Here is a 54177-nt window from a genome sequence, read left to right on the forward strand (position 1 = left end):
TCGGTAAATCGCTTCTTCATCGAGTTCTCCTTGCCTCTAGGATAAAAGAGAACTCACTTGCCGAATGGCTACAAGAAACGTCTCAGGTCATAGTTCGTAACCGGCCGTTCCGGTCTGGGCAATTGCGCGGCGAAGAAATCAAGTCGGTTGCGCTAATCTGTGCGTACTCGCACCGCGATGAGTCGTAGGCGGCAACGGCCATATCGCGGGCGAACGAGCACGGGATGCAAAGACAAGCGGCCCGCGGAAGGATCAGGCGGTCGATGGGAGCCGCATGACCGGGAGCACCGCCTAGCCACGCTGGAGGACATCGGAGCGACTGGTTCCGATGTTGAGCATTTACGCCGGGATCGCGAGATAATCTTTTTCTGCTTCGAGCAGCTCCTTCAAGGCGGCATTGAATGCATCCTGATGACCGGAGTGAATCTTGTTGGAAGTTGCTTTTCCTGCACCGTAGGTCATGCCATTTGCGAGGCAGGAATCGATGGTCTCCTGGTGCGACCGAATAGCGAGGCGCCAAGCATCGTGCTCACTGGCGAGTCGTGACTGCGCTTGTTGAACTCGAATGAGCGCGTTTCTTTTCTGTACGGACATTGCCATGGTGGTCTCTCTATAGTTGTGGCGGACCACTATCTTAACAACTGGCTATATTTCATCAACCCCGCGCGCTAAGGTGCTGGATAGTCCGAAACTGAGGGTCAGCCGCGATTCGGAAATATGCGAAGCTGTGTCTCTGCTCGAAGGTTGGATCATTGAAAGTGCAATACTGGGGCACGCACTGTCGATCGGGGACCTAGCCCAGTGGGCAGTTGCCGAAGGCGCTAGTCGTCCTTCGACGGGGGCGCGAGATCCGGCGACAACGAAGCCTCGCGAACGGAACCGAACGCTCTCCGTGACTATCACTCGGAAAAGTGTGGTTCTTCGTGGCGATCTCGATCGGCTTCCGGAGCCCGGCGAGACGGTACGCATGCTCGCGTTGCTCTACGCGCGCCACGATAGTACAAGGCCGGAGTACGGAGGGGCGCGTTGGTACTCGATCGAATGCGTAGGCGAGACCTATCGAGCGATTCCAAGCTGATTAGTGCGGGTGCGTTCGTGTGAGAGGCTAGCCTTGCCCGGACGTCGGAGGCGACGTGATCAGCACCGCCCAGCTTGAGGTCTTGTGACCGTCGAACGACGCGGAGCTAGGCGTGGCGCCGGCGACCAGCGGCGAACTCTCGATATATCTCGCCGATGATTGCAGGCGGTCAAGGCAGCGCCACACTACGCTGGCGGAAAACCGACCATGAATAAGCACAGAAATCGAAATGGTCCTGCGCAGCGTGCAAAAAGAGGCAGCACCATTCAATTGATTAACGAATGTAACTATGCGCCGCCCCGGCTCGGGGAGGAGCTAATGTAAAGCATCGTTAGCTTGAGGCGGCGTAGAATCGACCCTTTGATAAGATGAGTCGTTGAGCCTGTATGGCTCGATCAGCCGCATTCCGCCAACATATGAAGGCCAAGCTAGCTGCCGACATATCGAGCCTTCTCCTGTTGATGTGGAGCCAATTTTCCGCCTGACGTTGCTCGGCGGCTTTTTTATTTGCACATGGCACGAGGTTGCTCGATGGTTTCTGATCTGTTGAACAAGGCGCTGCGTGCGCAATACGTGCAATTAGGACGGATCGTCCGACTTGATACGCCGCTGGGCGAAAACCGCTTGATCCCACTCTATGTTCGGGGGCGTGCATGCCTTGGACGAGACTTCGAATTTACGATAGACGCAACCTCGACGCAGCTTGAATCAATCCAGGCCAAAGCACTGATCCGCCAATCCGTGACGCTGTGGATTCGCCAGGTAGACGGAAGTGAAATGCCGGTTCACGGCTATGTGACCGCGTTCAGTCGCCTGGGCGGGGATGGAGCCAATACCTATTACCAGCTCCGATTTAATTCGTATCTCGCCCTGCTTCGGCTTGGTAGCGACCGGCGCGACTGGATCGAGACGCCCGCGCAGCAAACGGTGGCGGATGTGCTCGGAAAGTATCCGCAGGCAGCTGGAAATTTCACCTGGCAACTACGGCAAGCGTTGCGCTCCTATTCGCAGCGTGTGCAATGGGAATCCGACTGGAACTACGTCCATCGCACGTTTGAGGAACTCGGCGTCTTTCCGCGTTTCGAAGTGGCGAAGGACGGTAAGTCACACAAGGTCGTCATCATGGACGATCTGTTCTCCGTCCCCGAACTGACGCACAAGACCATTTCGTTCAGCCGCTCCGTGCAAGACGAGGAATTCGACGGTCTCTGCGAATGGGTCGATTCTCAAGAAATTCAGTCGGCTGAACTCGATACAGGGACATTCGACTATAAGCGCCCCGACCTCCCCAAGCATGTCACCATGCCTGCGCTCGACCTGGACGATGTTCCTGGCTTGGGCGAACAGTACGACTACACCGGCTCGCATACATGGTCCGACCACGATATGGGCGAAAGCCAGGCGAACTATGTTACTCAGGGGTGGCGCTCGCGTGCGCAGCGCTTCTACGGCGTAGGTGCATTACGTTGCGCCTGGCCGGGTCGCTACGGCGTATTGACGGGGCACCCCGTGCACGATGCGCAATCGGAGCAGGATCGCGAAATGGCGATTCTTTCCGTGAACTGGCTGATTCAGAACAACGTACCTGGGCTTGAGAATCTGATGCGTTTTCGCAAGAGCCTCCGTACAGAGGTCGAGCAGGCGCGTGCTACTGGTGTAGGTTCGGCAGTGCGGCATGACGACGGTGGTGTTGGCTTTTTCCACGTCGAGATCGAAGCGCAACGGCGCAGTGTTGCCTTTCGCAGCCCGTTCGAACACAAGAAGCCTGTCATGCAGCTGCAGACCGGCATCGTCGGGGGGGCGGACGAAGAGGAAATCTATACGGACGACATGCTCCGGGCAAAAATTCGGCTGACATCTGATCGGCTTAACGATGGCGACCAGAACGTGTCTGCGTGGATACGCGCGGCCATGCCCGATGCGGGCTACAAACGCGGTGGCATGTTTCCGCTGCGCAAGAACGACGAATGCTTGATCGGCTTCATCAACGGCGATTGCGATCGCCCCGTGATCCTTTCCAGGATGCACGGCGGGAAAAGCATGCCTGAATGGCACACGCATGGCCTGACCTCGGGCTTGTTGTCCCGCGAATACGGTGGCGATGGCTACAACCAACTCATGATGGACGACGCCACTGGTCAAAATCGTGTGCATTTGTACTCAACCAGCTATAGCAGCCACCTTCATCTGGGCTACCTGATCCAGCACTCGGGGAATACACGTGGTGCATTTATCGGCCACGGTTTCGACCTCAAGTCACTAGCCTATGGTGCTGTGAGGGCTGAACAAGGTCTCTACGTCTCGACGCAACCCGCCTCCACGCAACCACTGAGTACGGGACCAGCGTCTGAACAGCTTACCCGCGCCGAAGCGATGCTGGAGGCGACTTCGAAGGCGAGCGAGACGAACCGGGCGCAAAGCCAACAAAGCGGCCGCGATGCGCTAAAAGCGTTCACCGACGCTACGCAGCAAGCGGTGGCCGGCACAAGCAAGGGCGGCCGTACGGCAGGTGGCGGCACCGGGAACGCGAACGGTTTCGCGAAGCCGATCATGCTGCTGTCGAGTCCGGAAGGGATCGCCGCGTCGACTCAAGGGTCAGCCCACATCACGGCAAACAAGCAAACCAATATGGTGGCCGGGGAGGACATCAATCTTGCCGCCGGCCGGGCTTTGCTCGCCAGCGTACTGGAACAGATCAGCCTGTTTGCGCAAAAGCTCGGTGTCAAAATTTACGCTGCAGGTGGCCCGATTGATCTTCAAGCGCAGAATGATTCGATGAGCCTGGCCGCCTCGCAGGATGTGAAGATCACGGCAGGCAAGAAGATGTATCTGTCAGCTGACGAAATATGGATAGGCGCGAACGGTTCGTATATCAAGTTGACGGCGAACATGATTGAGAACGCAACGTCGGGCCAAATCTTGGAAAAATGCGCGAATTGGGAAAAATCCGGTGCCGCAAGTGGGTCGCTCCAGAATCCGCTTCATTCCTCGCCGGTATCGGCAGACGGCGGGCGTTTTACGGTGTTCTCTGGGTAAGACCCCCCGTAGAGCAGGCATCAACAAAAAAATCTTGAAACCGAATCCGAGTCGGGAAATATGAGCAAGACAGCCCCCAAAAAGAAGCACCATCCGCCGGCCGCGCCGCATCCGGCACCGAAGCCAGCCGAGCCCACTGATACCCAACTGACTTGGGCGTATCCGTTCACGCCAGTGGGCAAGAATGACGCCGCTGACCCAATGACCTATTTTGCGGCGCTGGCGAAGTGCGAGAACGGGTTCTATCCGCTGGGCGTCAGCGGGATGTGGCATGGAGGCGTGCATTTCGCCGACGGCAGCGCGGAGATGTTGAAGCAGGACGCTGGTGTCCGTGCTATCGCGGACGGCAAGATCGTTGCGTACAGGCTGAACAAGGAGTACGAGGAAACGACGTATCCAAACAATGCTGGTCTGGCGCACTACTCGACCGGCTTTGTATTGGTTCGGCATGAACTGAAATTGCCACCAGTACCGCCGAAGCCGGCTCCGAAGCAACCTGAGAAGCCCGCATCGGCGCCGGCATCCGCCCCAGCATCGGCCCCAGCATCGGCCCCTACCGCCACGCCTCCGACATCTACCCCCGCCGACGGCACACCGCCCAGCGGCAAACCGGCAAACGACAAGCCCCTCGTGTTCTTCAGCTTGTACATGCACACGATGGATTGGAAGACTTATCAGAAGGCGATCGAGCAGGCCAAATCCAATCCGAAGCCTGATCCGTCGCTTCCCGCGCCGATGTCGTATTGGGAAGGCGACCGCTACTATCGTGTTGGTGCGAAGGCGAAAGACACACAAACCGTTGACAAGCCGAAGGCGCCAGCGCAGCTGCCTTCCGCACCTGGCGATTCGGCCGGCAATCTACCTAATCAGAACGCCAATGGAGACGAGCCGTCGTCTGCAAGTAGCGATCAAGATATGGGGCCGCCGGTTCTAGCGAAAGGGTTGCACATTCGAGAGCAGCCTGACGGCAAGAGTAAGCTTCTCGGTCTGTTACCGACCGGGGCCGAAGTGATTGCAGGTGAAAGCGATCCCGCACACAAGGACTGGATAAAGATCAAGGCGATTAAATCCGGGACGATTCTGCCTGCGGTTGTTGGCAAACCGGTATCCCCTCAAGCGCCTTGGAGCTACCTTTTCAAGGGGGAGCTGGACGCGGTTGTAGATCCGACGCCGCTTGATGCGGTCGTCATCCTAAAGGAACCGCAGAAAGTCAATGCTGGCGACGTCCTCGCTCATGTTGGTCAGTATCAGTGGCCAATGAAGGCAAGTCCGATACCACCCCAGCCGAACTTTCCTATGTTGCACCTCGAAGTGTTTGCCGGTTCGGATTTCAAGGACTTCATAGAGAAAAGCCGCGCTCGCGCGAAAGAACTGAACGAAGACAACAAGTCACTTCTTGAAATCGAGCCCGGGGCACAACTGGTGACTGACATCCCAGAGCCGGATCAGAGGCTGACCCAAGCCGGGTTGAAGCTTGTACCGATCGGTGATGCAAAGGGTTCGCGCTGGATTAAGGTGCAGCCTAAGAGCGTGACCAATGTGCCCGCCAAAGGTAAGCAGAAGGCCAAGCAGACGTTCGCGGACGTTGGCAAACCGTTGTGGGTCGAAAGTCGTCTCGCGAACACGATCAGCACGGCCAATGTTCCGGGATGGCAAAACTTCCCGCTGCAAGTTTCTAAGGCAACCGGCCCGGGCGCGGACTTCCGGGACGTGTTGCGCCGTCCCGAACTTGACAAGCTCGGCGAGGGTAATGTTGCGGTCGACGACAAGGGCCATCATTGGTGGAACATCACGATCGGTTCGAAGGACGGCTCCGGCCTGACTGGCTGGGTGTGCGAAACCGATCACCCACGCGTACAGCTTCGCAGTCCTTGGGAATGGCCAGGTTTCGAATTGGTCGATAACGGCAGCGTTAGCCCCTCCGATATGTTCAAGCGCCATATCCATACGACCGAGCAGTATATGGCGGATGAGGAAGGGACGGAGTTTCTGGGAGACGCTGTGAAGGTCAACGCAGGCGAACTCATTACAAAGATTGAAAAGGCGATCGATACGAACCATGACGGGAAGGTGTCGGCGCAGGAGCTGAAACACGCGCTGGAAACGCGGTGGATGGCCGAAGCACTGTCGCATCTTGTGGTGCGCAACGAAACCGAATGGGGCGGCGGTCTGGGCAAGTGGGAAGAACTCACTCCGCTCATGCAGAAGCAGACTGAGATGTGGAAGACGGAGCTTGATCGGCTCGCGAAGCTTCAGTGGTGGGAACAAATCACGGGTGTCGATGGCTTCCCTAGTGATCTTTCGCCTTGGCACCTCCATCCGATTGGGCTGATCGGAAATTTCATGGTTTGTAGCGCAAAATGTAAAACTAACGTGCTGGATTTTCCCACCACGGAGGGAATGTTCTACGCGTCTCAAGAAGGTTTCCATCTTATTCTCGATACGGAAGGGTATGGTGAAATTCCGTACGTTCCAAAGAATAGTGAATCCAGTGGAGTAACGTTTGGCTACGGCTATGACTTGGGGCAACAAAGCGAAGCAATGGTTCGCAGTGATTTGGATGGCTTCTATACAGAGGATGAGATTACAAGGCTACTAACCGCACTCGGAAAACGTGGGGACGCAGCACGGAAATTTATTCCATCTTTCACCGATATAAAAATAACTGAGCCGAAGGCGCTTGAGATGGCCAAGAGGGTTAAGAAGCGTTACTCTCAATTTACGGTTGATGCATTTCCGGGCGTTACAAAGCTACATCCCCATTGTCAAGGGGCTCTGCTCAGTTTAGTCTATAATCGCGGGTCTCTACTTGAAGACAAACCTGGACAAAAATCACGCGTTCACATGAGAAACATTAACGCGGCTATTCAGAATAAGAACCTCCCGGAAGTTCCGGTGCAGTTACGTGCCATGAAAGTATTGTGGGAGGGAACCGGGAACGACGGACTACTCACACGGCGGGAGAAGGAGGCAGTTCTTTTCGAGAAAGGTATGACTTGTGACTGTTGGAGATAATTGTGATGAAGAATGTTGCTTTTCTTGTACTGATGCTTATTTCGAGTGTGGCCTTTTCGAAGGTTGTCTGCAATGGCCAAACCAACGCAGAGTTAACTGATTGCGCACAAAAAAATTATGATGATGCGGATAAAGTATTAAACAAGAATTATAGTGAATTTATAAAAAAGGTTGCTCCTGCGGAGAAGCAAAATCTCATCGAAACTCAAAGGGCATGGGTCGCGTATAAGGAGAAATATTGCGATGCAGCGTTTAATGCCACCGCTCCGGGAGCGGAGGCATCTATAGACAAATGGGCCTGCTTGACGTCGGTGACAGAGGTGCGAACAAATGAAATTAGCTACTTGGAATCATCTATTGGGATGGATGATTTCAGGCGGTCGCTGTCCGTCATGGCGAATCTTTACGAAGGCGGAGATATCACCAAAGTAATGTCGAGGCTGATAAAAAACACACCGGACGGAAGCAATCCAAGTTGGATGAAATATGTGGATCTGAATTGCAAGATGAGCGCCGCGAAGTTGCAGGAAGACCGCAACACGTGTGTGGCTAGACTTAATTTCTTTAAAAACTGGTGATTTTGTGGCTCATTTACTCTGAGCGCGCGACAGATGATCAATTTGATTCGAATCGGTGACGACACCGATCACGGTGGCAAAGTTGAAACAGGATCCGCAACCATGCGTTTTGACGGCCGCTACGTCTCTCGTAAAGGGGATCGAGTGTCCTGTCCCCAGCACCCCGATGTGTTGCCTAACGTCATAGAGGAAGGCGATTCTTCGATGACGGACGGCGGGATCCCGATTGCCCGCCATGGGCATCGGGCGACATGTGGATGTCACCTCATCTCGAGCCTGATCTGAAAGTGTTGCGCTGTCGGGGCGATCCCGTGCACGACGAGCGTGCGCCGTGTGCGATCGCATGATGTGACTTCGGCGTGGCCAGCTCGGGGCAGGTGGCGGGACGCCGCGACATGGCGCTGTCACGTTAGCGGAGTATGTTCACAAGGGGCGCGAGCGCGACCTGCATGTTTCATGCGGCAGACGGATTCCGGGTGACCTCGGTAAATTCACGCCACGTCGAGAAACGTACGGCGAGGTGTTTGCGATAAAGCGAAGCACGCAGCAGATGCCGCTTCAGGGCGAAGTGCTGGCGGATCGGCCCGAAGCTCGCGAGGAAAGCCTGAGTGCGCTTCGGGTCGCGAAATCCCCGCATGCGTCGCTCGCGTTCGCGGGTCGGCTGATGACTGTTTTCGGCGCGGTTGTTCACGCGGGCGGCGGCCTTCACGAACACGTGCTTGACGTTGGCGAGCTCCGGGATGCCAGCCTTGGCAGCCGGGTAGCTGCGTAACTGGTCGGTGACGATCTTGCGCGGTGCCGGACAGGAACGCAGTACACGCTGGAAAAAGCGCTTCGCTGCGGCCTTGTCGCGCTGCTTCTGCAGCAGGATATCCAGCTCGGCACCGTGTTCGTCGACCGCCCGCCACAGCAGCCAGGGCTCGCCGCGCAGATTCACGAACATCTCGTCCAGATGCCAGGTGCGGCCCGGCTTTCGTCGCGCAGCCTTGACCCGCCGGGCGAAGGCCGCACCGAATTTGTCGCACCACCGGCGGATCGTCTCGTAGCTGACGATCACGCCGCGCTCGAATAGCAGATCCTCAATGTCGCGTAGGCTCAGCTGGAAGCGGAAATACCAGCGAACCGCCTGGCTGATGATCGCTGCGGGGAATCGATGGCCGTGGTAGAGCGCGTTCGGTTTCATCGCCTCATCTTACGCGACCACACCCGCCAACGTGACAGCGCCCTCGTCGAAAAAGCCGTTGCGAATGAAGTTCGCCATTTCCTCGACCAGTGGCGTCGTTCCAGATGGCGGCAGATGCAGAGTCACGGCGAAATCCGGCAACGTGGGCAAACCGGACGCCGATCGCAACATCTGCAGATTGGTGGGGACCGTCGACGCGAGCCATGCGGTCACCGCCATGTCCATGCTGACAGTGGCCTTCGTCGCCTCGATGTCGCCATTCTCGAACACCGTCCGCCACGCAATCTCATGCTGAGTCAATGCGTCGAACAATGCTGGGCGGAACACGCACGCGTTGCTGACGATTGACACCGCTAGCGGCCGCTTCAGATACGCACTGCCGCCGACCGCGCCGACCCACACGAGCGGCTCGATGCGCAGGCACTCCCCGCCCGGCTCGCGCGCCGGCTGCTCGATCACCGCGATGTCGACGCGTCCGTCGAGCAGCGCGGCCGACAGTTCGACTGACCCCAGGTTGATGAGCACGATCTCGACGTGCGGATAGTGGTGGGCAAACGCCTTGAAAATGCCGGCGAGATAGGTACCCACTAAATCGGACGGCGCGCCGACGCGCAGCACGCCGGCAAACACCGGTCCGTTCATGTCGGACCAGATACGGTCGTTGAGCCGTACCAGCTGCTCGGCCCGCTCGAGCAGGCGCTCGCCTGCGGCAGTCAGTTTCAGTCGCCCCTGCGAGCGATCGAACAACCGCTGGCCAAAGCATTCCTCGAGCCGCTTGATCTGCTGGCTGATCGCGCCTTGGGTCAGATGCAACGTGTGCGCCGCCGCCGTCATGGTCGAACGACGCGAAACGGTGACGAAGGTGCGCAATAGACTCGTATCGAGATTGCGGATCATGGGAAGAAATAGAGCATTAGCAACGCTAATAGGATCATTATAAACATTCCATACCCTAGGCTGCGAAAGACTTTTAGAGTTTGTCAGGTACCCAATCCAGTTCGTGCCGAGACAGATTCCTAAGCCGCCCCCAGCTCTTCATACGAGGTTGTCTAGCCATGTCCGAGACGCTGTTCTCCCTAATCGTATTCGTCATCGTCGCCACCATCACGCCCGGGGGAGCGACCACGCTGGCGACAGCCTCGGGTACGCAGTTCGGGTTCCGGCGCAGCGTACCGCTGCTCGGCGGGATTGCGCTTGGTCTCGGATCGCTCGCCGCCATCGCCGCGGCTGGGCTGGCTGGACTGCTGCACGCGGTACCGGCGCTGCAACTGATCATGAAAGTGCTGGGCTCCGCATACCTTCTGTGGCTCGCGTGGAAAATCGCGTCGAGCGGCGCCCCGAAGAATCATGCGAATGCGTCCCAAACGCCGACCAGCTTCATCGGTGGCGCGCTGCTACTGTGGCTCAACCCGAAAGGCTGGACGATGGCGCTCGGCGCGGCCGCATCGTTCGCGGCGCTGACGCCCGACCCGGGGCGCCTCGCGGTGATACTCGGCACCGCATTCGGCGTCGCGGCTATCTTTTCGCTCGTGCTGTGGTGTACGGTCGGCGTGCTGCTCGGCCGTACGCTGCGAACCAACCGGCACTGGCGCATCGCAAACGCGGCGCTGGGGCTTCTGCTCGCGCTGTCGATCGTGCCGATATGGCTCGACTGATCGTGCCGTGTACCGCATGAAACAGGCGACGTATATGCGGTCAACGAGACGCACGTAGCCGACAAGAACATACTGCGGCTCGTCGTACCACCGCGTCGACCGCCGTCGGCGGTACAACGACCGGGCGCGCTGGTGGAAACTCGACGCTCGACGAAGCGACCGCCGGCAGTCGGTGTCGTACCTCGCCGACGTAACCGCGCCTGCATGGCGCATCTGCGGAAAATCCGCGCCTGCGGCCGGCGAAGGCATTCGCAACACACGTCAGGCACCGGGATCAACAGGCCTTTCAAAACAACAAACACCACGACATCCGGCCGGAACCGGGTGCATAACGTCGTTGGTAGCGATCGACGTGCTTCACACCTCTTCCCTGGCTGATCCAGCCAGTCGATATCGACACGCTGCGGAAATTTGCGAAATCAACGTGTTGCGCAAGGAATGGAGCCTCCTTAATTCGTGCACAGCGAACATTTCGCCGACGCATGCGACCTAGTCGTCATCGATCGCGTGCGTTTGACACTACACGCTATTTGGAGAATGTTGTGGATGCATGGAGAGAAGACGTCATGACGACGTTGTCGCGCGCGCAGAGCTTCGATGAGATTTTCGACTTCGTTGCGGCCCAAACCCGCGCGCTCGAATTTGACATGTGCGCCTATGGCGCACGCGATCCGTTGCCGGTGACCCGGCCTACGTTCAGTACGCGCAACACCTATCCCGAGTCCTGGCGACAGCGCTACCTCGACGGGAATTATTTCGCACGCGACCCCGTCGTTCGATACGGGTTAATCTATACATCGCCGCTCGTATGGCCGGTCGACGCATGCGCGGACGAACCGTTCTGGCAGGAAGCGAAGGCACACGGGCTTGCGCACGGCTGGTCCCAGCCCATTCGCGACAAGCATGGGCGCATTGCGATGTGGAGCGTATCACGCAGCGCGGACGCCATTTCCGATCAGGAACTCGCCGCAACGGAAAGCCGGCTGATCTATCTGGTGCACGCCGCTCATGCGGTGAATTCGCGCCTGGTCGACGCGCCAACGACGTCGGCCGCGATGCACACGGGACCGTTCACTACACGCGAAAAGGAAGTGCTGAAATGGGCTGCTGACGGGAAAACTGCGCTAGAAATCGCCTCCATTCTTTCCATATCGGAGCGGACGATTACCTTCCACATGCAAAACATCATGGAGAAGCTCAACTCGGTCAACAAGACTCAAGCCATCGTCAAGGCGGTACTGCTCGGCATCATCTACTAACGACACGCGGCGCGATTCGGCGTGCCGAAGCGGTTGCGGTTGCCGCCGCAGCGCCGATTCGGCGCGCCGGTGTCCGCAGCATTGCTTCCGGGCCGATCAAGTTCGCTCCTGTTGCCGTTCGAAGTTTCTGCTAACAGTGACCACAGATACTGCTAATGGGAAAACTCGTGAAAGCGCCGGCTGCAAAGGCCGAGAGCCACGTTCTGTTCGTGTCCGCCCGCGTTGCGCTGATGCAACAATGAGGGGGTGTATGTGCGAAGATTTTGCTAATGCGCCTTCGAGAGCTTGCGATGCCAGATGTGGCTCCCGGGCGGCATAATGAGGAAAGTCGCTCGTGACGAGAGCAGGGCGTGCACGCAACCGAAGATCAACAACTTGGGTGCGTGCGCAACAAGATACCTCTCGTCAAAGGGACCGGAGTTCGACTTTAATGCCTGTTTTCCAGGGTGAGGTCGGCTGTCGACATTGAGCCGTAGTGCACGCCCATGTCGCGCTTCAACTCCATCGTTTGGAATTCGGCGCACGTCGATGAAATACCTGGCCAGCGACTTGCCGCTGCCCACTTCCTCAGTTTGACGGTCGTCGCCCCGCATTAGCGGAATCACTGGGCACGGCTTTGTCAAGTTCAGTGCTGGAGGCTGTTCGAATTGGTAATGCACAGGAGTCCTTCTTATTATCGAGCGAAGCCTGCGTCGCTCCAGCGGTACCAGTCGGCAATGCGTCCCTTCAGCCGGGTGCGGTGATCCGCAGCCCTCATGCAGTGACGGGGTAGCGCGAAGTGTTGTCGGATCGGACCGAAACGTGAAAGGAAAGCCTGGGTGCGCAACGGATCGCGAAACCCCTGCATCTGGCGCTCACGCCGGCGCGTGGGCTGGTGACTGTTTTCTGCCCGGTTGTTCACCCGGCGTTCGACGAAGTGAAAGTTGATCCATTCCGGAAGTAAAACTTGTACCGGGGTGGCGAAATCATCGAACCGGAACCGCCGGTATCATCAGAATAGCTGCGCCGGAAGCGGCACGAGATTCACCCATTTCACCGCACTCCGGAACGCACGGCCATCCTCGTCAATCGATTCGATGATCACGCGCTGACCGCGCGCTTCGGCCACGACCCTCACCACCCGCTCGTCGTAGCGCATCAGCGCGCCGATTTCCGGGCACGCTGCCTTCTGCCTCCCGCGTCCTGCGCGGCTCATGCCTTTCCTCCGGGCTTGCGAACAGTGCCCTTCGCAGCGCCGGAGGACTGCCGCGTCGCGCGCCGCGGAGTGCGTCGTGGCGCACTGCCCGGACTGGACGCTTTTTGCCGCAGGCGTTCGAGTTCCTGCGCCTGGGCCGCGTGGCTCGCCCACATGGCTTCGATTCGCCCTTCCAGCATACCCGCCTGATGGCGCAGATCGCCCAGTTGCGTATGCAGCGACTGGATCTCAGCCTGCGCCCGCTCGCCGTCGCGAGCCGCGCGTTGCTGGGCACCGTCCAGTTCACGCTGCAGACGCGTATTCGCAGTACGTTCGCGCTCGATCTCGAGCAACGCGCGCTTTTCCGCGGCCTGCAAACGCGTCTCGGCCAACTCCGTGCTGATTCGCTGTTTGTCGAGTTCCGCCGCGAAATCGGTACGGGCCTGCGCCAAGGCGGCATCGCGCTCGCGCAGTGTCTGATGCGCACGTGCCAGCTCGCCTTCGAGCCCGTCACGTGTTGCCGCGGCCGCAGCCTGCGCCTGCTCAAGTTCCTGGATACATACCTGCGCGGCCAGAAGGGTGGCCGTGCGCTGCTCGAGCGCCGTTTCCGTACGCGCCAGATCCGCCTGCACTGCGGCGACTGAGGATTCGGCGGCGAGCCGCGTGGCTTCGACGTCGATGCGCAGCGCCTGCAGGGCATCGTCCGCCGCTCCCGCCGCATGTGTTGAAGTCCGTTAATTCTGCTACTGGGTGCACTAATTACGCTAATATCTCCGGTACCACGATGCCTCGGTGCGTCGCTGTCGATATTTGCTGATATTCGCGAGCAAGCGATCCATGGTTTTTGCCTTCCGTGGTATCGACGCAGAAATGCGCTCCAGATTGTTGCCGTGTTCTTCACATACCTTGATATTGGGGGCAAGCTGAGCGGCCGATTTCCGAAGGGCGCAGAGTGCGGGCAACCGTGATGTCACGGGCTTCGCTTCTGCCCACTTTGCGCTTGATGACGCAGATTGTCGATGGCGGTCAATCTACATTAGTAGAATTGACGGGCAAGAAATCGGTATTAGCTGAATTGGTGGGGAAGCCTTGTGCGAAATGTTGTGAAATAGCAACGCGCCATAACGACGGAAATTCTTCGATCACGCTGAAGAATCAATGACATAGAAGAGTCCGTCATTAGCAAGGCGATTGGACATGGGTAGCGAAATTAACGGACCTCTACAGTACCTGATCGAGATCTGCTGCGCGGTACCGAACGCGACGATGCGGTGCCGGCACTGCCGCAGGCGTCCGAAGGTTCCGAGATCGTGACGGACTATCGCGCGATGGGCTTCACGCTCGGCCGGCATCCGCTGGCGCTGCTACGTGATCGCCTGACGCTCGATCGCCTGCGATCGGCCGAACAACTGCAGACACTGCGTAGCGGACAGCTCGCACGCGCGTACGGCTTGGTGACGGTGCGGCAGCGGCCGGGCACGGCCAACGGCGTGCTGTTCATGACCCTCGAGGACGAGACGGGCCAGGTGAACGTGATTCTCTGGCCGCAGCTGCTGGAAATGTATCGGAAGGAGGCGCTCGGCACGGCGCTGCTTGCCGTCTATGGTGTGTGGCAGACCGACGGCAAGGTGCGACACCTGATCGCGCGGAAGCTCGTCGACCGGACCGAACTACTCGGGGCACTGCCGACGACTGCGCGAGAGTTTTGCTGATGGGAAACAGTTAACGCGCTACACCGCGCATAGCCGCGACAGTATTGACATACTGCTTCGCGAACTCGACTACATCCAAGATCGCTTTCCACCCCCGGCCCCCCTGACTGCTGCCGTAGATGTACATGGTCGGGGTCAGGTATGACCTGCCGCTCGCGTTTTCTTCCATATCGAAATGCCAGTGATTCGCATGGATGATCTTGTTGCAGGCCTCCCGCAACTCAAGATCGGTCGTGTCATCTGGCCGCTCGACATTTCGACACAGCGTCCCACATGGTCCGGCAGCCAGTTCAAAGATTCGATCGTGCGCATCGTCGACGGCACGAGCAGTGACAGCGAGGCTCAACAAAATCCGGGAAATCTCGTCCGCCTCGCATTCCTGCAGCCGGAAAAGCGGGTTACCCAGTTCTGCGGCATGGCCCTGGGCCTCTTCAATTCGATCCGCGAATTCCTTGCTTGCGAGAAAGATTGCCAAAAGTCGATGCAAGTCGATATACGTCGCCTGTATGTTCGGCAAGTGGGCCCCACGACCAACCCCTTGCGGGGGGATATATTCCGCCATCGTGGACACCCTCCTTTCAAAGTCGATCAGGGAGCACGGAAGTCGCCGTCAGCCGCGGCATTTTCAACAGCTTCGCTTTGTAGTCGAATACGTCGCTCTCATCAATGTCGAATCGGTGCAGCCAATCATCACTTTCGGCAGTCGTGTCGAAGTATGGCGCGGCGGCACCCATCAAGCCGCGTTGCAAACGCCACACGGTCGTCGCTCGAGCGGCCTTCAGCGCATTGTTGAGGATCACGTAGTTCGCCGGCGCGACCGGCGGCCCCTTCCCTGCCTCATCGGCAGCGCCACCTGATTCTGGCTCCGGGCCGGCTTGAATCACGACCCCGCCGTTCATGTCGTACAGTGCGAACCAGTCTGGCGGTAGCTCGCTTCGGAGCGCGGTGATCCCGCCCACCTGCTCCAATAACGCCTTATCCAGACACGTGAGCCAGGACACTGTTTTCAGTTTGGTTCGCAGGTGCGTCGCGTTGAGCAGCGGATTGCCGACGTCGAGTGCAATATAACGCCGCGCCAACCAGTATTCCGTCGGAGTGTTGGCTTCGGCTTCCGTCAGGCTCAGATTCACTGCGAAGCCGGCATAGCCGTTGTAGGCGTTCAACCGTTTCGCGAAGTCGACGAACAACTGCTGAAACACACGAGGATGGGCGACCAGAAACGGCGCGGGAACCGAGAAGGTCAGCGCGCTGGCGCCAGCCTCCGGCATCGCTTCCTCGTACTCGAGAATCCCGAACACGCGGAACTCCCATAGTCCTGCATCGTCAGCTTTTTCGCCAGACGACAAATAGGCCGTGACACCAGCGTCGCCCCGCGCTCGAAACGCCTTCTGGTCGACCTGGCCATCCTTCAGCTGCACGGGCTTCCGGCCGTCCTGCGTGAGCCAACGAAGACGCGGACCTGCGTAGGCGGCATAGGCGGCGAAGCAGTTCGCAATTTCGCCCTGCACGGCTTCCTGATACGCGTTTGGAAAAAACAGCGCCGCGCGTACAACCATCGCAGCGCCAATGTAGTCGTGGCGTTGCTTGGGCAGGAGCATGCCCCCTTTCAACAGGGCATCAGTCTGGGCATTTTTCGCCCACTCGATCAGTGCTTGTTCGTCCATGATCATCAGAATAGCGGAATCAGGTTCGGCGATGCTGGAGGCACAGTACCGTCCGGCGGCCGCGGGCCGAAGACACTGCGCGCATGCTTCGTCACGCCCTCGAGCTCATCGAACGGGCTCCAGGGCGCCGCCTTCGATGTACCGTCCGTGGTGTCCCGAGGCACGGGCCCGAGCACAGGGTACTCGCTGGTCTTTTCCTGCTTCTTCCCATCATCGTCAGGACAACCGCAATCTTCTGGCGTCAGTAGGACCGCAGAGGCGTGCGGGCCCGCGATATCCTCGTCCTGTTTCTGGTGCCGCGTTGAATAGTTGTCGCCCTTGAACTTCATCTCGACCACCGCATCAAGATTATCCTGCGTCGGCTCCTTCGCAGGATCCTTCACGATCACGACGTCCGGGATACGCACGTTGCCTGCACCTCGTTCGTACTCCCCCTCCCAGTTGCCTTTGATCCATTGTGGCAGCCAACCATAAGTCTTGTTCGGGGTGCGCGGGCTCATGATCGGTGTTGGTGGCCGAACCGTCATGAGGTACTTCACTTCAGCCTTGTAGATGCTGGTCGTGTAATTGGTGTCTTCCTTTTTCAGTTGCGTAGCAACGCAGATCTGTCGAAGGTCCTTGTTGTCTACCGACTTCGCCGGGCCATTCTTGCATGTGCACATGAGGCTGCACAGCTTCGCCTGGTCCTTGGGGCGCAGCTTCGAATTGAGGTAGACGGGACTGGTTTCGCCAGTGCCTGGCGCCGTGCCTCCGATCGACCACTTGCTCACGTTTCGGCACTCCCCTCGCCGTGAAACGTGATCGAAGTCGGCTCGGCAGACTCGTGCCACTGGGTGAAGCCTTGCGAGTCGGTCTGGCCGGAGATTGTGGAACCGCCGGGGGTCTGGAAGGAGTAGGGATGATTCGGAACGGGACTGCCGGTTTCGCTATTCAGGACTTGAAACCGGCCACGGTACCGATCGGTCGCGCTCGAATCCTGCTGTGGCACGACACTCTTTCCGCCACCGATCCCGCCTGCCGCACCGGAAACCTGCTCGACGTGCGCAGATCCCAGCGAGGCGATCAGCGACGCTCCGCAGGCCGTCTTGTCTCCTTCCGTCGCGACAGGCCGACCTCCAAAGGTCATGCTTCTCACCTTCACGTCGACGATCGGATAAACGCCACCACATTTCGGACACGCCACCATGTCACCAAGCAGCGCGACGGGTTTCCCGAACATCATGTTCGTTGATGTGCAGGCGAGTACGCGTCCACCATGCGACGTCGTATCGCCTTCGCGAATAAACGCGTAGGTCATAGACAGCCCTCGGTTTGTTATGTCGCATGAATTTAGCATTGTTTCGTCGCGACACGCCGCGCCGAGGCCTCGGGCCGACTGTCAAAATTTGTTAGCCTGATCGATCCGATAAGACCCATCAGTCTCCGGTCGCGCTCGGGCACGATGCAACGAACGGCCGACGAGGTTTGCCGCTGCGATGGTCATCGCCGCGGCCGGCGTCAACATATCTAGCGCAGCTGCGCTTGCTGCTCATCGTTGATGCGCCGCGGCATAGGCACGGTGCGTGCCCGCCTGCCCTTGCCCATCACGGGCAGGCTCCACCGATCGTCCGGAGCGTCATCAAGCACGCCGCGCGAGGGTGCGCCGACGGCGACCGCAGCGCCCTCGACCCGCTGCAGCCCGGTCGCGTAGACGAATAGCAGCACGATCGCATCGCACGCGGTCGTTGCGTCGTGCGCCGCCAGTTCGCCCGAAACGTCAAAGGCGGACACGCGCCGTAAGACATTCTGCATAACGAACTGGCACTGCGCGAGCGTACGCATGCGGCCGGTTGTGCCGAGCGCGACGGCGGGCGCCGTCGGCAGGCCGGCGAACGGATTCATACGCAGATACTGCTGGCTGACCAGTCACCAGCCCATCGCGTTGAGGGACGTCATGAACACGGCCCGTCACAAGTCGATCTTGTTGTCCCGACGGCGTCAAAGCTTCTCTAGCTCCACCGGAACGAAAAGTACGATCGCGAAGTACCCCGTCTTTGAAGTGAGCGAACCGTCGGTCCACCCTTTCGGCACGTGAATCAACGCAAAGGCGCTGTTGTAGATGCCATCGACAGGAACGTCCACCTTCGTTTTGGTGAACGACTCGAGATCCGCTTTCGTGAACGGTCTCAGATCACCTTTCGTCGGCACCCAAGTTCCGGAGTGGAACTCCGACAACGTGTACTTGCCATCCTTGACATCGACTTTCACAAACGGCTCCACCTTACCGTGGTCCTCAACACCGTACGTTCCAACGATACTGTCGGTGCTGTCGGTGCCGTCTGTTCTGTTATGGCATGCGGCCGCGCATAGGCTCAGGATCGCTGCGCAAAAGAGCTTCTTCATTGTCGATTTATTCGATGTTATTGGAATCTGCCTGCCGATGGAGACCTACTGCGGCCAATTGGCTTCGCGTCCTCCCCGCACACCATGAAAAACGGCAAGCATACCGGGTGCCCGTCACCGGTGGTCGCCTCGCGCATGACTGGTCGTTGTACACCGCGCGTCGCACCTGCTACCTCACCTGCATTCGCACCTATCCCCGGATTCAACTCAATGTCGCGTCAACCTCTCGATAGCCTCAAAGATCGTGCGACCGTCCAGCGAAAGCTCGAAAGATTGGATTGCCTCGGCGTCCAGTTCGAGCGTCACAGTTAAGGTCGCCGAGTCGCGTCGATACGACGTAACAAGCCGCGCATGCAGCGTTTCGATTTTGTTTGCCCTATTACTTACTTTCATCGCAACGACCCCCGCCAAGGCTTCGGCGCGATCACATAATTGCTCGAACTCGTCTTCCGACCTCGCAGCAATCGCCAATTCGACAAGCTGTCCCATCGTTTTGCTTTTCCTCTATCCGAACTGGCCCTCGAATCTGATATCGGGCTCTGTGTAGCGGTTCAACGGCCGATGATACGTTCCCGTTCATCCAAAAGAAAACGCCACCCAAAGGTGGCGCTTTCCAATTCCCGATTGCTTACTCTTTTCCGCCTTCGACCGGATGCCGAATGCGCAGCTTCGCGCGGTAGCGCGCTTGAAGCGGACGCGGCGGCAACGACCCTTTCGCCACAGCGGCTTCCGTGTGCTCAAGCACCACGGCGAGCCCGAACTTCTGCAGCTCGACCACCTTCGGGCGCAACTTGCTCGATGCGTTCATAGCCATAGAATCCTCCCTCGTCGCTGGCGGGGCGCGTCACGCACCGGAATGCGACCCCATATTTGCCGCGCTCGAACTGGCGCGACATCCTATTATAGAGCGAGTCGAGTTTACCGGTCTGCGGCATATAGAAGTACTGGCTGACGGCCGGGAACCCGACGGCGTGCCCTTCTACCGCGAACGCCAGCGCTTCGATGAACTGCCAGATCATCGCGGCATCGGGCAACGGCCATTTTGCTGGGTCGAACATCGTGTCCGGGTCGGCGTCCGCACGCACGAATTTCACCAGACGCGAACCTTCCAGAGGAACGAAGCCGTTGTTCCAGGCGGCAGCTGTCTGGCGAACGTAATCCGCGTCGCTTCCGGCGTACGCCATTACATCGGCGAAAAACACCACAAAGCGCGTACCACCGAAGTCGATTCCGACCGCTTCAATCGATGGATCGATCGACAACGGCTCGGTCACCTCTACCTCGTCTGCCGCCGCCGGCGTCGGAAAGAGGTGCGTGAGCAATTCCGGCGTGATGTAGTTGATCATGTTAGGCGTCCGTTTTGACGTCCTGTCGCGCTGCCGTGTGCCCCGCGGCGAACAATCCGCGCGCGGAGCACTTCGGGCGTGCAAGGCGATTATTTGCGGCCGAGCGCGATGTTGACGTTCCGGATCAGCATCGCGCGCAGCTCGCCGATCGGCACTTCGTTTTCGGCTTCACTCACGCCGTTCGACTGCATATTCGCCAGCCATTGGCTGTCCATGAACCGGCCTTTGTGCACGCCGATCTCGGGATTCAGGTCGAACAGGAAACCCGTATCCGGACGGAAGAAACGCTGCTGGTGCTGCGGCAAGTCGAACACGAGGGTCGAACCGCCGAGCGCCGCTCGGGCGGTCGACCCGAGCGACAAATGCACGCGCCACACGCGATCGGAATAGCCATCGGGCCGGAAGATCGAGCACCGCACCCACGGGTCGATGACAGGGACGATGGCGCGCGCGAGCGCAGCCTTAACCGAGCCGATAGCACGCGCATCGTCTGCCCCGTCGTACGGCAGATCGATGTACGCCGCGCCCGCCCACTTGCCCTCGACGAGCTTCGCAGTCAGCAACTCGGCGTTGCGTTTGGCACTAATCGGATATTCACCCGCAAATTTGTGATCATGGTTCGACGCGACACGGATCCCGATACCGCCCGCGGCCCCGCCGAAGGCGTCGGGCAGTGCGAAGATAGGCGTCTCGGCGCGCGCGTCCGCCGACAGACCGTCGACACGAACGCGAATTCCATAGGCCAAGTCGAGGTAGCGGTCGTGCCGTTGACGCACTTCCGAGTAGCGGTCGATCTCGATTTGCAGCGTGATGTCGTCGATTGCGAGCGCGCACGCTTCCGCGCCGAAGCGATCACCCGACAGCGCGGTGTAACGCTCAACAAAGCGGAGGAGGCTGAAATCCTCCCGACCGAAAGTCTTGCCGGCGTCGATCGCGGCAACGAGCGACGCATCCTTCGACACCCCGAATGCAAAAGCACACGCTTCCTGCAGGTACGAAAGCTTCGCAGACAATACCGGCGCAATCGCCTTCTGGATGCTGCGGGGAATAGCCAAGCGCTCTTCTCGAGAGCGCACAGTAAGTGCGATCATGATATGACCCTTCCAATAAGAGGTTCTGCATCTCGATGCTTGCTGTCGATTACACGCGCAGAACCGTCCCAAGAAGGTTCACAGTGTGTGGACCACCTGATTCGCGACGAAGTCGCGACCCGAATGAGCGACAGCTGCTCCGGTCGGGGGCCGCGGGCGAAAAACCCGCTACCAATCTAAGGGATTCGACCGTCGAATGCAAGTGGCCGCAGTGAGTCACCCAACGACGCTCCAGATGTGCCGATGTGATATCGGAGCAACCCGCCTGAGGGCGGTGTCGGACACGTAACGGCCGAACGCGTGACGGCCACCGGCCCGCTCGACGTCGCGCCGGCCACGCGAAGAGAACGGACATTCAGGCGAATTTTCCGATTTATTGATACGCCCCCATTTATTTATAACCGTGATAACTCGTATTATCAGGGTTACATCTTTCCCCTTTCCTCTCCGGAGGTGGAGTCGCTCTGATTACGGCGCAAACAGAAAACGTACGTTTTCCGTATCCGTGCCAAGCAATACCGACAGACGATCACCCCATCGCCGCCATGCATCGCGCATCTGCGTGTCATAGTCAAACTGTAGATAGATCCGATCGAGCGGATCATTGCGCGCGTGGTTCAAGCATCGATGCACAGTGCTTTCTGAAATACCCAACGACTGCATCATCGTTGCACATGTCCGACGTAAGTCATGACATTTCCATTGACCACCCGCGACAATGAGTGCATCGGTTGCCCTCGTGCGGCCTTCGGTCGGCGCATCCTTCGGGCGTTGCCGATCACGAATCGCCCCGCAGGTCGTATGGATGCTAACGTGCGGCAGTTTGCCCTTTTCCGACGGGAACACATATTCGCGGCGTGCGTCACCTTCCGGCACGCCGGCACGCACCACTTGCTGAGCTGCAAACTGTGCGAGGACAAAATCTGACAGGTGAATCGTGATCGCCGCATTCGACTTCGTATGTTCCTTTGGAATGGTCCACGTCCGTGCCTTGAAGTCAAGATCGGTCCATCGCGTCAGGACTGTTTCGCCGACGCGTGTTCCGCAAGCGAGCATCACCCATACCGCTGACGCAATGGAGCGTGGAAGCCGAGCGGCTGGAATCTGCTCACCGAGCGCGCAGATTTCGTCATCCGTAAGTGTCCGATTACGCTCGTTGTCACGCACCGGGTCGTAATCACCTGAGACGACATCCTCTTTCGCAAGCGCGAGCACATCGCAATCGATCAACAAGCGCTTCCACGGCTGATTACGCCCGCCCCACCGAATCATTTGTTGGATGGTTACCAACATCTCGACCGCTTGCCGGTTGCACCCCACATCGGAAATCGCGGTAAGCAACGGCAGAACGTTCGACGCAAACACGCCTGCGATCCTGCGCGCACGAATGGTCGGCAGCACATGCTTCTCCATCGCACCTCGAAGCGACTTACCGCCATCCTTTCGGCCTTTCTTTCCGCGTTTCTTGTTGATCGTCGCGAACCACGCATCGAATAAGTCGCCGAACGTGAGGTCCGCCGTCACCGCTTGTTCAACGTTGGCCTGGCGTTCACGCTTCTTCGCTTCGAGATAGTCCACACCGTCGCGCGCCCGTGAACGAATCGTCTCAGCCGCTGCACGCGCATCCTCTAGCGATAACTGCGCATCGGTTGTCGAGCGCGCCCACGCCTTACCGAGCGGCTTATCGCGTTGCTTGCCATTGATACTGACGCGAACAAACCAAGTTTTCCCGCCGGCCGGCCCCACGCGCAGGAACAGTCCACGCCCATCCGACAGGAAATACCGCTTTCCGGTCGCCTTCGCAGCTTCGATTTGCCTGACCGTCAATGCACCCATGATCGCCCTCCATCGATATCGTGACCCGATCGGCCCGCGCATCCTACGCAGAGCCTACCCCACGCCACGAACACTAAAAAGACACTAAAAAGTTGCGGCTCGTGCGGGATTTCCGCGGAAGTGGGCGGACCACCACTTTCCCGAAAACCCTTGTCAGACGGGGCTCTGACGGGTTTCTGCGGAACTGACCGGAACACCCGGAAAGTAATCACAATTCATTTAACTTTCCGTGAGGACTTCGACACCGGCCACTGCCTACGATAAGCGCATGTTTTCAGGACCTGCCGCCAGGAGCCCATCATGCCTACCCGCAGACATCTGCTGTTCGCCGGCGCCACCGGCCTCGCCGCGCTTGCGGCGCTGTCGTCCGCCGGCCGCCGCGCGCTGGTCGGCCGCGCGTTCGCCGCGCCGCCGGCCGCCCCGCAGACGGCCGCCCCGTTCGAAATCACCCTCAGCGACGCCGAATGGCATCGCCGGCTCACGCCCGCCCAGTACGGGATCCTGCGCGAAGCCGGCACCGAGCGGCCGTACAGCAGCCCGCTGAACGACGAACACCGGCACGGCACCTTCGCGTGCGCCGGCTGCAGCCTCGCCCTGTTCTCGTCGGCCACCAAGTTCGACAGCCACACGGGCTGGCCGAGCTTCTGGAAGCCGCTCGACCACGCGGTCGGCACCGACACCGACGCGTCGTTCGGAATGATCCGCACCGAAGTGCACTGCCGCCGCTGCGGCGGCCATCTCGGCCACGTGTTCGACGACGGCCCGCAGCCGACCGGCCTGCGCTACTGCATGAACGGCCTCGCGCTCGCCTTCCACCCGACCGCCGCCTGATCCGGCCCCACTCCCGACCGACTGGAGAACGCATCATGCTGCTCATCGTCCTTGCCTACCTCGGCGGCGTACTCACGATCCTCAGCCCGTGCATCCTGCCCGTGCTGCCGTTCGTGTTCGCGCGCGCCGACCAGCCCTTCGTGCGCACCGGCCTGCCGCTGCTCGCCGGCATGGCGCTCACGTTCGCCGCCGTCGCAACGCTCGCCGCCGTCGGCGGCGGCTGGGTCGCACAGGCCAACCAGGCCGGCCGCTGGGCCGCCATCGTGCTGCTCGCGGTGTTCGGCCTGACACTGCTGATGCCCCGCCTCGCTGAGCACCTGACGCGTCCGCTGGTCGCCGCCGGCAACCGCCTCACCGGTTTCGCGCAACGCGACGGGCGCCCGGCCGGCCCCGCGTCGTCGCTGCTGCTCGGCGTCGCGACCGGCCTGCTGTGGGCGCCGTGCGCGGGCCCGATCCTCGGACTCGTGCTGACCGGCGCCGCGCTGCGCGGTGCAAGCGTCGGCACGACGCTGCTGCTGGCGGCCTATGCGGCCGGCGCGGCGACGTCGCTCGGCGTCGCACTCGTGATCGGCGGCAAGGTGTTCGCCGCGATGAAGCGCTCGCTCGGCGCCGGCGAATGGATCAAGCGCGGCATCGGCGCGGCGCTGCTGGCCGGCGTCGGCGCGATCGCGCTCGGCCTCGATACGGGCGTGCTCGCCCAACTGTCGACCGTCACCACGGGCGGGCTCGAAACGAAGCTCGTCGAGCGGCTCGGCGGGCGCGCGAACAGCGCGCCGACGGCGATGGCCGCAACCGGCAGCGCGGCCGGCAACCCGGGCGACGGCGCCATGATGTCCGCGACCGCCGGCGCCGCGCACGCCGACGGCGGCGTCATGACCGGCAACGTCATGACCGGCGGCGCGATGATCCGCGCCGCGGATACGGCGGCCCCGACGCATGCGTCGGACGCGCTGCCCGTCGAAGGCACGCTGCCGTCCCTCGACGGCGCGGTGCAGTGGCTGAATTCGCCGCCGCTGACGGCGGCCGGCCTGCGCGGCAAGGTCGTGCTGATCGACTTCTGGACCTACTCGTGCATCAACTGCCTGCGCACGCTGCCGTACACGACCGCGTGGGCGCGCAAGTACGCGCCCTACGGGCTCGTCGTGATCGGCGTGCACGCCCCCGAGTTCGCGTTCGAGCGCGACATCGGCAACGTGAAGAAGGCCGTGCACGACCTCGGCATCGACTTCCCGGTCGCGATCGACAACCGCTTCGCGATCTGGCGTGCGTTCGGCAACGAGTACTGGCCGGCGCACTACTTCGTCGATGCGCAGGGGCGCGTGCGCCGCCACCACTTCGGCGAAGGCGAATACGCGGAATCAGAGCGCGCGATCCAGTCGCTGCTCGCTGAGGCCGGCCATCCGGAAGCGCTGAACGTGCCGATCGGGCTCGCCGGCGCACCCGCGAAGGGAGCGCTCGCGGCAGCCGACAGCGCCGACGTCCGCTCGCCCGAGACCTACGTCGGCTATGCCCGCGCGGAGGATTTCACGTCGCCCGGCGGCGTGGTGCGCGACGCAACGTCCCGCTATGCCGAGCCGGCCAGCCCGGGGCTGAACGACTGGGGCCTCGCCGGCACCTGGCGGGTCGGCGCCGAACGCGCGACGCTCGCGGCGCCGGCCGGCCGCATCGTCTACCGCTTCCACGCACGCGATCTGCACCTGGTGCTCGGCCCGGGCGAAAACGGCCGGCCCGTGCGCTTTCGCGTGACGCTCGACGGGGCTGCGCCCGGTGCCGCGCACGGCAGCGACATCGACGCGCAGGGCTACGGCACCGTCACCGGACAACGCCTGTACCAGCTCGTCCGGCAGCCCGGCGCGATCGCCGACCGCACGTTCGCGATCGAGTTTCTCGATCCCGGCGTCGATGCGTACGCATTCACGTTCGGTTGAACGCACGCGCCGCCGCGGCCCGACCGCCGTCCTCCCCCAATCGTTTCAGAAGGAGCCCACGATGAATCCGACACCCACCCGCGATCGCGCGCCGCGACGGCGCGCCGCACTGCTGCGCCGCATCGGCGCCGTCGCCCTCGCGGCCGCCGCCGCGTTCGGCTACCAGCATGTCGTCCAGTCCGCCGAGCCGATGCGCACCGTACCCGCGCCGACGCTCGACGAAACGCCCGGCACGTCGCACGACGAGACGGCCGTGTTCGCCGGCGGCTGCTTCTGGGGCGTGCAGGGCGTGTTCGAGCACGTGAAGGGCGTGAAGCAGGTCACGGCCGGCTATGCCGGCGGCGCGTCCGAAACCGCGCACTATGCGCTCGTCGGCTCGGGGCTGACAGGGCATGCGGAATCGGTTCGCATCGTCTACGACCCGACGCAGATCACGTACGGCCGGCTGCTGCAGGTGTTCTTCTCGGTGGCGCACGATCCGACCGAGCTCAACCAGCAAGGCCCCGACGAAGGGTCGCAGTACCGGTCCGCGATCTTCCCGACCACCGCGCGGCAACGCGCGGTCGCCGCCGCGTACATCGCGCAGCTCGGCGCCGCGCATGTGTTTCCGGCGCCCGTCGTCACGCGCGTCGAGGACTACAAGGGGTTCTACGCGGCCGAAGGCTATCACCAGAACTACCTCGAACTGCATCCCGATGCCCCGTACATCGCCTACAACGACATGCCGAAGATCGCCGGGCTGAAGCAGTACTTCCCCGCGCTGTACCGTACCGACGCAGTGCTGTGGCGCGAAGCGCGCTCGTGACCGGCAAGCGGTCGCGCGACGGGCCCCCGCCCGCCGCACGGCCGGCATGCACGGCCTTCGGCCGGATTTGCGCTGCATCAACGAAACCCCGGCCGCCGTGCCGGGGCAAACCCGCATCGCGCCTGCCGCGACGGGTAACTTCGCGTAGACTTCTCCAGATCCCCGCCGCATCGTGCGGCGCCCGGAATCCCAGTCCAGCCCGGAGGCGTCACGCATGCGCGCCATGCCCTTCCCAGACGGCGGTACCCTCGGAGAACCCGCCTCCGGCGCAGTCGCGCGCGACCTGCGCCGGGTGCCCATTCATCCCGATCACTGGTACCCGCTCGCCTGGTCGCGCGAACTGAAGCGCGGCAAGACGCTCGGCGTGCGCTTCGCCGGCGATCCGATCGTGCTCGTGCGCACCGAGTCCGGCGCCGTATACGCGCTCGAGGATCGTTGCGCGCACCGCCAGGTGCCGCTGCATGCGGGCGTCGTGAGCGGCGAGACGCTGCGCTGCTGCTATCACGGCTGGACCTATGCGTGCGACAGCGGCCGTTGCGTCGACGTGCCCTACCTCGGCCGCGAGCGCTTGCCCAACGGCGTGCGCGCGTATCCGTGCCGCGAAGCGCACGGGCTGATCTTCGTGTTCCCGGGCGATGCGGCGCTCGCCGACACGCGCCCGTTCCCCGCGCTCGAATCGGCGGACGACCGCGCGTTCAAGACGCGCCGCTTCGGCCGCGAGGTCAAGTGCCACTACTCGTTCATGCACGAGAACCTGATGGACATGAACCATCAGTTCCTGCATCGCAAGCAGATGGGACAGATGCGTGCGCGTTCGGTGGGCCGGCGCCGCGGCGACGACTGGGTCGAGGTCGACTACACGTTCGCGCGGATGGAAGGCAAGCAGCCGGTCGGCGAGGCGCTGGTCTTCGGCGCGAGCAAGAAGCCGGGCGAGCAGTCGGACAAGAGCGTGATGACGGTGCGCACCGGCTATCCGTACCAGACGCTGCAGATCCGGTCGAGCGAAGGCACGCTCGTGATGGACCTGTGGATCGTCTACGTGCCGCTCGACGCCGAGCAACGCACCAACCGCACCTTCGGACTCCTGTCGATCCACCGTCCCGGCATACCGTTCGCGCTCGATCTCGCATGGCCGCTGCTCGTGTGGTTCACCGAGCGCATCTTCCGCGAGGATCGCTGGATCGTCGAACGCGAGCAGGAAGCGCACGACCGGCAGGGCGCCGACTGGAACCACGAGGTGTTTCCGGTCATCAACGAGTTGCGCGACCTGCTGCGCCAGTGCGGCGCGCGCACGGTGATACCGATCCACGCGGCGCGCGACGACACGTGATGCACGCGGCCCGCCGCATGCGACAAGGCTGCCGCTAGAGCCGGAACGCGCCGGGCAGCAACGCGTGCGCCGTCGTCACCTCGAGCGCGCCTGCCAGGTTGCCCAGGATCACTTCCAGGTCGGGCGTGCCGATCTCGATGATTACCTGACGGCACGCGCCGCACGGCGCGATCGGCCCGTCCGTGTCGCCGACGACGGCAAGCCGCGCAAAATCCCCCGGACGATAGCCGGCCGCGATGGCCGAGAACATCGCCGTGCGTTCCGCGCAATTGCACAGGCCGTACGACGCATTCTCGACGTTGCAGCCGTGAAAAACCGTCCCGTCGTGCGCCAGCAGCGCCGCGCCGACCCTGAACCGCGAATACGGCGCATACGCGCGTTCGCGCGCCGCCTTGGCCTGTTCGATCAATGCGTTGCGTTCCATCATGCGTGGGCCTCCATGAGTGTGTCCGGGTGCATCGACGCGGCGCGTCCCGGCGGAGTCGCGACGCGCGTCATGAGAAAGTGAATGAAATGGCGGCCGGTCAGCCGATCCGTCGAAGAACGGTCGGCGGCGCGTTGCCCGCATCGCCCAGCCCGTAGCTGCGCTGGATCGCCTCCACCGCCTGCGCCGCGGCGGCGCTGGCGCGCGCATGCACGTAGCCGAGCGGCTCGCCCGCGGCGACGCGCTGCCCGATCTCCGCGAGCCCGGACAGGCCGACACTGTAATCGATCGGATCTTCCGCACGCGTGCGGCCGCCGCCGAGCGCGACCACCGCCAGCCCGAGCGCGCGGCAATCGACCCGCTGCACCACGCCGCTCGCGGGCGACGGAACGGGCGCGACCACCGCGGCCCGCGCCAGATGACGCTCGGGCGCATCGATCAGGTCCGCCGGGCCGCCGAGCGCGGCGACCATGCGCGCAAAGCGTTCCGCCGCCGCGCCCGAGTCGAGCGCCCGCCGCAGCATCGCGCCCGCCTGTTCGACGTCGCGCGCCAGCCCGCCGGTCACGAGCAGTTCCGCCGCCAGCGCCATCGTGACGTCATGCAGGCGCGCCGGCCGAGACTTGCCCGTCAGGTAGTCGATCGCGCACGCCACTTCGAGCGCATTGCCCGCGCAGGGTGCGAGCGACTGGCTCATGTCGGTGAGGAGCGCGGTCGTCTTCATGCCCGCGCCGTTGCCGACGTCGACGATGCTGCGGGCCAGTTCCGCCGATTGCCCGGCGGTCGGCATGAACGCGCCGGAGCCGACCTTGACGTCCATCACGAGCCCGTCGAGTCCGGCCGCGAGCTTCTTCGACAGGATCGACGCGGTGATCATCGCGACCGACTCGACGGTCGCCGTCACGTCGCGAATCGCGTAAATGCGCTTGTCGGCCGGCGCGAGCCGCGCGGTCTGCCCGATGATCGCGACGCCGACGTCGCGCACCGTGCGGCGAAACGCGTCCGTATCGGGCGTCACGTCGTAGCCGGGAATCGCGCCCAGCTTGTCGAGCGTGCCGCCGGTATGGCCAAGCCCGCGCCCCGAGATCATCGGCACGTAGCCGCCGCACGCCGCCACCATCGGCCCGAGCATCAGCGATACGACGTCGCCGACGCCGCCGGTCGAGTGCTTGTCGATCACCGGTCCGCCGAGATCGAGCGCGCGCCAGTCGAGCACGTCGCCCGAGTCGCGCTGCGCGAGGGTCAGCGCGACGCGTTCGTCGACGCTCAGGTCGTTGAAATACACGGCCATCGCGAACGCGGCCACCTGCCCTTCGGTCACGCTGCCGTCCGTCACGCCGCGCACGAACGCGGCAATCCCGTCGCGGTCGAGCGGCTGCCGGTTACGCTTCCGGCGGATGAATTCCTGCGGTAGAAACATCGTTGCCGCTCCTCGATCGGTCGGTGGGCGCCGCGCGCTCAATGCAGCGAGAAGAACAGGCCCGCGATCGCGGCGCTCATCAGGTTCGACAGCGTCGCGGCCGTCAGCGCCCGGAAGCCGTGCCGCGCGACTTCCGAACGGCGCTCGGGCGCGACCGCGCTGAACCCGCCCGCGAGAATCGCGATCGACGAGAAATTCGCGAAGCCGCACAGCGCGAACGACACGATCGCGAGCGTCTTCGGGTCGAGCACCTGCAGGCCGGCCGCGGCGGCGTGCGCGCCGCCCTTCAGGTAAGGCGACAGGTCGCCGTACGCGACGAACTCGTTGAAGATCAGCTTCTCGCCGATGAAGTTGCCGGCGAGCGCCGCGTCGTGCCACGGCACGCCGATGATCCATGCGAGCGGCGCGAACAGGTGCCCGATGATGTCCACCAGCGTGACCTGCGGAAAGCCCGCGAACGCGGCCACGCCGCCGACGATCAGGTTCATCAGCGCGATGAGCCCCACGAATGCGATCAGCATCGCGCCGACGTTGATCGCGATGCGCAGGCCGACCGACGCGCCGGACGCCGCCGCCTCGATCACGTTGGCGGCCCGCTTGTCGTCAAAATCGAGACCGTCGACCACGATGCGGCTCGGCTCGACGGTCGGAAACAGCAGCTTGCCGAACAGCAGCCCGCCCGGCACCGCCATGAACGACGCGGCGAGCAGGTATTCCATCTTCACGCCGAGGCCGGCATAGCCGACCAGCACGGAGCCCGCGACCGACGCCATGCCGCTCGCCATCACCGTGAAGATCTCGGCGCTCGTCATGTTCCGCACGAACGGCTTCACGAGCGCGGGCATCTCGCTCTGCCCGAGAAAGATCGTCGCGACCGCCGAGCATGCCTCGATGCGGCTCACGCCGAGCAGCTTCGCGAGCCCCGCGCCGAGAATCGCGACGATCCACTTCATCACGCCGACGTAGTACAGCACCGCGATCAGCGCGGTCACGAAAATGATCATCGGCAGCACGCGCAGGCCGAACACGAAGCCGCCGTCGCCGAACAGCTGGAACATGCGGCTGTCGACCAGCCCGCCGAACACGAACGCGATGCCGTGATTGCCCATGTCGAGCACGCGGTTGACGCCGTTCGCGGCCGCCGCCAGCGCCGCGCGGCCCGGCGGCACGAACAGCACCAGCGCACCGACCGCGAGTTGCGTGCACAGCGCGGCGATCAGGGTCCGGCCGCTCACTGCGCGCCGGTTGTTCGACAGCAGATAGGCAACCAATATCAAGGACACCATACCAATGAGACTGCGCAGGATATCCACCGTGTGCTCCTTTCTCACTATTTGAACGTGTCCGGAGCGTGGCCCGAAGCCCGCGGACGTCTCCCGTGCGACAGGGTGGGTGGATGTTACCCGCTCGATACGTCCCCCCGCAACGCCGAAAAAAACGTTGCCGCCAATTCCGTCGACTGTTTCCTTTTATGCTTCATCGGCCCGATCGACGATCATGCACACCTGGCAGGAACGCCAACGGGGCGTGCCGCATGCACGGCACGCCCCGCACTCCCCCCGCGCCGCTCAGCCCGCGCGCTCGACCGGCTGCGGTTCGCGCAGCCGGTTCGCGATCCGTGCGGCCTCGTAGTAGCCGGCTGCCGGCGGGCGCTTCAGGTAGCGGCCCGCGCCGCGTACCGCGCGCAGTTCGCCGTCGGCCCATGCAAGTGCGCCGCGCGTCAGCGTGTGCGTCGCGACGCCCTGCACCGTCATCCCCTCGAACACGTTGAAGTCGACCTGCTGGTGATGGGTCTTCACCGAGATCGTCTTCGTCGCGGCCGGATCCCATACCACCAGGTCGGCATCGGCCCCCACCTGCACCGCGCCCTTGCGCGGATACAGGTTGAAGATCTGCGCGGCGTTCGTCGACGTGATCCGCACGAACTCGTTCGGCGTGATGCGGCCGCGATTCACGCCGTGATGCCACAGCACCGACATGCGATCCTCAACCCCGCCGCAACCGTTCGGGATCTTCGTGAAATCGTCGCGGCCCATCGCCTTCTGCGACGCGCAGAACACGCAGTGGTCGGTCGCCGTCGTATGCAGCTGCCCCGCCTGCAGCCCGCGCCACAGCGCCTCGCGATGCTCGGCCGAGCGGAACGGCGGGCTCATCACGTGCGCGGCCGCGCGCGTCCAGTCCGGGTCGCGATAGACCGCCTCGTCGATCACCAGGTGGCCCGGCAGCACCTCGCCGAACACGCGCAGCCCTTCGCTGCGCGCGCGTGCGATCGCATCGACCGCATCCTTCGCCGATACGTGCACGATATACACCGGCACGCCGAGCACCTGCGCGATGCGGATCGCGCGGTTCGCGGCCTCGCCCTCGACCTCCGGCGGCCGCGACAACGGATGCGCCTCCGGCCCGGTCATCCCGCGCGCGAGCAGCGCCTGCTGCAGCCGGAACACGAGCTCGCCGTTCTCCGCATGCACGGTCGGCAGCGCGCCGAGTTCGAGCGAACGCGAGAAGCTGTTCACGAGAATCTCGTCGTCGGCCATGATCGCGTTCTTGTACGCCATGAAGTGCTTGAAGCTCGATACGCCATGCTCGCGCACGAGCGTGCCCATGTCGCGGTACACGCTCTCGTCCCACCACGTCACGGCCACGTGGAAACCGTAATCGGCGGCCGCCTTCTCGGCCCAGCCGCGCCATTCGCGGAACGCGTCGATCAGCGGCTGCTTCGGGCTCGGGATCACGAAGTCGATGATGCTCGTCGTGCCGCCCGCGAGCCCGGCGGCCGTGCCCGTGTAGAAATCGTCGCTCGCCGTGGTGCCCATGAACGGCAGCTCCATGTGCGTGTGCGGATCGATGCCGCCCGGCATCACGTACTGGTCGTGCGCGTCGACGACGGTCGCGCCGGCCGGCGCGTCGATCTGCTCGGCGATCTGCAGGATCGTGCCGCCGTCCGCCGGGTCCGCGCAGAGCACGTCCGCGCGATAGGAGCGGTCCGCATCGACCACGGTGCCGCCACGAATCAGGATAGCCATTTGGTTGCCTCCTCGTTGACTGTCGGGTGCCGCATCACTCGCGTCGCATGCATCACGCCGGTCATGCGCTCGCGATCTGCGCGCGCTGTCCGGCGCGCCACTTCATCCAGGTGCCGTACACGCCCGACGCCAGCACGAGGCCGACGAACCACGCGTACGTGTAAAGCGTGTTGAAGAACGCCGGCACGTTCGGGAACGACGCCGGAAATGCCGTGTGCAGGAAACCGGGCAGGTTCGGCAGCACGCCGGCCGCGAGCGCGGCCAGCGCGGCCGGGTTCCAGCCGCGCGCGTAGCTGAAGCCGCCGCGCGCGTCGAACAGCGCGCGCGTATCGAGCCGCGTGCCGCGAATCAGGAAGTAGTCGACCATCAGGATCCCCGCCACCGGCCCCAGCAGCGCCGAATAGCCGACGAGCCAGGTGAAGATGTAGCCGTCCGTCGTCGCGAGGATCTTCCACGGCATCATCGCGATCGCGATCGTCGCGGTGATCATCCCGCCCGTGCGGTACGAGATCGCCTTCGGCCACAGGCTCGAGAAATCGTACGCGGGGCCGACGAGATTCGCGGCGAGGTTGCAGCACATCGTGTCGAGCGTCAGGATCACGAGCGCGACGCCCACGCCGACACCCGTCATGCGGCTCGTCAGGTCGATCGGGTCCCAGATCGCGTTGCCGTAGATCACGACCGTCGCGGACGTCACGACGACCGACACCACCGACAGCAGCGCCATCGGCAGCGGCAGCCCGATCGACTGCCCGATCACCTGGTCGCGCTGCGAATGCGCGAAGCGCGTGAAGTCGGGGATGTTCAGCGCAAGCGTCGCCCAGAAGCCCACCATCGCGGTCAGCCCCGGCCAGAAGGTCGCCCAGAACAGTCCGGCCTTCTTGCCGCCGGCCGCGAACTGCGAAGGCGCCGACAGCATCGAGCCGAACCCGCCCGCCTTCGACGTCGCCCACCAGACGAGCGCCACGCACATCACGACCTTGATCGGCGCGGACCAGCTCTCGAGCCAGCGGATCGAATCGGTGCCGTGCCAGATGAAGTAGAGCTGCAGCGCCCAGAACACGAGGAAGCACGCGAGCTGCCCGAACGAGATGCCGACGAGCGGCAGCGCCGCGCCATGCAGCGCGTTGCCGGTCAGGATGTTCAGCAGCGTGTAGATCGCGCTGCCGCCGAGCCAGGTCTGGATGCCGTACCAGCCGCACGCGACGATCGCGCGCAGCAGCGCCGGCAGCTTCGCGCCCTGCGTGCCGAACGATGCGCGCACGAGCACCGCGTACGGAATCCCGTGCTTCGCGCCCGCGTGGCCGATCAGCAGCATCGGCACGAGCACGATCAGGTTGCCGAGCAGCACCGTCAGCACCGCCTGCCACGGCGACATCCCCTCCTGGATCAACCCGGCCGCGAGCATGTACGACGCGATGTTCATCACCATCCCGACCCACAGCGCCGCGAAGTGATACCACTTCCACGTGCGCTGCGCCGGCGTCGTCGGCGCGAGGTCGTCGTTGTAGAGGCTGCCGCCGTGCGCCGCGGCGCTGTCGGGATCGGCGGGATTCGCTGCGGATGTCATCGATCGCACTCCACGAAAAACGTCGGCGCCGGCATCCTGCGATGCCGGCCCCGGGTCACGAAAAAGCGGCGACGCGGGACACCCCGCGCGCCGCACGCCGGTCAGGCCGCCTTCGCGTGCGTTCCGGGCGACGCCGCCGTGCTGCCGCCCGCACCGCCATCCGCACTCGCCGGATTGTTCGGATGCGTGGTCCAGTTCGCGTAGTCGCCCGAATCCACACGCTCCATCGTGATGCATTGCTCGACCGGACACACGTGCATGCAAAGATTGCACCCGACGCATTCGGCATCGACCACTTCGAAATGCCGCACGCCGTCCTTCTCGCGCGTAATCGCCTGGTGAGACGTGTCCTCGCATGCGATATGGCACAGCCCGCACTGGATGCAGCGGTCCTGGTCGATGCGCGCCTTGATGTCGTACTTCAGGTTCAGGTATTTCCAGTCGGTCACGTTCGGCACCGCGCGGCCGCGCACGTCGTCGAGCGTCGCATAGCCCTTCTCGTCCATCCAGTTCGACAAGCCGTCGGCGAGATCCGACACGATCCGGAACCCGTAATGCATCGCGGCAGTGCACACCTGCACGCTGCCGGCGCCGAGCACCATGAACTCGGCCGCATCGCGCCACGTCGAGATGCCGCCGATGCCCGAGATCGGCAGGTTCGGCGTTTCCGGGTCGCGCGCGATTTCCGCGACCATGTTCAGCGCGATCGGCTTGACCGCCGGGCCGCAATAGCCGCCGTGCGTACCCTTGCCGTCGACGGTCGGCATCGGCGCCATGTGGTCGAGATCGACCGCGACGATCGAGTTGATCGTGTTGATCAGCGACACGCCGTCCGCACCGCCCTTGAAGGCCGCGCGCGACCCCATCCGGATGTCGCTGATGTTCGGCGTGAGCTTCACGAGACACGGCAGCTTCGTGCCTTCCTTCACCCAGCGCGTGACCATCTCGACGTATTCGGGTACCTGCCCGACCGCCGCGCCCATTCCGCGCTCGCTCATGCCGTGCGGGCAGCCGAAGTTCAGCTCGACCGCGTCGGCGCCGGTATCCTCGACCAGCGGCAGGATCCATTTCCAGTCGCGCTCGTTGCACGGCACCATCAGCGACACGATCAGCGCACGATCCGGCCAGTCGCGCTTCACCTGCGCGATCTCTCTCAGGTTCACGTCGAGCGGACGGTCGGTGATCAGCTCGATGTTGTTCAGCCCTGCAATGCGCTGGCCGTTCCACTGCACGGCGCCGTAGCGCGAACTGACGTTGACGACGTGCGGATCGAGCCCGAGCGTCTTCCAGACGACCCCGCCCCAGCCCGCCTCGAAGGCGCGGTTGACGTTGTAGGCCTTGTCGGTCGGCGGCGCGGACGCGAGCCAGAACGGATTCGGCGAAGTGATGCCCGCGAAGGTGCAGCGAAGGTCGGCCATGATCGGCTCCGTGAGAGTGGGGTCGCTATCGTCGTGCTCGTGGTGCGTGGCGCGGGTCGCGCCTTCACGCGGCTTTCACGGCGCGCCGCGCGAGGGCCGCGTCGATCGACGCGGCCGCGCGCTTGCCGTCCTGCACGGCCTGCACCGTGAGGTCGATGCCGTCCGTCGCCGCGCAGTCGCCCCCGGCCCACACGTCGGGCCAGGCGGTGCGCAGGTCCGCGTCCACCGCGATGCGCGCGCCGTCCGCCGTCAGCAACGCGGCGTCGACGCCGTCGGGCGCCAGCGTCTGGCCGATCGCCTTCAGCACCATGTCGGCGTCGACGCCGAAACGCTCGCCCGACGCCGCCTCGAATTCCACGCCCGTCACCTGCCCGTTCGCGCCCGTCATGCGCACCGGCTTCGCGTGCGTGACGAGCGTGACGCCGCTCTTCTGCGCGAACTCGCGCTCAGCCCACGTCGCGCTCATCGCGTCGACGCCGCGCCGATACACCATCGTCACGCGCTCGGCGCCGAGCTTGCGGCTCTGCACGGCCGCATCGATGGCCGTATTGCCGCCGCCGATCACGACCACGCGCCGCCCGACCGGCACGTTCTCCAGCGCGTCGGCCTGCCGCACCTGCTCGATGAAGTCGACCGCGTTCATCACGCCGCCCAGCTGCTCGCCGTCGATCGCGAGCGCACGCACGCCACCGAGGCCCATCGCGAGAAACACCGCGTCATGCTGCTCGCGCAGCGCGGCGAGCGCGACGTCGCGCCCGAGCGCAACGCCCGTCTTCACCGTGATCCCGCCGACCGACAGCAGCCACTCGACTTCCCGCTGCGCGAAATCGTCGACGGTCTTGTACGCGGCGATCCCGTACTCGTTGAGGCCGCCGGCCTTCGCGCGGGCGTCGAACAGCGTGACGCGGTGCCCGGCGAGCGCGAGCCGGTGCGCGCACGCGAGCCCGGCCGGCCCCGCGCCGACCACCGCGACGTGGCGGCCCGTGTCGGCCGCGCGCCGGAAGCGCACCGCGCCGGTTTCCATCGCCCAGTCGGTCGCATGCCGCTGCAGCGCGCCGATCGCGACGGGCTGCGCGTCCTGGTGATTGCGCACGCACGCGCCTTCGCACAGGATCTCGGTCGGGCATACGCGCGCGCACATCCCGCCGAGCGGATTGGCCGACAGGATGTCGGTCGCGGCGCCCTTCAGGTTGCCGTTGCCGATCTTGCGGATGAAGCTCGGGATGTCGATCTGCGTCGGGCAGGCCTGCACGCACGGCGCGTCGTAGCAGTAGTGGCAGCGGCTCGCGGCCGCCGCCGCCGCGGTCGGATCGAGCAGCGGCGCGATATCCGCGAATTCGCACGAGAGTTGCGTGGACGACAGGCGATGCGCGGCGATCGCGCCGGTTGGCTGAGTGGTCATACGCGTTCCTTCGACTGGGTGGAGACAAAGCCGTCCCCGCCGGCTGCGAATGCACAGTCGGGGCGGTCATGCCGAAGCATCCTGCGATCGGGCGATCCGCGGCCTTCCGGACGCTATCGCCTCTGCGTCATGAAGCCGGCTCGCACGCACGCGACAGCATCGCGTGCAGCAACACGTTCGCGCCGGCCTCGATCCACGCAGGCGTCGCGTCCTCGATCTCGTTGTGGCTGATGCCGTCCACGCATGGCACGAACACCATCGACGTCGGCGCGACCTGCGCGAGATAGCACGCGTCGTGGCCCGCACCCGACACGATGTCGCGATGCGAGTACCCGAAGCGCTCGGCCGCGCCGCGCACGGCCGCCACGCATGCCGGATCGAACGCGACGGGCCGGTAGTAGAAGATCTGCTCGAGCGCCGTGTCGAGCCCGATGTCGGCCGCGATGCGCGTCACGCCTTCGCGCAGCGCGGCGTCCATCTTCGCGAGCACGGCATCGTCCGGATGACGGAAATCGACGGTGAAGAACACGCGCCCGGGAATCACGTTGCGCGAGTTCGGGTAGACCTGCATCATGCCGACCGTCGCACAGCCGAACGGCGCATGATCGAGCCCGATGCGGTTGACCAGATCGACCACGCGCGACGCGCCGAGCAGCGCATCGCGACGGCGCGGCATCGGCGTCGGCCCCGCGTGCGCTTCCTGGCCGGTCAGCGTGATCTCGTACCAGCGCTGCCCCTGCGCATCGGTCACGACGCCGATCGTCTTGCACTCCGCCTCGAGAATCGGCCCCTGCTCGATATGCAGCTCGAACGCCGCGTGCAGCTTGCGCCCGCCGCACGGCACGTCGCCGGCGTAGCCGATGCGCGCCAGTTCCTCGCCGATCGTCTTGCCGTCGACGTCCTTGCGCGACAGCCCGTATTCGAGCGGGAACACGCCCGCGAACACGCCTGACGCGACCATCGCGGGCGCGAAGCGCGAACCCTCCTCGTTGGTCCAGATCACGACCTCGACCGGATGCTCGGTCTCGATCCCGCGATCGTTCAGGCTGCGAATCACCTCGAGGCCGCCGAGCACGCCGTAGATGCCGTCGAAGCGGCCGCCCGTCGGCTGCGAATCCGCATGCGAGCCCGTGACGACCGGCGCCGCATCGGCCACGCGGCCCGCGCGGCGCATGAACACGTTGCCCATCGTATCGACCGTCACCGTGCAGCCCGCGGCTTTCGCCCAGCCGACGATCAGGTCGCGGCCGGCCTTGTCGAGATCGGTCAGTGCGAGCCGGCACACGCCGCCTTTCGGCGTCGCGCCGATCTTCGCGACTTCCATCAGGCTGTCCCACAAGCGCCTGCCGTCGACCCGGATCGACGTGTCGAAAGCTGCCCGTTTCACTGTTTCCGATACCGCATTCATTCGTATCGCTCCTGTGGGGTCGGTGATGTCGTCAGCCCGGTCTGTGCCGGTGCGCGCCGGACCTGCTTCGGGGCAAACCCGCCCATGCGCGGTGCATGTTCCGGCTGCTCGCGAAAGTCGTCCGGCGCATCGCCGCCACACTTTCCGCCGCCATCTCCCGCGCATCGAATCCTGTCCGATTGGACAGGTTTTAGACGATCAAAATGACCAAATCAATGTCTTTCTTGCGTGAACGAATGGAGCGAGAAACGTGCCATCGCAACGCAGCATGGCGGCGGATGCGTGGTGTTCGCACGCGTGCGCTCGACGCGGATGAACGGCTAGAATGAAGCGCAACGCGGCATGCCGGCTGCGCGAGGGCAACGATGAGACATGACGAGGCGGCAACCGAAGCCACCGACAGCGACGAGGCGTCCGCGCCTTTGCGGCGACGCAAGGCGCACATTCGCGAGTCCAACGAAGCGCACCTGCTCGCCTGCGCGGAAGCCGTGTTCGCAGAGCGCGGGCTCGACGGCGCAAGCACCGCGATGATCGCCGAACGCGCCGGTCTGCCGAAAGCCAATCTGCACTACTACTTCCCGACGAAGCTCGCGCTGTACCGCCGCGTGCTCGACGACCTGTTCGAGGACTGGCATCGCGCGGCCGGCACCTTCGAGGCCGACGACGACCCGGTGGAAGCGATCGGCGGTTACGTGCGCGCGAAAATGGCGCTGTCGCGGCGGCGCCCGCTCGGCTCGAAGGTCTGGGCCAACGAGATCATCCAGGGCGCGGAGCACATGCAGGACATCCTGTCGGAACGCGTGAAGCCGTGGTTCGACACGCGCGCGGAGGTCATCGACGGCTGGATCGCGCGCGGATTGCTTGCCCCGATCGACGCGCACGCGCTGCTGTACCTGATCTGGGCGACCACGCAGCATTACGCGGATTTCGATGCGCAGATCCGCGCGCTGAGCGGCCGGCGTGCATTCACGCGGAAGGCGTTCGACGACCGGACCGAGCAGGTCGTGCAACTGGTGATCCGCGCATGCGGCGCGGTGTCGCCGCATGCGAAGCCGTAGCACGGCCGATTCGCCGAATGAAAAACGGGCGGCGGGTCGTGCGCCGGTGCCCCGGCGCCCTGCCCGTCGCCCGCGTCACGGCGTGCGTGCGATACGTGATGCGAGTTACGCGACGCGCTCGATCGCGATCGCCGTCGCCTCGCCGCCGCCGATGCACAGCGACGCCACGCCGCGCGTCAGCCCATACGTTTCGAGGGCGGCCAGCAGCGTCACCATCACGCGTGCGCCCGACGCCCCGATCGGGTGCCCGAGCGCGCACGCGCCGCCGTGCACGTTGACCTTCTCGTGCGGCAGGTCGAGATCGCGCATCGCGGCCATCGGCACCACCGCGAACGCTTCGTTGATCTCGAACAGGTCGACGTCGCGCAGGTTCCAGCCGGTTTTCTCCGAGAGCTTGCGCAGCGCGCCGATCGGCGCGGTCGCGAACAGGCCCGGCTTGTCCGCGTGGGTCGAATGCCCGACGATCACCGCCTTCGGCGTGAGGCCGAGGCGCTCGGCCTGCGAGCGACGCATCATCACGAGCGCGGCCGCGCCGTCCGAGATCGACGACGCATTGGCGGCCGTCACCGTGCCGCCGTCGCGGAATGCCGGCTTCAGCGTCGGGATCTTGTCCAGCTTCGCCTTGCCCGGCTGCTCGTCGATCGACACGACCGTGTCGGCCTTGCCGGCCTTCACGGTCACCGGCGCGATCTCCGACACGAAGCGGCCTTCCGCGATCGCGCGTTGCGCCCGCGTCAGCGACGCAATCGCGAACGCGTCCTGCGCCTCGCGCGTGAACTGGTAGGCCTGCGCGCAATCCTCCGCGAAGGTGCCCATCAGGCGGCCCTTCTCGTATGCGTCCTCGAGGCCGTCGAGGAACATGTGGTCGAGCACCTGGCCGTGCCCCATCCGCATGCCCGCACGTGCCTTCGGCAGCAGGTACGGCGCATTCGTCATGCTCTCCATCCCGCCCGCGACGGCCACGGCCGCCGAGCCGGCCAGCAGCAGGTCGTGCGCGAACATCGCGGCCTTCATCCCGGAGCCGCACATCTTGTTGACCGTGGTCGCGCCCGCGCCGAGCGGCAGGCCGGCCTTCAGCGCGGCCTGCCGCGCCGGCGCCTGCCCCTGTCCGGCCGGCAGCACGCAGCCGAACACGATTTCCTCGATACGCTCGGCCGGCACGTTCGCGCGCTCGAGCGCCGCGCGAATCGCCACCGCGCCAAGGTCGCTGGCGCTGGCCGCCGCCAGGTCGCCCTGAAAACCACCCATCGGCGTACGCGCCGCGCCAACGATTACGATCGGATCCTGAGTCGTCATGATTCGCTTCCTCCAGTGTCAGCGCGGTGCCATGCGCAACGCGCCATCGAGACGGATGACTTCGCCGTTCAGCATCGTGTTCCCGGCGATGTGGCGCACCAGCGCCGCAAATTCTTCCGGACGGCCGAGGCGCGGCGGGAACGGCACGCTCTTGCCGAGCGCATCCTGCACGTCCTGCGGCATGCCGGCCATCATCGGCGTCGCGAAGATCCCCGGCGCGACCGTCACGACGCGAATGCCGAACCGCGCGAGTTCGCGCGCGATCGGCAGCGTCATGCCCACCACGCCGCTCTTCGACGCCGCATACGCGGCCTGCCCGATCTGCCCGTCGAACGCCGCGACCGACGCGGTGTTGACGATCACGCCGCGCTCGCCTTCCGCATCGGCGTCCTGCTTCGACATCGCTTCGGCGGCCAGCCGGATCATGTTGAAGGTGCCGACGAGATTGATCGATACCGCGCGTGCGAAACGATCGAGCGAATGCGGGCCGTCGCGGCCCACCACCTTCTCGCCCGGCGCGACGCCCGCGCAGTTCACCAGCGCGTCGACGCGGCCGAACGCGTCACGCGCGGCGGCGACGGCGGCCTGCCCGTCGGCCTCGCTCGTCACGTCGGTCTTCACGAAGCGGGCAGCCGCGCCGAGTTCGTGCGCGAGGCCCGCGCCCGCCTCTTCGTTGACGTCCAGCAGCACGGCCTTGCCGCCTTCCGCGACGACCATGCGCGCCACCGCGGCGCCCAGGCCCGAACCGGCGCCCGTGATCAGAAAAACACGATCCTTGATATCCATTCGCAGTCCGTAAATTAGATGTTCAGGGTTGAGCGGCCTTCTCGGCTTCCATCTTGCGCAACACGAAGCGCTGGATCTTGCCGCTCGGGGTTTTCGGCAGCGCGTCGACGAAGTCGATCGCGCGAGGATACGCGTGCGCGGACAGCCGCCGCTTCACGTGCAGGCTCAGCTCGTCGGCCAGCGCCGCCGTACCCTCGTAGCCTTTCGACAGCACGACGAACGCCTTGACGATCTCCGTGCGCTCCGCGTCGGGCACGCCGATGACGGCGGTCTCGCTCACCGCCGGATGCTCGATCAGCGCGCTTTCCACGTCGAACGGGCCGATCCGGTAGCCGGACGACGTGATTACGTCGTCCGCGCGGCCGATGAAGCTCACGGTGCCGTCCGGCTCCAGCTCGACGTTGTCGCCGGTCCGGTAGTAGCCGCCCGCGATCGCCGGCGTGTCCTGCCGCCAGTAGCCGTGAAACCACAGCAGCGGCGAGCGCGCGATGTCGATCGCCAGGTTGCCGGGCTCGCCGGGGCCGAGCTCGCGGCTCGCTTCGTCCAGCACCGCGACACGGTAGCCTGGCATCGCGAAGCCCGCCGAGCCGGAATGAACCACGTGGGCCAGCCCGTGATGGTTGTTCACGACCATCCCGAGTTCGGTCTGGCCGTAATGATCGTGAATCGGCGCGTCGAGCGCCGTGGCGAACCAGCGCACCACCTCCGGATTCAACGGCTCGCCCGCGCTGCTCACCACGCGCAGTTTCCCCTTCAGCCGCGCCGCCGCATCCGGTCCGGCCGCCATCAGCATCCGGTACGCGGTCGGCGAACCGGCGAGACTCGTGATGCCGAGCCGCTCGATCACGTCGCAGGTGCTGTCCACCGTGAAGCCGCCTTCGTACAGCGTCGTCGCGTGGCCGAGCAGCAGCGGGCCGGTGATCGCGTAATAGAGGCCGTACGCCCAGCCCGGGTCGGCGATGTTCCAGAACCGGTCGCCCGCGCGCAGGTCGACCGCTTCGCGCATGTACGCGCCGAACGCGAGCAGCGCGCGCAGCGGCACCGGTACGCCCTTCGGCAAACCCGTCGTGCCCGACGTCGACATCATCATGAACAGGTCCGATCCCTTGCGCGGCACCGGCTCGAACGTATCGGCCTGCGCATCGAGCGCCGCGCGCAAGTCGATGTCGCGCTCCGGCAGCGTCTCGCCCGGCTCGCGCACCGTCGCCACCGGCGGGCAGTCCGCAATCTCGTCGAGCTTCGCGCGATTCGCGACGTTGGTCACGACCAGCCGCGCGTCGCTCATGCGCAGCCGGTGCTCGATCGCCTTCGGACCGAACGCCGTGAACAGCGGCTGATAGACGGCGCCCGCGCGCCACGTACCGAGGATCGTCGCGACGAGCTCCGGCGTGCGCGGCAGCAGGCCCGCCACCACGTCGCCCGGCTTCACGCCCTGCGCGACCAGGAGGTTCGCGACACGCGCCGACAGCGCCTGCATCCGTGCAAACGTGAAGCTGTGGTGCTGCCCGCCGGCGTCGATCCAGTCGAGCGCGATCGCGTCCGCCGATGCGTGCCGGTCGCAGCATTCGACGCACGCGTTCAGGCCGCGCTCCAGGTCGCCGTGCAGTTGCGCCGCGGCGGTCTCGATACTGAACCGGGCGACGGCGTCGGCGTAGGCCGGCACCGCCCGGGCGGTTGCTCCATCAGGCATGCGTGTCTCCTGTGCGTTGTGGCCGCCGGCGAGCCTCGGGCGCGACGGGGATACATCGATAGTAGACAGCCGTGACATTGCAATCAATGACAAACAGAATCTAGAATCGTGATCGTTTTTGCCATGTCGGGAGGGTGCAGGAAAATGGGGCCGCAGATGATTTCGCCGGATTTCGTCGACGACGCGCTCGCGTGCCTGCGCCGGCAGGGCCTGCCGACGGAGCCGGTGCTGCGCGCCGCCGGCCTGCCGGCCGCCGTGCGCGAACCCGTCACGCCGCAGCAGTACGGCCGTCTGTGGCTCGCGATCGCCGCTACGCTCGACGACGAATTCTTCGGGCTCGCCGCGCGCCCGATGCGGCACGGCAGCTTCACGCTGCTGTGCCACGCGGTGCTGCACGCCGGCACGCTCGACAAGGCGCTGCGGCGCGCGCTGCAGTTCCTGCGCGTGGTCCTGGACGAGCCGCACGGCGAGCTCGTCGTGGCCGACGGGCAGGCGCAGATCGTGTTGACGCAGTCGGGCGCGCCCTACCCGGCGTTCGCGTACCGGACGTTCTGGCTGCTGCTGCTGGGTGTCGCGTGCTGGCTGATCGGCCGGCGCATCCCGCTGCAACGCATCGATTTCGCGTGCCCGGGCCCCGACCAGCGCAGCGACTATCACCAGTTCTTCGGCGTGCCCGTGCATTTCGACCGGCCCGACAGCCGGCTCGCCTTCAACGCCGCGTACCTCGCACTGCCGACGATCCGCTCCGAGCAGGCGCTGAAGACTTTCCTGCGCGGCGCACCCGGCAACCTGCTCGTCCGCTACCGGCACGACACGGGCTGGGTCGCGAAAACCCGCGCGCAGTTGAAAACGCTGCCGGCCGCCGAGTGGCCGGACTTCGATACGCTGGCCGCGCGCCTCGGCACGACGCCCGCCACGCTGCGGCGGCGTCTGCGCAGCGAAGGGCAAAGCTTCGCGGCGATCAAGGACGAGTTGCGCGGCGCGCTGGCCCAGTCGCTGCTGCGCGGGCAGACGCTCAGTGTCGCGGAGATCGCCGTCGAACTCGGCTTCACCGAACCGAGCGCGTTTCATCGCGCGTTCCGGAAGTGGACGGGCACGAGCCCGGGCGCGTTCCGGCGTGACGTGCACGAGGCGGAAGCGGAGCCGGGCGTCGCGAGCGGATGAGGCCGCCGGCTCTCGTCTGGAGCGGCGCGCGGCGAAGGCAGCCGCCCGTCGCGCAACGCTGATACGATGCGCTCTTCCGACTGCCGTCCGTTGCGCGTCGACGACGGCAAGCCTCGCTCCACTCCACCGTTCCCGTTCCGATGCAAGCAACCGACTTCTCCGATACCGAACTGGCCGACCTGCGCACGCACGGCATCGTGCTGTTTGCCGATCGCGTGATCTTCGACGCGCAGCCGCCGATGCCGGCCGACCAGATCGCGGCCGTAGCGGCCTGCTGCCACGGCGACATTCCACCCGCGCTGCTCGACCTGTGGCGCGTCACGGCCGGCGGCAGCCTCGACTACGACCTGACGCTGGAGATGAACGGTCATGTCGAGGGGATCAGCTGGGGCGAGCTGTTCTACAACGGCAGCGACGGCTATCGCGACCTGCAGGGCTGGATCGACCATGAACTCGAACTCGCCGAGGAAGCCGCCGAAGACGACGCACGCCCGTGGAACGGCAGGATCGACGCATTGCCGTTCGGCGGATTCGAGTATTGCGACCGGATCTACATCGTGACGGAGCCCGGCGCCAGGGACTGCGGGCACGTGCTCGCGTGGAAGCAAGGGCTGCCGCCCGCGTGGCGCGGCGCGATGCACGAGGACGGCCTCGAGACGGTCGCCCCCGACCTGTACGCGGCATTCGGCGCGCTGCAACTCCATGCGGATCCGCTGGAACCCGGCGACAGCGGAACCGGCATGACGTTGCTCGAGTATCTCGACGAACGCCGGATGTCGCACGGCCTGCCGGCGCCGCTGGCGGACAAGCTGGTCGCGTTCTATCGCCGCGCGCTGATCGACTGGCGCACGCCGCTCGCCGAAGGCACGCTCGCGGCGCAGCCCGCACTCGCGCGCCAGGCGTTGCGACATGCGATCGACTGCGACGACGCGGCGCTCACCGCGCAACTGGCGCCGATCGTCGCGAATCTCGGCGCGCCGCTCTCCGGCAGCTCGATCCCGACCGACTATGCGCTGCGGCGCCAGAGGTTCGCGGCCGCCGCCGCGTTGCTCGACGCCGGCGCACCGGTCGCGCCGGATTCGCTGGCGTCCGCGTCCGGCAACGTGCCGGCCGCGCTGATGCGTGCGCTCCTCGACGCCGGCGTACGACCCGATGCCGCCGCGATGGCACGCTGCGTTTCCGGCGGCGGCGCCGACAGTGCCCGCCTGATCGGCGCGGCGCTGACGGCGCAAGGCGTCGATGCGGCGTCCGCCTACCGCGCGGCGAGTGCAAAGCTGCTGCGCGAGCTCACGGCCGACATCGCGCAGGTTCGCGCCGGCAAGCTCAGCCACCATCTCGGGCTCGACGGACTCGAAGCCCACGCCGAGCGCCTGCGGCACTTCGTGCCGTGACGTGACGCAGGCCCGGCGGGACACCCCGTCGATGCACGCCTGCCCGTCGCCGGACGCAGGCGCGTCGCTCAGCCGGTCACACGTCGATCCCGAGCACTTCGCGTGCGGTCGCATCGACGGCGTGGCGCATCGTGGCGACCAGTTCGTCGATTTGCCCGTGATCGATCACCAGCGGCGGCGCAACGATCAGGCGGCCGTTCGTCGAACGCACGATCGCGCCGAGCTCGAATCCGACCGTCCGGCTGTGCCAGGTCAGATCGGCTTCGTTGGCAAAGCGCTCGCGCGTCGCCTTGTTCTTCGCGAACTGGATGGCGCCGACGGCGCCGACGCCCTGGATCTCGCCGATCAGCGGATGACCGTCGAACGCGTCGCGCAACGCCCGCTGCAGATACGGGCCCGTATCCGTCTTCGTCCGCTCGACGAGGCCTTCGCGCTCGAGCACGTCGAGATTGGCCAGCGCGACCGCGGCCGCAACCGGGTGCCCCGAATAGGTCAGCCCGTGCGCGTAGACCCCGCCCTTGTCGACCAGCGCGCCGCCGATGCGCCGGCTCATGATCAGGCCGCCCATCGGCACGTAGCCCGAGGTCAGCCCCTTGGCGATGCAGATCAGATCCGGTTCGAAGCCGAAGTGACGATGCGCGAACCACTCGCCGGTACGGCCGAAGCCGCCGATCACTTCGTCCGCGCAGAGCAGCACGTCGTATTGGCGGCAGATGCGCTCGATCTCCTGCCAGTAGCCGTCCGGCGGGAAGATCATCCCGCCCGCCCCCTGGAACGGCTCCGCGACGAATGCGGCGACGCGGTCCGCACCGATCTCGAGAATCTTGCGCTCGAGCGACAACGCCGCCTGCCTGCCGAACGCCACCGGGCTCTGGTCGCCGCCATGCGCATACCAGTACGGTTCGTCGACGTGCGCAACGTCCGGAATCGGCAGGTCGCCCATTTCGTGCATGAACGCCATGCCGCCGAGCGACGCGCTGCCGACCGTCGATCCGTGATAGCCGTTCACGCGGCCGATCAGCACCTTCTTCTCCGGCTGGCCCATCACGTCCCAGAACCGCCGCACGGTACGGATCATCACCTCGTTCGCTTCGGATCCCGAATTGGTGTACACCACGTGACTGAAGCGGTTGCCGAGCAGCGCGAACAACCGCTCCGACAATTCGATCACCGCCGGGTGCGTCGTATGGAAGAACATGTTGTAGTACGACAGCGCCTTCATCTGCCGCGCCGCGGCATCGATCAGCTCCGGCCGCCCGTAGCCGACATTGGTGCACCACAGTCCCGACATGCCGTCCAGATAGCGGTTGCCGTCGCTATCCCATAGATGGACACCTTCGCCGCGCACCATCACGCGCGCGCCCTCCTCGTTCAGCGCCTTCTGGTCCACGAATGCATGCAGGTGATGCGCGGCGTCGCTGCGTTGATAGTCCTGCGTCGTGCGATGCTGAAAATTGGGCGCGTTCATGGGCGAGTCTCCGGTTCGTTTTACGGATGAAAAGGGCTGTCGTGCTGCCCGGCGCGGCCGCTGGCGGCCGCCGCGTCGAATCAGTAGCGGATCCAGGTGGTCTTCAGGCCCGTGTACTTGTCGATCGCGTGCAGCGAAAGATCGCGGCCGAAACCCGACTGGCGGAACCCGCCGAACGGCGTCTGCGCGCTCAGCGCATCGACCGTGTTGACGGATACCGTGCCGGCGCGCAGCCGGCCCGACACGCGATGCGCGCGCGACAGCCTGCCGGTCCAGACCGACGCGGCCAGCCCATAGATCGAGTCGTTCGCGCGCCGCACGGCCTCGTCCTCGGTATCGAAGGCCATCACCGACAGCACGGGCCCGAAGATCTCCTCGCGCGCGATGGCGTCGTCGTGCTTCACGTCGATGAAGATCGTCGGCTCGATGAAGTAGCCCTTGCCGTCGACTTGCGGCGCGCCGCCGCCGAGCGCGAGCGTTGCGCACTGGCGGCCGCGCGCGATCCACTCGCGCACGCGCCGATGCTGCCGCGCGTCGACCATGGCGCCCATCCCGCTCGACGGATCGAGCGGATCGCCCGGCATGAACGCGGCGGCATGCGCGATCAGCCGGTCGACGAACGCATCGTGAATCGTGCGTTGCACCAGCAGCCGCGAGTTCGCGGAACACACCTCGCCCTGGTTGAAGAAAATGCCGAAGCAGGCCTTGCGCGCGGCCAGATCGAGATCGTCGGTGTCGTCGAACACCAGGTTCGGGCTCTTGCCGCCGCATTCGAGCCACACCTGCTTCAGGTTCGACTGCGCGGCGTACTCGAGGAATTTCCTGCCGACGGCCGTCGAACCCGTGAATGCAAGCACGTCGACGTCGGGGTGCAGCCCGAGCGCGCGCCCCGCGGTCTCGCCGTAGCCCGGCACGACGTTCAGCACGCCCGGCGGCAAGCCGGCCTCGAGCGCCAGCTCCGCGAGACGCAGCGCGGACAGCGGCGACTGTTCCGCCGGCTTCAGCACGACGCTGTTGCCGGCCGCCAGCGCCGGCGCCACCTTCCACGCGACCATGTCGAGCGGGAAATTCCACGGCACCACCGCGCCGACGACGCCCAGCGGTTCGCGCGTGACGACCGCGAGGTTGCCGGGGTCGGTCGACGCGACTTCGCCGTGCAGCTTGTCGACGGCTTCGCCATACCAGCTGAACAGGCCGCTCGCCGCCGGCACGTCGATGTCGAACGCGTCCGCCACGCGCTTGCCCATGTTGAGCGAATCGAGCAGCGCGAGCTCGGCGCCATGCGCCGCGACGCGTTCACCGAGCCGGCACAGCACGCGCTTGCGCTCGGCCGGCGCGCAGCGCGACCAGACACCGGATTCGAACGCGTCACGCGCGGCGCGCACCGCGTCGTCGACATCCGCCGCATCGCACGACGCGACTTCCGCGATGACGGCCTCGGTGGCCGGATTGACGGCGGCAAACGTCCGGCCGCTTCGGGCCGGCACGCTTCGGCCGCCGATGTGTGCAAGCGTTCTCGGAATGACTTGCGCCGCGAGACGTCTCCAGTCCGCGTACTGATGGCTTTCTGCTGAAGCTGGGTTCATTCAGGGCTCCGTTTTGACGACCGGGCGGCGTTACGTGGTTCTCCGCCGGCATTCGACCCGACGACAGACGCCGGCGGACACGACCGTCGTTCACGGCCGCCGCGCATCGCTGCCGTTGTCCGGTTGTCGAACTGTCGGTCATCAAATAGCAATCTGAAAGAACACTTTTGCTTCTCATTGAAGAGGTTCTTTCTATCCATCCGGCCGGCGTGCGGCCGGTCTTCCTGCCAGGCTGCATGTGCGACGGGAATAGCGGAGGGGCCGCAGATGCGGCGAACATCGCGCGTGTCGTCGTGCGACGTCGCATGGCGCTCCGGCCACCCCGGCAAGGCGATTCGTCCACCGTCGAGCGCAAACCCGACGTGCCGCTCGCCGCGCATTGTCGAATGCGCGCTGGCGTTGCGTGCGCCGACGGCGTGGCGCATTGCGGCCGCGCTTTATCCGACCGTCGGCGCACGCGCGTTGCCCGGCATCCGCGTGACAATGCCGGCCGGCGCCCGTCACCGGCAAAAGCGCGTGCGGAGCGCGGTTCGTAACGCACGCACACGGTATTGAGGTAAATTGACGAGCGCCCGCCCCGCCGCGGCCCATCGACGAAGCCGTGACCTCCGGGAGGCAGGAACCCGACATGGATACGCCACTGACACGCATCGAGCCGTACGAAGCCGCCCTTCGGGCGGCCATGCTGGCCAACGACGTCGACGCACTCGACGCGCTGCTGGACGACGGCCTGGTATTTACCGTACCGGGCGGCCAGGTCATCTCGAAGGACGACGATCTTGCGGCGCATCGCGCGAAACGGCTGCGGCTCGATCGACTCGATCTCCACGATGTTCAAGCGCATGCGATCGACGAGATGATTCTGGTAACCGTGCAGGCAACGCTCGCAGGTCGTTTCGACTCGGTCGGGATCGCCGGGACGTTTGCCTACACGCGTCTGTGGCGACCCTCCGGTGCACGCTGGCGGGTCGTCGCCGGACACGCGTCCGGGATCGGCTGAATCGGCGCGGAATCGGGCGCGGAGTCGAGCGCCGATGCGCGGTGCCGCGCCACACGTGCCCACCGAATCGGCCGTAATCTGCCGCTTCGACAGTTAACGGGAGACAGGATGCACCCGCCTTTTTCCGTCCGTGCCGCTCATCCCTCGGATGCGAACGCGCTCACGGCGCTCGCCCGTGTTTCGAAAGCGCACTGGGGCTACCCCGAGGAGTGGCTCGCCGTGTGGGAGGGCGACCTCACGATCGCGCCGGAGATGATCGCCGGTTCGATCGGCTACGTCGCCGAATCCGCAGCACACGTCGTCGGGTTCTGGATCAGGACGGCTTCGGATTCCGACCTGCCGACGCCCGGGTGGCTGTTCGTTCACCCGGACTACATGGGCCGCGGTATCGCCCGCGCGTTGTGGTCCGCAGTCCGGCAGGAGGCTGCCGCACGAGGCATCGGAAGTTTCGTGATCGAAGCGGATCCGAACGCGGCGCCGTTCTACCTGTCGCTCGGTGCGGTGAAAATCGGTGAAAAGGAGTCGTCCGTCATCCCGGGCCGGTTCTTCCCGATCTTGAAAATCACGGTGTGATGGTCGATCTCGTGGATGGGCCGAACGTCCCTTCGCGATTGGTCCATCGCCCGCCGGACGGCTGACGCAATCCGGTGCGCCGCGGTCTCCGTGCATGATTGAAAATCACAGTTTGATGATCGGTCTCGCGGATGGGCCGAACGTCCCTTCGCGATTGGTCCATCGCCCACTGGACGACAGACGCAATCCGGTGCGTCACGGCCTCCGTGCATGATTGAAGATCATTGTGTGATGATCGATCTCTCGGATGCGCCGAACACCCCTTCGCAATCGGTTCACCGCCCGCCGGACGACCGACGCAATCTGATGCCTCAAGGCCTCCGTGCATGATTGAAAATCACAGTGTGACGATCGATCTCCCGGATGGGCCGAACGTCCCTTCGCGATCGGTCCATCGCCCGCCGGACGACCGTCGAAATCCGGTGCGTCACGGTCTCCGTTCATTACCTTCGCATTCCTTATCTTTTACCTTGAAAAGGGCGCCACGCCAAACCACGGCAACCGCTACAACGCCATCCGTTCGCGCAGCTCCCGCGCCTGCCGCCGCGACACCTCCACCTCGCTGCCATCATCCAGCGTCAGGTCATATCCGTCGCCGATGCCCGGCGTGACCGCCCGGATGCACCGCAGGTTGACCAGCGTATTGCGGTTGGCGCGAAAAAACAGCGCCGACGGCAATCGCGCCTCCAGCGCACTCAGGCTGCGAGGCAGCAGCGCGTTCTGGTCTCGGAACCACAGCCGCGTGTAGTTTCCGTCCACCACCAGCCGGCGGATTTCGAGCACCGCCACGAACCAGCACCGCTCGCCCTCGCGAACGAACACCTGGTCCTGCTCGCCCAGCGTCGTGCGCAGCGCGGGCGCCCCGACCACCGGCACCTCTCGCCGACGCGCGCGCTGCAGTGCTTCCAGCAAGCGCGGCGCCTCCACCGGCTTGACCAGATAGTCCAGCGCGTTGGCCTGGAACGCGCGCACGGCATAGGTATCGTAAGCGGTGACGAACACCACCGCGGGCACCGTCTCCAACCCGTCCAGTACGTCGAAGCCGCTGCCGGACGGCATCTGCACGTCCAGCAACACGAGATCCGGCGCCAGCGCGACAATCGCGTCGCGCGCAGCCGGCACATCGTCGACCTCGCCCACGCATTCCACCCATGGCAGCGCCGACAGCAGCATGCGCAACTCCTGCCGGGCCAGCCGTGCGTCGTCGACAATCAGCACGCGCAGCAACTCGCTCATTGAGGAATCTCCAGGATGGCCCGCATGCGCTCGCCTACCGGTTGCAGCGCGAAACGCCCGCGCGCGCCCAATTGCGCGCGCAGGTACGCCAGACCGACCCCGTGACCATCGACGTCAGGGCTGCCCGTGCCAATCGGGTTGTCCACCTGCAGCCGCAGCAGGTCGCCGTCGAGCGTGGCATGAATGCGTACCTCGCCACCACCCGGGCGGGCGGCGATGCCGTGCTTGATCGCGTTCTCCACCAGCAATTGCAGCGCCATCGCCGGCAACCGTGCCTGCTCCGCCCCGGCGGCGATATCCAGGCGCACGTGCAGGCGCTGCTCGAAGTGAATGGCCTCGATGGCCAGATAGTCGTCGACCACCGCCAGTTCATCGGCCAGCGTCACCTGCTCGCTACGATTGTGCGCCAGTGCGCGGCGCAGTGTGCGCGACAGGCGGGTGACCATGTCGCGCGCGCCTTCGGGGTCTTCCAGGATCAGCGCGCGCAGGTTGTTCAACGCGTTGAACACGAAATGCGGGTTGAGCCGCGCGCGCAACGCGTCGCGCTCCAGCACGCTGCGCTCGGCCTCGGCGCGCAGTCGCGCCAGTTCGCTGTCGCGAGCGCGGCGCAGGCCATGCAAGCCGGCCCACAGACCCGTCCACATCAGCAGGAACAGCGCGGTGTTCATCCAGTACACCAGCATGGACGACAGCCGGTAGTCCGCCTGCCCGCCGGGCAGTTGCACCCAGCCCAGGGTCAGCGCGGGCAGCAGCAGCGCCGCCGTCACCGCCTGCGCCACGCTCGTGCCGATCGCCACGCCGGCGGTCAGCTTCAACATCAGGCTGCCCAGACCACCGTCCCACCAGCCCCGGCGCAACGCCACCGCGCGCAACGCACCGCTGCACAACCATAACGAAACCGCGAGACTCACACTGATCAGCACCACCCCGCTGACGACCGCGCCATGGGTGAAGCGGCTGCCCGCCCACACGGAGAACACGCCATAGCCCGCCCAGGCCAGCGCGTTGAGCGACCAGAAACGGCGGGAGCAAGTCGTGGCGTCGATGGGCATGGCGGATGTGCGGGCGAGGTGGCGTGCGACGATCACGGATGCGCAGCCAGGAAGGTACGCACCTGATCCTGCAGCCAGCGCGGATCGTCCCACATCAGGAAATGGTAGCCCTGCGCGCTCATCGCGATCTGCACGCCCTGCAGCTTCGCATACTGTGCCTGGAACACTTCCCGGACCGAAGCCTCGGTACCGCCGAACGGCTGATAGCTCGCCCAGGCGCCCAGCACCAGCACGGGGGTGTGGATGCCCGCGACATCGTCGCGCAGATCGCGCATCATCATCGAGTACAGCGCATCGGCCATCGTCGCGCGATCGGTGTCGCGGCCCCAGCGTTGCAGTTCGGGAAGATGGTCGACGCTGCGGGTCAGCGTTCTGGCGGTGGCGTCGTTGCGCGCCTGGAAACTGGCGTCGTCGGCCGTCAGCAGGGCCTGGCGCAGTTGTCCGGCCACGACGGCCACGTTCTGCGCATTCGTGTGCGGATTCATCGCCGCCGCATAGAACGGCAGCGAATCGACGATGATCAGCGGGCCAACGGCCTCGGGCGCCTTCAGTGCCAGTTCCATCGCCAGCACACCGCCCAGGCTGTGGCCCATCACGGCTACCTTCGCCAGACCCCGCGCCTGCAGATAGGCCAGCAGTTCATCGCGCATGGCCGGCAGGAAGTCGGCCGGGCGCGGGACGGCCGCAGCCGCACCGGCAAAACCGGGCAACTGAACCAGCAGGCATTGCACCTGCGGCTGCAGCGCCCGGCAGGTGTCGCGCCAGACTTCCGCGCTGCTGTTCAGCCCGGGAATCATCAGCACCGGGCGACCGCTGCCGACCACTTCGACCTGCACCTTGCCGGGCACGTTCGGCGCGTCGGTGGCCGCATGTGCCAGGCCCGGGCCGAGTGCGGCCATCGTCATGCCGGTCATCGCGAGCCGGGCCAAGGCCTTCGTAACGGACCAGGGTGCCGGAAATATCTTCATCGTTTGCTCCTTGTCGATGGGTAACGCCAGGGGTAGCCAGCGTAGCGACGATCACGGAGCCGCGGTTGCGATTTCGGAGCAACGGCTCCCGCCGAGGATGAGCGGTCGAAAGGCGGGGGCCGGCATCGATGTATCGACACCGCATCCGGAAACCGGCGTAGCCGATTCCACCTGCCAACATGCCTCGCAGCATTTCCGCCGCCGAAATGCAAAAACCCCCGCCTTTTCGGGCGGGGGTTCTTGGCTTAGGGAGCCTGACGATTACCTACTTTCACACGGGAATCCGCACTATCATCGGCGTAGAGTCGTTTCACGGTCCTGTTCGGGATGGGAAGGGGTGG

Annotated in this window: 46 protein-coding genes, 1 rRNA gene and 2 pseudogenes; 17 read left to right on the plus strand and 32 right to left on the minus strand. The window is 64.6% G+C overall.

The genetic code is table 11. The annotated features are described in order from the left end of the window. Window positions 1–339: 339 nt before the first annotated feature. Window positions 340–600, minus strand: coding sequence for a hypothetical protein (locus GQ57_RS42405; protein WP_152603403.1), 261 nt, complete (start codon window positions 598–600; stop codon window positions 340–342). Between the two features lie 1009 nt (window positions 601–1609). On the opposite strand from GQ57_RS42405, the gene GQ57_RS32030 reads away from it, so the two are divergent. Genes GQ57_RS32030 through GQ57_RS40665 form a run of 4 tightly spaced genes read left to right on the plus strand, consistent with a single transcriptional unit; the run spans window position 1610 to window position 7992 of the window. Continuing rightward, window positions 1610–4114 carry a type VI secretion system Vgr family protein gene (locus GQ57_RS32030; RefSeq protein ID WP_034199965.1) on the plus strand — a complete coding sequence of 835 codons (2505 nt, stop codon included), beginning with the start codon at window positions 1610–1612 and terminating at the stop codon, window positions 4112–4114. A 60-nt stretch (window positions 4115–4174) separates the two neighbouring features. Continuing rightward, window positions 4175–7129 (plus strand): pesticin C-terminus-like muramidase, encoded by a 2955-nt coding sequence (locus tag GQ57_RS32035; protein ID WP_081896814.1) that lies wholly within the window; start codon window positions 4175–4177, stop codon window positions 7127–7129. Between the two features lie 5 nt (window positions 7130–7134). After that, window positions 7135–7707: a lysozyme inhibitor LprI family protein gene (locus tag GQ57_RS40660; protein ID WP_152603404.1), complete on the plus strand. Its 573-nt coding sequence runs from the start codon at window positions 7135–7137 to the stop codon at window positions 7705–7707. 33 nt (window positions 7708–7740) lie between these two features. After that, entirely contained in the window at window positions 7741–7992 is a 252-nt protein-coding gene (locus tag GQ57_RS40665; protein ID WP_081896816.1) for a PAAR domain-containing protein, read from the plus strand. 169 nt (window positions 7993–8161) lie between these two features. Here the strand turns inward: GQ57_RS40665 and GQ57_RS32040 are convergent, their stop codons facing one another. Together GQ57_RS32040 and GQ57_RS32045 are read right to left on the minus strand one after the other, a co-directional pair. Next, on the minus strand, window positions 8162–8890 hold the full coding sequence (locus tag GQ57_RS32040) for an IS6 family transposase (RefSeq protein ID WP_034199966.1): 729 nt from the start codon (window positions 8888–8890) through the stop codon (window positions 8162–8164). A gap of 9 nt (window positions 8891–8899) precedes the next feature. Beyond that, the gene (locus GQ57_RS32045; RefSeq protein WP_081896817.1) at window positions 8900–9787 is read right to left on the minus strand and encodes a LysR family transcriptional regulator; all 888 of its coding nucleotides are present in this window, start codon (window positions 9785–9787) and stop codon (window positions 8900–8902) included. A 158-nt stretch (window positions 9788–9945) separates the two neighbouring features. On the opposite strand from GQ57_RS32045, the gene GQ57_RS32050 reads away from it, so the two are divergent. Together GQ57_RS32050 and GQ57_RS32055 are read left to right on the plus strand one after the other, a co-directional pair. Then, window positions 9946–10545 (plus strand): LysE family translocator, encoded by a 600-nt coding sequence (locus GQ57_RS32050; RefSeq protein ID WP_034199968.1) that lies wholly within the window; start codon window positions 9946–9948, stop codon window positions 10543–10545. A 566-nt stretch (window positions 10546–11111) separates the two neighbouring features. Next, complete coding sequence (locus GQ57_RS32055; RefSeq protein WP_034199997.1) at window positions 11112–11804, plus strand: autoinducer binding domain-containing protein; 693 nt, start codon at window positions 11112–11114, stop codon at window positions 11802–11804. Between the two features lie 673 nt (window positions 11805–12477). Here GQ57_RS32055 and GQ57_RS40670 read toward each other — a convergent pair. After that, window positions 12478–12708, minus strand: a pseudogene (locus GQ57_RS40670) (IS6 family transposase); the annotation flags it as partial. Window positions 12709–12795: 87 nt separating this feature from the next. Then, window positions 12796–12999 (minus strand): hypothetical protein, encoded by a 204-nt coding sequence (locus tag GQ57_RS32060; protein ID WP_034199969.1) that lies wholly within the window; start codon window positions 12997–12999, stop codon window positions 12796–12798. A 104-nt stretch (window positions 13000–13103) separates the two neighbouring features. On the opposite strand from GQ57_RS32060, the gene GQ57_RS32065 reads away from it, so the two are divergent. Further along, complete coding sequence (locus tag GQ57_RS32065; RefSeq protein WP_152603405.1) at window positions 13104–13622, plus strand: hypothetical protein; 519 nt, start codon at window positions 13104–13106, stop codon at window positions 13620–13622. A gap of 576 nt (window positions 13623–14198) precedes the next feature. After that, window positions 14199–14690 (plus strand): annotated as a pseudogene (locus GQ57_RS44310) (OB-fold nucleic acid binding domain-containing protein); the annotation flags it as partial. A gap of 10 nt (window positions 14691–14700) precedes the next feature. On the opposite strand, the gene GQ57_RS32075 reads toward GQ57_RS44310, so the two are convergent. From GQ57_RS32075 to GQ57_RS32120, 10 genes are all read right to left on the minus strand, one after another. Next, window positions 14701–15252 (minus strand): hypothetical protein, encoded by a 552-nt coding sequence (locus GQ57_RS32075; protein ID WP_034199972.1) that lies wholly within the window; start codon window positions 15250–15252, stop codon window positions 14701–14703. Between the two features lie 16 nt (window positions 15253–15268). Beyond that, on the minus strand, window positions 15269–16360 hold the full coding sequence (locus GQ57_RS32080; protein ID WP_235215161.1) for a type VI immunity family protein: 1092 nt from the start codon (window positions 16358–16360) through the stop codon (window positions 15269–15271). Next, entirely contained in the window at window positions 16360–17124 is a 765-nt protein-coding gene (locus GQ57_RS32085) for a VRR-NUC domain-containing protein (protein WP_052001548.1), read from the minus strand. The genes GQ57_RS32080 and GQ57_RS32085 overlap by 1 nt, the downstream gene beginning before the upstream one ends. Beyond that, the gene (locus tag GQ57_RS32090; protein ID WP_034199973.1) at window positions 17121–17651 is read right to left on the minus strand and encodes a PAAR domain-containing protein; all 531 of its coding nucleotides are present in this window, start codon (window positions 17649–17651) and stop codon (window positions 17121–17123) included. The genes GQ57_RS32085 and GQ57_RS32090 overlap by 4 nt, the downstream gene beginning before the upstream one ends. Before the next feature lie 209 nt (window positions 17652–17860). Beyond that, window positions 17861–18235 carry a hypothetical protein gene (locus GQ57_RS32095; RefSeq protein WP_034199974.1) on the minus strand — a complete coding sequence of 125 codons (375 nt, stop codon included), beginning with the start codon at window positions 18233–18235 and terminating at the stop codon, window positions 17861–17863. Window positions 18236–18331: 96 nt separating this feature from the next. Next, window positions 18332–18736 (minus strand): hypothetical protein, encoded by a 405-nt coding sequence (locus tag GQ57_RS32100; RefSeq protein ID WP_034199975.1) that lies wholly within the window; start codon window positions 18734–18736, stop codon window positions 18332–18334. Between the two features lie 207 nt (window positions 18737–18943). Next, window positions 18944–19225 carry a hypothetical protein gene (locus GQ57_RS32105; RefSeq protein WP_034199976.1) on the minus strand — a complete coding sequence of 94 codons (282 nt, stop codon included), beginning with the start codon at window positions 19223–19225 and terminating at the stop codon, window positions 18944–18946. A gap of 248 nt (window positions 19226–19473) precedes the next feature. Further along, on the minus strand, window positions 19474–20082 hold the full coding sequence (locus GQ57_RS32110; RefSeq protein WP_052001549.1) for a hypothetical protein: 609 nt from the start codon (window positions 20080–20082) through the stop codon (window positions 19474–19476). 89 nt (window positions 20083–20171) lie between these two features. Continuing rightward, entirely contained in the window at window positions 20172–21173 is a 1002-nt protein-coding gene (locus GQ57_RS32115) for a hypothetical protein (RefSeq protein ID WP_152603407.1), read from the minus strand. A gap of 468 nt (window positions 21174–21641) precedes the next feature. Next, window positions 21642–23009: a tyrosine-type recombinase/integrase gene (locus tag GQ57_RS32120; RefSeq protein WP_034199978.1), complete on the minus strand. Its 1368-nt coding sequence runs from the start codon at window positions 23007–23009 to the stop codon at window positions 21642–21644. Window positions 23010–23309: 300 nt separating this feature from the next. Between GQ57_RS32120 and msrB the strand changes: the two genes are divergently transcribed. From msrB to GQ57_RS32140, 4 genes are all read left to right on the plus strand, one after another. Beyond that, window positions 23310–23840: a peptide-methionine (R)-S-oxide reductase MsrB gene (msrB, locus tag GQ57_RS32125; protein ID WP_031403041.1), complete on the plus strand. Its 531-nt coding sequence runs from the start codon at window positions 23310–23312 to the stop codon at window positions 23838–23840. Window positions 23841–23875: 35 nt separating this feature from the next. After that, window positions 23876–25768 (plus strand): cytochrome c biogenesis protein DipZ, encoded by a 1893-nt coding sequence (locus GQ57_RS32130; RefSeq protein WP_034199979.1) that lies wholly within the window; start codon window positions 23876–23878, stop codon window positions 25766–25768. A 61-nt stretch (window positions 25769–25829) separates the two neighbouring features. Beyond that, entirely contained in the window at window positions 25830–26573 is a 744-nt protein-coding gene (msrA, locus tag GQ57_RS32135) for a peptide-methionine (S)-S-oxide reductase MsrA (protein ID WP_034199980.1), read from the plus strand. Between the two features lie 214 nt (window positions 26574–26787). Then, a complete protein-coding gene (locus GQ57_RS32140) occupies window positions 26788–27903 on the plus strand; it encodes an aromatic ring-hydroxylating oxygenase subunit alpha (RefSeq protein WP_031403038.1) in 1116 nt (371 codons plus the stop codon). Window positions 27904–27937: 34 nt separating this feature from the next. On the opposite strand, the gene GQ57_RS32145 is transcribed toward GQ57_RS32140, so the two are convergent. From GQ57_RS32145 to GQ57_RS32180, 8 genes are all read right to left on the minus strand, one after another. Continuing rightward, window positions 27938–28327: a cytidine deaminase gene (locus tag GQ57_RS32145; protein ID WP_031403037.1), complete on the minus strand. Its 390-nt coding sequence runs from the start codon at window positions 28325–28327 to the stop codon at window positions 27938–27940. 100 nt (window positions 28328–28427) lie between these two features. Continuing rightward, window positions 28428–29744: a thymidine phosphorylase gene (gene deoA / locus GQ57_RS32150; protein WP_034199981.1), complete on the minus strand. Its 1317-nt coding sequence runs from the start codon at window positions 29742–29744 to the stop codon at window positions 28428–28430. A 38-nt stretch (window positions 29745–29782) separates the two neighbouring features. Beyond that, on the minus strand, window positions 29783–31057 hold the full coding sequence (locus GQ57_RS32155) for a NupC/NupG family nucleoside CNT transporter (protein WP_034199982.1): 1275 nt from the start codon (window positions 31055–31057) through the stop codon (window positions 29783–29785). Between the two features lie 255 nt (window positions 31058–31312). Then, window positions 31313–32770: a dihydropyrimidinase gene (gene hydA / locus GQ57_RS32160; RefSeq protein ID WP_034199983.1), complete on the minus strand. Its 1458-nt coding sequence runs from the start codon at window positions 32768–32770 to the stop codon at window positions 31313–31315. 61 nt (window positions 32771–32831) lie between these two features. After that, window positions 32832–34340, minus strand: coding sequence for an NCS1 family nucleobase:cation symporter-1 (locus GQ57_RS32165; RefSeq protein WP_031403033.1), 1509 nt, complete (start codon window positions 34338–34340; stop codon window positions 32832–32834). Between the two features lie 101 nt (window positions 34341–34441). Next, window positions 34442–35758, minus strand: coding sequence for an NAD-dependent dihydropyrimidine dehydrogenase subunit PreA (preA, locus tag GQ57_RS32170; RefSeq protein ID WP_031403032.1), 1317 nt, complete (start codon window positions 35756–35758; stop codon window positions 34442–34444). A 64-nt stretch (window positions 35759–35822) separates the two neighbouring features. Further along, window positions 35823–37160, minus strand: a complete 1338-nt coding sequence (locus tag GQ57_RS32175; RefSeq protein ID WP_034199984.1) for an NAD(P)-dependent oxidoreductase — start codon at window positions 37158–37160, stop codon at window positions 35823–35825. A 127-nt stretch (window positions 37161–37287) separates the two neighbouring features. After that, entirely contained in the window at window positions 37288–38568 is a 1281-nt protein-coding gene (locus GQ57_RS32180; RefSeq protein ID WP_034199985.1) for a Zn-dependent hydrolase, read from the minus strand. Window positions 38569–38933: 365 nt separating this feature from the next. On the opposite strand from GQ57_RS32180, the gene GQ57_RS32185 reads away from it, so the two are divergent. Next, entirely contained in the window at window positions 38934–39626 is a 693-nt protein-coding gene (locus GQ57_RS32185) for a TetR/AcrR family transcriptional regulator (RefSeq protein WP_034199986.1), read from the plus strand. Window positions 39627–39731: 105 nt separating this feature from the next. Here the strand turns inward: GQ57_RS32185 and GQ57_RS32190 are convergent, their stop codons facing one another. Genes GQ57_RS32190 through GQ57_RS32200 form a run of 3 tightly spaced genes read right to left on the minus strand, consistent with a single transcriptional unit; the run spans window position 39732 to window position 43398 of the window. Next, on the minus strand, window positions 39732–40922 hold the full coding sequence (locus tag GQ57_RS32190; RefSeq protein WP_034199987.1) for an acetyl-CoA C-acetyltransferase: 1191 nt from the start codon (window positions 40920–40922) through the stop codon (window positions 39732–39734). A gap of 18 nt (window positions 40923–40940) precedes the next feature. After that, window positions 40941–41708, minus strand: coding sequence for a 3-hydroxyacyl-CoA dehydrogenase (locus GQ57_RS32195; RefSeq protein WP_031403027.1), 768 nt, complete (start codon window positions 41706–41708; stop codon window positions 40941–40943). A gap of 22 nt (window positions 41709–41730) precedes the next feature. Next, window positions 41731–43398 carry an acyl-CoA synthetase gene (locus tag GQ57_RS32200; protein ID WP_031403026.1) on the minus strand — a complete coding sequence of 556 codons (1668 nt, stop codon included), beginning with the start codon at window positions 43396–43398 and terminating at the stop codon, window positions 41731–41733. 144 nt (window positions 43399–43542) lie between these two features. On the opposite strand from GQ57_RS32200, the gene GQ57_RS32205 reads away from it, so the two are divergent. Next, window positions 43543–44562: an AraC family transcriptional regulator gene (locus GQ57_RS32205; protein ID WP_031403025.1), complete on the plus strand. Its 1020-nt coding sequence runs from the start codon at window positions 43543–43545 to the stop codon at window positions 44560–44562. Between the two features lie 140 nt (window positions 44563–44702). Then, entirely contained in the window at window positions 44703–45953 is a 1251-nt protein-coding gene (locus tag GQ57_RS32210) for a hypothetical protein (protein WP_034199988.1), read from the plus strand. A 76-nt stretch (window positions 45954–46029) separates the two neighbouring features. On the opposite strand, the gene GQ57_RS32215 is transcribed toward GQ57_RS32210, so the two are convergent. Further along, window positions 46030–47421, minus strand: a complete 1392-nt coding sequence (locus tag GQ57_RS32215; RefSeq protein WP_034199989.1) for an aspartate aminotransferase family protein — start codon at window positions 47419–47421, stop codon at window positions 46030–46032. 80 nt (window positions 47422–47501) lie between these two features. After that, window positions 47502–49007 carry an aldehyde dehydrogenase gene (locus tag GQ57_RS32220; RefSeq protein WP_034199990.1) on the minus strand — a complete coding sequence of 502 codons (1506 nt, stop codon included), beginning with the start codon at window positions 49005–49007 and terminating at the stop codon, window positions 47502–47504. 628 nt (window positions 49008–49635) lie between these two features. Between GQ57_RS32220 and GQ57_RS32230 the strand changes: the two genes are divergently transcribed. After that, the gene (locus GQ57_RS32230) at window positions 49636–50007 is read left to right on the plus strand and encodes a nuclear transport factor 2 family protein (RefSeq protein ID WP_031403020.1); all 372 of its coding nucleotides are present in this window, start codon (window positions 49636–49638) and stop codon (window positions 50005–50007) included. Window positions 50008–50115: 108 nt separating this feature from the next. Next, window positions 50116–50580, plus strand: a complete 465-nt coding sequence (locus GQ57_RS32235; RefSeq protein ID WP_034199992.1) for a GNAT family N-acetyltransferase — start codon at window positions 50116–50118, stop codon at window positions 50578–50580. A gap of 504 nt (window positions 50581–51084) precedes the next feature. On the opposite strand, the gene GQ57_RS32240 is transcribed toward GQ57_RS32235, so the two are convergent. The 4 genes from GQ57_RS32240 to rrf all read right to left on the minus strand — a co-directional run. After that, a complete protein-coding gene (locus GQ57_RS32240) occupies window positions 51085–51816 on the minus strand; it encodes a LytR/AlgR family response regulator transcription factor (protein WP_034199993.1) in 732 nt (243 codons plus the stop codon). Then, the gene (locus tag GQ57_RS32245) at window positions 51813–52868 is read right to left on the minus strand and encodes a sensor histidine kinase (RefSeq protein ID WP_034199994.1); all 1056 of its coding nucleotides are present in this window, start codon (window positions 52866–52868) and stop codon (window positions 51813–51815) included. Before GQ57_RS32245 ends, GQ57_RS32240 begins: the two co-directional genes overlap by 4 nt. 32 nt (window positions 52869–52900) lie before the next feature. Continuing rightward, the gene (locus GQ57_RS32250; RefSeq protein ID WP_034199995.1) at window positions 52901–53836 is read right to left on the minus strand and encodes an alpha/beta fold hydrolase; all 936 of its coding nucleotides are present in this window, start codon (window positions 53834–53836) and stop codon (window positions 52901–52903) included. A gap of 252 nt (window positions 53837–54088) precedes the next feature. Then, window positions 54089–54177 (minus strand): 5S ribosomal RNA (gene rrf, locus GQ57_RS44455); the annotation flags it as partial.

It is taken from the genome of Burkholderia sp. MSh2 (assembly GCF_000731655.1).
Classification (GTDB): Bacteria; Pseudomonadota; Gammaproteobacteria; order Burkholderiales; family Burkholderiaceae; genus Burkholderia; species Burkholderia paludis.

Bases quoted from the DNA above. Each gene is read 5' to 3' on its own strand.
- GQ57_RS42405 (WP_152603403.1), bottom strand. From the start codon at position 600: ATGGCAATGTCCGTACAGAAAAGAAACGCGCTCATTCGAGTTCAACAA.
- GQ57_RS32030 (WP_034199965.1), top strand. From the start codon at position 1,610: ATGGTTTCTGATCTGTTGAACAAGGCGCTGCGTGCGCAATACGTGCAA.
- GQ57_RS32035 (WP_081896814.1), top strand. From the start codon at position 4,175: ATGAGCAAGACAGCCCCCAAAAAGAAGCACCATCCGCCGGCCGCGCCG.
- GQ57_RS40660 (WP_152603404.1), top strand. From the start codon at position 7,135: ATGAAGAATGTTGCTTTTCTTGTACTGATGCTTATTTCGAGTGTGGCC.
- GQ57_RS40665 (WP_081896816.1), top strand. From the start codon at position 7,741: ATGATCAATTTGATTCGAATCGGTGACGACACCGATCACGGTGGCAAA.
- GQ57_RS32040 (WP_034199966.1), bottom strand. From the start codon at position 8,890: ATGAAACCGAACGCGCTCTACCACGGCCATCGATTCCCCGCAGCGATC.
- GQ57_RS32045 (WP_081896817.1), bottom strand. From the start codon at position 9,787: ATGATCCGCAATCTCGATACGAGTCTATTGCGCACCTTCGTCACCGTT.
- GQ57_RS32050 (WP_034199968.1), top strand. From the start codon at position 9,946: ATGTCCGAGACGCTGTTCTCCCTAATCGTATTCGTCATCGTCGCCACC.
- GQ57_RS32055 (WP_034199997.1), top strand. From the start codon at position 11,112: ATGACGACGTTGTCGCGCGCGCAGAGCTTCGATGAGATTTTCGACTTC.
- GQ57_RS32060 (WP_034199969.1), bottom strand. From the start codon at position 12,999: ATGAGCCGCGCAGGACGCGGGAGGCAGAAGGCAGCGTGCCCGGAAATC.
- GQ57_RS32075 (WP_034199972.1), bottom strand. From the start codon at position 15,252: ATGGCGGAATATATCCCCCCGCAAGGGGTTGGTCGTGGGGCCCACTTG.
- GQ57_RS32080 (WP_235215161.1), bottom strand. From the start codon at position 16,360: ATGATCATGGACGAACAAGCACTGATCGAGTGGGCGAAAAATGCCCAG.
- GQ57_RS32090 (WP_034199973.1), bottom strand. From the start codon at position 17,651: ATGACCTACGCGTTTATTCGCGAAGGCGATACGACGTCGCATGGTGGA.
- GQ57_RS32095 (WP_034199974.1), bottom strand. From the start codon at position 18,235: ATGAATCCGTTCGCCGGCCTGCCGACGGCGCCCGCCGTCGCGCTCGGC.
- GQ57_RS32100 (WP_034199975.1), bottom strand. From the start codon at position 18,736: ATGAAGAAGCTCTTTTGCGCAGCGATCCTGAGCCTATGCGCGGCCGCA.
- GQ57_RS32105 (WP_034199976.1), bottom strand. From the start codon at position 19,225: ATGGGACAGCTTGTCGAATTGGCGATTGCTGCGAGGTCGGAAGACGAG.
- GQ57_RS32110 (WP_052001549.1), bottom strand. From the start codon at position 20,082: ATGATCAACTACATCACGCCGGAATTGCTCACGCACCTCTTTCCGACG.
- GQ57_RS32115 (WP_152603407.1), bottom strand. From the start codon at position 21,173: ATGATCGCACTTACTGTGCGCTCTCGAGAAGAGCGCTTGGCTATTCCC.
- GQ57_RS32120 (WP_034199978.1), bottom strand. From the start codon at position 23,009: ATGGGTGCATTGACGGTCAGGCAAATCGAAGCTGCGAAGGCGACCGGA.
- msrB (WP_031403041.1), top strand. From the start codon at position 23,310: ATGCCTACCCGCAGACATCTGCTGTTCGCCGGCGCCACCGGCCTCGCC.
- GQ57_RS32130 (WP_034199979.1), top strand. From the start codon at position 23,876: ATGCTGCTCATCGTCCTTGCCTACCTCGGCGGCGTACTCACGATCCTC.
- msrA (WP_034199980.1), top strand. From the start codon at position 25,830: ATGAATCCGACACCCACCCGCGATCGCGCGCCGCGACGGCGCGCCGCA.
- GQ57_RS32140 (WP_031403038.1), top strand. From the start codon at position 26,788: ATGCGCGCCATGCCCTTCCCAGACGGCGGTACCCTCGGAGAACCCGCC.
- GQ57_RS32145 (WP_031403037.1), bottom strand. From the start codon at position 28,327: ATGGAACGCAACGCATTGATCGAACAGGCCAAGGCGGCGCGCGAACGC.
- deoA (WP_034199981.1), bottom strand. From the start codon at position 29,744: ATGTTTCTACCGCAGGAATTCATCCGCCGGAAGCGTAACCGGCAGCCG.
- hydA (WP_034199983.1), bottom strand. From the start codon at position 32,770: ATGGCTATCCTGATTCGTGGCGGCACCGTGGTCGATGCGGACCGCTCC.
- GQ57_RS32165 (WP_031403033.1), bottom strand. From the start codon at position 34,340: ATGACATCCGCAGCGAATCCCGCCGATCCCGACAGCGCCGCGGCGCAC.
- preA (WP_031403032.1), bottom strand. From the start codon at position 35,758: ATGGCCGACCTTCGCTGCACCTTCGCGGGCATCACTTCGCCGAATCCG.
- GQ57_RS32175 (WP_034199984.1), bottom strand. From the start codon at position 37,160: ATGACCACTCAGCCAACCGGCGCGATCGCCGCGCATCGCCTGTCGTCC.
- GQ57_RS32180 (WP_034199985.1), bottom strand. From the start codon at position 38,568: ATGAATGCGGTATCGGAAACAGTGAAACGGGCAGCTTTCGACACGTCG.
- GQ57_RS32185 (WP_034199986.1), top strand. From the start codon at position 38,934: ATGAGACATGACGAGGCGGCAACCGAAGCCACCGACAGCGACGAGGCG.
- GQ57_RS32190 (WP_034199987.1), bottom strand. From the start codon at position 40,922: ATGACGACTCAGGATCCGATCGTAATCGTTGGCGCGGCGCGTACGCCG.
- GQ57_RS32195 (WP_031403027.1), bottom strand. From the start codon at position 41,708: ATGGATATCAAGGATCGTGTTTTTCTGATCACGGGCGCCGGTTCGGGC.
- GQ57_RS32200 (WP_031403026.1), bottom strand. From the start codon at position 43,398: ATGCCTGATGGAGCAACCGCCCGGGCGGTGCCGGCCTACGCCGACGCC.
- GQ57_RS32205 (WP_031403025.1), top strand. From the start codon at position 43,543: ATGGGGCCGCAGATGATTTCGCCGGATTTCGTCGACGACGCGCTCGCG.
- GQ57_RS32210 (WP_034199988.1), top strand. From the start codon at position 44,703: ATGCAAGCAACCGACTTCTCCGATACCGAACTGGCCGACCTGCGCACG.
- GQ57_RS32215 (WP_034199989.1), bottom strand. From the start codon at position 47,421: ATGAACGCGCCCAATTTTCAGCATCGCACGACGCAGGACTATCAACGC.
- GQ57_RS32220 (WP_034199990.1), bottom strand. From the start codon at position 49,007: ATGAACCCAGCTTCAGCAGAAAGCCATCAGTACGCGGACTGGAGACGT.
- GQ57_RS32230 (WP_031403020.1), top strand. From the start codon at position 49,636: ATGGATACGCCACTGACACGCATCGAGCCGTACGAAGCCGCCCTTCGG.
- GQ57_RS32235 (WP_034199992.1), top strand. From the start codon at position 50,116: ATGCACCCGCCTTTTTCCGTCCGTGCCGCTCATCCCTCGGATGCGAAC.
- GQ57_RS32240 (WP_034199993.1), bottom strand. From the start codon at position 51,816: ATGAGCGAGTTGCTGCGCGTGCTGATTGTCGACGACGCACGGCTGGCC.
- GQ57_RS32245 (WP_034199994.1), bottom strand. From the start codon at position 52,868: ATGCCCATCGACGCCACGACTTGCTCCCGCCGTTTCTGGTCGCTCAAC.
- GQ57_RS32250 (WP_034199995.1), bottom strand. From the start codon at position 53,836: ATGAAGATATTTCCGGCACCCTGGTCCGTTACGAAGGCCTTGGCCCGG.